General features: G+C 45.4%; 53 protein-coding genes, 5 tRNA genes and 3 rRNA genes (2 of these 61 cut by a window edge). 37 read left to right on the top strand and 24 right to left on the bottom strand.

Annotated elements, in window-relative coordinates; all coding sequences use genetic code 11:
- From rsmG to glmU, 13 genes are all read left to right on the top strand, one after another.
- Positions 1-464, top strand: partial view of a 16S rRNA (guanine(527)-N(7))-methyltransferase RsmG gene (rsmG, locus tag OCV30_RS15645; RefSeq protein WP_065678319.1) — the 3' portion only. 169 nt of this gene lie to the left of the window's left edge; the window shows 464 of its 633 coding nt (coding positions 170-633); its start codon lies off the left edge, out of view; the stop codon is at positions 462-464.
- A 14-nt stretch (positions 465-478) separates the two neighbouring features.
- On the top strand, positions 479-1,252 hold the full coding sequence (locus OCV30_RS15640; protein ID WP_009848126.1) for a ParA family protein: 774 nt from the start codon (positions 479-481) through the stop codon (positions 1,250-1,252).
- Positions 1,253-1,275: 23 nt separating this feature from the next.
- Positions 1,276-2,157, top strand: a complete 882-nt coding sequence (locus OCV30_RS15635) for a ParB/RepB/Spo0J family partition protein (protein WP_012605105.1) — start codon at positions 1,276-1,278, stop codon at positions 2,155-2,157.
- A gap of 192 nt (positions 2,158-2,349) precedes the next feature.
- Complete coding sequence (locus tag OCV30_RS15630; protein WP_008221392.1) at positions 2,350-2,739, top strand: F0F1 ATP synthase subunit I; 390 nt, start codon at positions 2,350-2,352, stop codon at positions 2,737-2,739.
- Between the two features lie 8 nt (positions 2,740-2,747).
- A complete protein-coding gene (gene atpB / locus OCV30_RS15625; protein WP_009848124.1) occupies positions 2,748-3,545 on the top strand; it encodes a F0F1 ATP synthase subunit A in 798 nt (265 codons plus the stop codon).
- Between the two features lie 49 nt (positions 3,546-3,594).
- Complete coding sequence (atpE, locus tag OCV30_RS15620) at positions 3,595-3,852, top strand: F0F1 ATP synthase subunit C (protein ID WP_004411110.1); 258 nt, start codon at positions 3,595-3,597, stop codon at positions 3,850-3,852.
- Between the two features lie 59 nt (positions 3,853-3,911).
- The gene (gene atpF, locus OCV30_RS15615) at positions 3,912-4,382 is read left to right on the top strand and encodes a F0F1 ATP synthase subunit B (RefSeq protein WP_010433231.1); all 471 of its coding nucleotides are present in this window, start codon (positions 3,912-3,914) and stop codon (positions 4,380-4,382) included.
- Positions 4,383-4,397: 15 nt separating this feature from the next.
- On the top strand, positions 4,398-4,931 hold the full coding sequence (gene atpH, locus OCV30_RS15610) for a F0F1 ATP synthase subunit delta (RefSeq protein ID WP_009848122.1): 534 nt from the start codon (positions 4,398-4,400) through the stop codon (positions 4,929-4,931).
- A 13-nt stretch (positions 4,932-4,944) separates the two neighbouring features.
- Positions 4,945-6,486 (top strand): F0F1 ATP synthase subunit alpha, encoded by a 1,542-nt coding sequence (gene atpA / locus OCV30_RS15605; protein ID WP_004735737.1) that lies wholly within the window; start codon positions 4,945-4,947, stop codon positions 6,484-6,486.
- A 48-nt stretch (positions 6,487-6,534) separates the two neighbouring features.
- On the top strand, positions 6,535-7,401 hold the full coding sequence (atpG, locus tag OCV30_RS15600; protein ID WP_009848120.1) for a F0F1 ATP synthase subunit gamma: 867 nt from the start codon (positions 6,535-6,537) through the stop codon (positions 7,399-7,401).
- Positions 7,402-7,435: 34 nt separating this feature from the next.
- Positions 7,436-8,839 (top strand): F0F1 ATP synthase subunit beta, encoded by a 1,404-nt coding sequence (atpD, locus tag OCV30_RS15595; protein WP_009848119.1) that lies wholly within the window; start codon positions 7,436-7,438, stop codon positions 8,837-8,839.
- Between the two features lie 18 nt (positions 8,840-8,857).
- Positions 8,858-9,280, top strand: coding sequence for a F0F1 ATP synthase subunit epsilon (locus OCV30_RS15590; RefSeq protein WP_004735742.1), 423 nt, complete (start codon positions 8,858-8,860; stop codon positions 9,278-9,280).
- 182 nt (positions 9,281-9,462) lie between these two features.
- Entirely contained in the window at positions 9,463-10,824 is a 1,362-nt protein-coding gene (gene glmU, locus OCV30_RS15585) for a bifunctional UDP-N-acetylglucosamine diphosphorylase/glucosamine-1-phosphate N-acetyltransferase GlmU (RefSeq protein WP_065678320.1), read from the top strand.
- A 123-nt stretch (positions 10,825-10,947) separates the two neighbouring features.
- On the opposite strand, the gene punC is transcribed toward glmU, so the two are convergent.
- Positions 10,948-12,159, bottom strand: coding sequence for a purine nucleoside transporter PunC (punC, locus tag OCV30_RS15580; RefSeq protein ID WP_065678321.1), 1,212 nt, complete (start codon positions 12,157-12,159; stop codon positions 10,948-10,950).
- Between the two features lie 163 nt (positions 12,160-12,322).
- On the opposite strand from punC, the gene punR reads away from it, so the two are divergent.
- A complete protein-coding gene (punR, locus tag OCV30_RS15575; RefSeq protein ID WP_009848116.1) occupies positions 12,323-13,237 on the top strand; it encodes a DNA-binding transcriptional activator PunR in 915 nt (304 codons plus the stop codon).
- Between the two features lie 100 nt (positions 13,238-13,337).
- On the opposite strand, the gene ilvA is transcribed toward punR, so the two are convergent.
- From ilvA to ilvG, 5 genes are read right to left on the bottom strand one after another with little or no spacing between them, the layout of a single operon-like run.
- Positions 13,338-14,882: a threonine ammonia-lyase, biosynthetic gene (gene ilvA / locus OCV30_RS15570; protein ID WP_017087280.1), complete on the bottom strand. Its 1,545-nt coding sequence runs from the start codon at positions 14,880-14,882 to the stop codon at positions 13,338-13,340.
- 2 nt (positions 14,883-14,884) lie between these two features.
- Positions 14,885-16,726: a dihydroxy-acid dehydratase gene (ilvD, locus tag OCV30_RS15565; RefSeq protein WP_065678322.1), complete on the bottom strand. Its 1,842-nt coding sequence runs from the start codon at positions 16,724-16,726 to the stop codon at positions 14,885-14,887.
- A gap of 33 nt (positions 16,727-16,759) precedes the next feature.
- Positions 16,760-17,728: a branched-chain amino acid transaminase gene (locus OCV30_RS15560; RefSeq protein WP_065678323.1), complete on the bottom strand. Its 969-nt coding sequence runs from the start codon at positions 17,726-17,728 to the stop codon at positions 16,760-16,762.
- A gap of 12 nt (positions 17,729-17,740) precedes the next feature.
- Positions 17,741-18,025, bottom strand: coding sequence for an acetolactate synthase 2 small subunit (gene ilvM, locus OCV30_RS15555; protein ID WP_009848112.1), 285 nt, complete (start codon positions 18,023-18,025; stop codon positions 17,741-17,743).
- Between the two features lies 1 nt (position 18,026).
- Positions 18,027-19,673: an acetolactate synthase 2 catalytic subunit gene (gene ilvG, locus OCV30_RS15550; protein ID WP_065678324.1), complete on the bottom strand. Its 1,647-nt coding sequence runs from the start codon at positions 19,671-19,673 to the stop codon at positions 18,027-18,029.
- Between the two features lie 471 nt (positions 19,674-20,144).
- Here ilvG and OCV30_RS15545 point away from each other — a divergent pair, with 471 nt between their 5' ends.
- Complete coding sequence (locus OCV30_RS15545) at positions 20,145-21,668, top strand: YifB family Mg chelatase-like AAA ATPase (RefSeq protein WP_065678325.1); 1,524 nt, start codon at positions 20,145-20,147, stop codon at positions 21,666-21,668.
- Between the two features lie 143 nt (positions 21,669-21,811).
- Here OCV30_RS15545 and OCV30_RS15540 read toward each other — a convergent pair whose 3' ends face one another.
- The 6 genes from OCV30_RS15540 to OCV30_RS15515 all read right to left on the bottom strand — a co-directional run bounded on the left by OCV30_RS15540 (position 21,812) and on the right by OCV30_RS15515 (position 26,935).
- Positions 21,812-22,765 (bottom strand): DUF2860 domain-containing protein, encoded by a 954-nt coding sequence (locus OCV30_RS15540; RefSeq protein ID WP_065678326.1) that lies wholly within the window; start codon positions 22,763-22,765, stop codon positions 21,812-21,814.
- A 139-nt stretch (positions 22,766-22,904) separates the two neighbouring features.
- Positions 22,905-23,504, bottom strand: coding sequence for a thiol:disulfide interchange protein DsbA/DsbL (locus tag OCV30_RS15535; RefSeq protein ID WP_009848108.1), 600 nt, complete (start codon positions 23,502-23,504; stop codon positions 22,905-22,907).
- A gap of 63 nt (positions 23,505-23,567) precedes the next feature.
- Positions 23,568-24,554: a serine/threonine protein kinase gene (locus tag OCV30_RS15530; protein ID WP_065678339.1), complete on the bottom strand. Its 987-nt coding sequence runs from the start codon at positions 24,552-24,554 to the stop codon at positions 23,568-23,570.
- A 74-nt stretch (positions 24,555-24,628) separates the two neighbouring features.
- The gene (gene ccoG, locus OCV30_RS15525; RefSeq protein WP_017098109.1) at positions 24,629-26,047 is read right to left on the bottom strand and encodes a cytochrome c oxidase accessory protein CcoG; all 1,419 of its coding nucleotides are present in this window, start codon (positions 26,045-26,047) and stop codon (positions 24,629-24,631) included.
- A 325-nt stretch (positions 26,048-26,372) separates the two neighbouring features.
- Complete coding sequence (locus tag OCV30_RS15520; protein WP_009848104.1) at positions 26,373-26,636, bottom strand: YihD family protein; 264 nt, start codon at positions 26,634-26,636, stop codon at positions 26,373-26,375.
- 131 nt (positions 26,637-26,767) lie between these two features.
- Entirely contained in the window at positions 26,768-26,935 is a 168-nt protein-coding gene (locus tag OCV30_RS15515; RefSeq protein WP_167351938.1) for a hypothetical protein, read from the bottom strand.
- Between the two features lie 283 nt (positions 26,936-27,218).
- On the opposite strand from OCV30_RS15515, the gene OCV30_RS15510 reads away from it, so the two are divergent.
- Both OCV30_RS15510 and trhA read left to right on the top strand, forming a co-directional pair.
- Positions 27,219-28,010, top strand: a complete 792-nt coding sequence (locus OCV30_RS15510; protein ID WP_009848102.1) for a sporulation protein — start codon at positions 27,219-27,221, stop codon at positions 28,008-28,010.
- A gap of 173 nt (positions 28,011-28,183) precedes the next feature.
- Positions 28,184-28,837 (top strand): PAQR family membrane homeostasis protein TrhA, encoded by a 654-nt coding sequence (trhA, locus tag OCV30_RS15505; RefSeq protein WP_004735763.1) that lies wholly within the window; start codon positions 28,184-28,186, stop codon positions 28,835-28,837.
- A gap of 22 nt (positions 28,838-28,859) precedes the next feature.
- Here the strand turns inward: trhA and OCV30_RS15500 are convergent, their stop codons facing one another.
- From OCV30_RS15500 to def, 6 genes are all read right to left on the bottom strand, one after another.
- Entirely contained in the window at positions 28,860-29,414 is a 555-nt protein-coding gene (locus OCV30_RS15500) for a DUF3157 family protein (RefSeq protein ID WP_009848100.1), read from the bottom strand.
- Positions 29,415-29,440: 26 nt separating this feature from the next.
- Positions 29,441-30,886, bottom strand: coding sequence for a TrkH family potassium uptake protein (locus OCV30_RS15495; RefSeq protein WP_065678327.1), 1,446 nt, complete (start codon positions 30,884-30,886; stop codon positions 29,441-29,443).
- 96 nt (positions 30,887-30,982) lie between these two features.
- Positions 30,983-32,359: a Trk system potassium transporter TrkA gene (gene trkA / locus OCV30_RS15490; RefSeq protein ID WP_065678328.1), complete on the bottom strand. Its 1,377-nt coding sequence runs from the start codon at positions 32,357-32,359 to the stop codon at positions 30,983-30,985.
- A gap of 109 nt (positions 32,360-32,468) precedes the next feature.
- Positions 32,469-33,749 carry a 16S rRNA (cytosine(967)-C(5))-methyltransferase RsmB gene (gene rsmB, locus OCV30_RS15485; protein WP_017077320.1) on the bottom strand — a complete coding sequence of 427 codons (1,281 nt, stop codon included), beginning with the start codon at positions 33,747-33,749 and terminating at the stop codon, positions 32,469-32,471.
- A 119-nt stretch (positions 33,750-33,868) separates the two neighbouring features.
- Positions 33,869-34,816: a methionyl-tRNA formyltransferase gene (gene fmt, locus OCV30_RS15480; protein ID WP_065678329.1), complete on the bottom strand. Its 948-nt coding sequence runs from the start codon at positions 34,814-34,816 to the stop codon at positions 33,869-33,871.
- Between the two features lie 38 nt (positions 34,817-34,854).
- Entirely contained in the window at positions 34,855-35,367 is a 513-nt protein-coding gene (gene def / locus OCV30_RS15475; protein WP_004735769.1) for a peptide deformylase, read from the bottom strand.
- Positions 35,368-35,507: 140 nt separating this feature from the next.
- Between def and OCV30_RS15470 the strand changes: the two genes are divergently transcribed.
- Genes OCV30_RS15470 through OCV30_RS15455 form a run of 4 tightly spaced genes read left to right on the top strand, consistent with a single transcriptional unit; the run spans position 35,508 to position 38,770 of the window.
- Complete coding sequence (locus tag OCV30_RS15470) at positions 35,508-36,599, top strand: LysM peptidoglycan-binding domain-containing protein (protein WP_065678330.1); 1,092 nt, start codon at positions 35,508-35,510, stop codon at positions 36,597-36,599.
- Positions 36,596-37,708 carry a DNA-processing protein DprA gene (dprA, locus tag OCV30_RS15465; RefSeq protein ID WP_065678331.1) on the top strand — a complete coding sequence of 371 codons (1,113 nt, stop codon included), beginning with the start codon at positions 36,596-36,598 and terminating at the stop codon, positions 37,706-37,708. Before OCV30_RS15470 ends, dprA begins: the two co-directional genes overlap by 4 nt.
- A 3-nt stretch (positions 37,709-37,711) precedes the next feature.
- Entirely contained in the window at positions 37,712-38,188 is a 477-nt protein-coding gene (locus OCV30_RS15460; protein ID WP_009848094.1) for a DUF494 family protein, read from the top strand.
- 12 nt (positions 38,189-38,200) lie between these two features.
- Positions 38,201-38,770, top strand: coding sequence for a DNA topoisomerase family protein (locus OCV30_RS15455; RefSeq protein WP_065678332.1), 570 nt, complete (start codon positions 38,201-38,203; stop codon positions 38,768-38,770).
- 68 nt (positions 38,771-38,838) lie between these two features.
- Here the strand turns inward: OCV30_RS15455 and OCV30_RS15450 are convergent, their stop codons facing one another.
- Positions 38,839-39,969, bottom strand: coding sequence for a 5-(carboxyamino)imidazole ribonucleotide synthase (locus tag OCV30_RS15450; RefSeq protein ID WP_065678333.1), 1,131 nt, complete (start codon positions 39,967-39,969; stop codon positions 38,839-38,841).
- Positions 39,970-39,974: 5 nt separating this feature from the next.
- Positions 39,975-40,460, bottom strand: a complete 486-nt coding sequence (purE, locus tag OCV30_RS15445) for a 5-(carboxyamino)imidazole ribonucleotide mutase (RefSeq protein WP_065678334.1) — start codon at positions 40,458-40,460, stop codon at positions 39,975-39,977.
- 195 nt (positions 40,461-40,655) lie between these two features.
- Between purE and tsaC the strand changes: the two genes are divergently transcribed.
- The 4 genes from tsaC to OCV30_RS15425 all read left to right on the top strand — a co-directional run bounded on the left by tsaC (position 40,656) and on the right by OCV30_RS15425 (position 43,345).
- Entirely contained in the window at positions 40,656-41,213 is a 558-nt protein-coding gene (tsaC, locus tag OCV30_RS15440; RefSeq protein ID WP_004735778.1) for an L-threonylcarbamoyladenylate synthase type 1 TsaC, read from the top strand.
- A gap of 19 nt (positions 41,214-41,232) precedes the next feature.
- A complete protein-coding gene (gene hemF / locus OCV30_RS15435) occupies positions 41,233-42,150 on the top strand; it encodes an oxygen-dependent coproporphyrinogen oxidase (RefSeq protein WP_065678335.1) in 918 nt (305 codons plus the stop codon).
- A 77-nt stretch (positions 42,151-42,227) separates the two neighbouring features.
- Positions 42,228-43,058, top strand: coding sequence for a shikimate dehydrogenase (gene aroE, locus OCV30_RS15430; RefSeq protein ID WP_065678336.1), 831 nt, complete (start codon positions 42,228-42,230; stop codon positions 43,056-43,058).
- Positions 43,059-43,075: 17 nt separating this feature from the next.
- Positions 43,076-43,345, top strand: a complete 270-nt coding sequence (locus tag OCV30_RS15425) for a DUF1488 family protein (RefSeq protein ID WP_065678337.1) — start codon at positions 43,076-43,078, stop codon at positions 43,343-43,345.
- Here the strand turns inward: OCV30_RS15425 and OCV30_RS15420 are convergent.
- Positions 43,342-43,887, bottom strand: coding sequence for a gamma carbonic anhydrase family protein (locus OCV30_RS15420; protein ID WP_065678338.1), 546 nt, complete (start codon positions 43,885-43,887; stop codon positions 43,342-43,344). The genes OCV30_RS15425 and OCV30_RS15420 overlap by 4 nt on opposite strands.
- A gap of 599 nt (positions 43,888-44,486) precedes the next feature.
- Here OCV30_RS15420 and OCV30_RS15415 point away from each other — a divergent pair.
- The 8 genes from OCV30_RS15415 to OCV30_RS15380 all read left to right on the top strand — a co-directional run bounded on the left by OCV30_RS15415 (position 44,487) and on the right by OCV30_RS15380 (position 50,210).
- Positions 44,487-46,041, top strand: a 16S ribosomal RNA gene (locus OCV30_RS15415).
- A gap of 121 nt (positions 46,042-46,162) precedes the next feature.
- Positions 46,163-46,238: transfer RNA gene (locus tag OCV30_RS15410), tRNA-Glu, on the top strand.
- A 2-nt stretch (positions 46,239-46,240) separates the two neighbouring features.
- Positions 46,241-46,316 (top strand) — tRNA-Lys (locus tag OCV30_RS15405).
- Between the two features lie 32 nt (positions 46,317-46,348).
- Positions 46,349-46,424 (top strand) — tRNA-Val (locus tag OCV30_RS15400).
- Positions 46,425-46,827: 403 nt separating this feature from the next.
- Positions 46,828-49,720, top strand: a 23S ribosomal RNA gene (locus OCV30_RS15395).
- 93 nt (positions 49,721-49,813) lie between these two features.
- Positions 49,814-49,929 (top strand): 5S ribosomal RNA (rrf, locus tag OCV30_RS15390).
- Together the 16S, 23S and 5S rRNA genes with 5 tRNA genes alongside form the textbook arrangement of a ribosomal RNA operon.
- A gap of 67 nt (positions 49,930-49,996) precedes the next feature.
- Positions 49,997-50,073: transfer RNA gene (locus OCV30_RS15385), tRNA-Asp, on the top strand.
- A gap of 60 nt (positions 50,074-50,133) precedes the next feature.
- Positions 50,134-50,210, top strand: a tRNA-Trp gene (locus OCV30_RS15380).
- 288 nt (positions 50,211-50,498) lie between these two features.
- Here OCV30_RS15380 and OCV30_RS15375 read toward each other — a convergent pair.
- Positions 50,499-51,656, bottom strand: a complete 1,158-nt coding sequence (locus OCV30_RS15375; protein ID WP_065679825.1) for a PIN domain-containing protein — start codon at positions 51,654-51,656, stop codon at positions 50,499-50,501.
- Between the two features lie 423 nt (positions 51,657-52,079).
- The gene (locus tag OCV30_RS15370) at positions 52,080-53,813 is read right to left on the bottom strand and encodes a P-loop NTPase fold protein (RefSeq protein WP_065679824.1); all 1,734 of its coding nucleotides are present in this window, start codon (positions 53,811-53,813) and stop codon (positions 52,080-52,082) included.
- A gap of 155 nt (positions 53,814-53,968) precedes the next feature.
- On the opposite strand from OCV30_RS15370, the gene OCV30_RS15365 reads away from it, so the two are divergent.
- The 4 genes from OCV30_RS15365 to OCV30_RS15350 all read left to right on the top strand — a co-directional run bounded on the left by OCV30_RS15365 (position 53,969) and on the right by OCV30_RS15350 (position 56,630).
- A complete protein-coding gene (locus OCV30_RS15365; RefSeq protein WP_065679823.1) occupies positions 53,969-55,222 on the top strand; it encodes a tyrosine-type recombinase/integrase in 1,254 nt (417 codons plus the stop codon).
- An 83-nt stretch (positions 55,223-55,305) separates the two neighbouring features.
- A complete protein-coding gene (locus tag OCV30_RS15360) occupies positions 55,306-55,689 on the top strand; it encodes a hypothetical protein (protein ID WP_065679822.1) in 384 nt (127 codons plus the stop codon).
- Between the two features lie 12 nt (positions 55,690-55,701).
- Positions 55,702-56,130 (top strand): hypothetical protein, encoded by a 429-nt coding sequence (locus OCV30_RS15355; protein WP_065679821.1) that lies wholly within the window; start codon positions 55,702-55,704, stop codon positions 56,128-56,130.
- Positions 56,131-56,189: 59 nt separating this feature from the next.
- Positions 56,190-56,630: a DUF2787 family protein gene (locus OCV30_RS15350; RefSeq protein ID WP_065679820.1), complete on the top strand. Its 441-nt coding sequence runs from the start codon at positions 56,190-56,192 to the stop codon at positions 56,628-56,630.
- Positions 56,631-57,233: 603 nt separating this feature from the next.
- Here the strand turns inward: OCV30_RS15350 and OCV30_RS15345 are convergent.
- Positions 57,234-57,671: the 3' end of a helix-turn-helix transcriptional regulator gene (locus tag OCV30_RS15345; RefSeq protein ID WP_065679819.1), read on the bottom strand. 444 nt of this gene lie beyond the right edge of the window; 438 of the gene's 882 nt are visible here — the last part of the coding sequence; the start codon falls outside the window, past its right edge — the gene reads right to left on this strand; it ends in the stop codon at positions 57,234-57,236.

The raw sequence follows: 57,671 nt of genomic DNA, 5'->3' as shown, positions 1-57,671 counted from the left end.
TCTTAGATAGCATCATTGTTAGCACTCACTTACAAGGCAAGCGCTTTATTGACGTTGGCACAGGCCCTGGCCTTCCTGGGATTCCGCTCTCAATCATGAATCCTGACTGCGAGTTTTACTTGCTAGACAGCTTGGGTAAGCGTATTCGCTTTATCAAGCAAGTGATTCATGAGCTGGGGATCGACAACGTGGTGCCGATTCAAAGCCGCGTTGAAGAATTTCAACCAGAAGAAAAGTTTGATGCCGTGCTCAGTCGCGCATTTGCATCAATGACAGACATGGTAGAGTGGTGTCATCATTTACCTAAAGAGCAATCCGGTGTATTTTTGGCTCTTAAGGGACAACATCCTAGAGACGAAATCGACCTGTTACCTGAATGGTGTTCAGTGGCAGACATTAAAGCTTTGCAAGTGCCAGAGCTTGATGGAGAGCGTCATCTAGTTACTTTATCGCGTCAGGGATAATCAGCGAGGCCATAGTGGGTAAAATCGTAGCAATTGCCAACCAGAAGGGTGGCGTAGGAAAAACAACAACTTGCATTAACTTGGCAGCATCAATGGCGGCAACAAAGCGCAAGATATTGGTTGTTGACCTCGATCCTCAAGGTAATGCCACGATGGCGAGCGGTGTTGACAAGTATCAGGTTGAAGCAACTGCTTACGATTTGCTGGTTGAAGACACCCCATTTGATGAGGTAGTTTGCCGAAGTACATCTGGCAATTATGACCTTATCGCCGCAAATGGTGATGTTACAGCGGCAGAAATCAAATTGATGGAAGTGTTTGCTCGTGAAGTTCGCCTAAAGAACGCGTTGGCATCCATTCGTAATAACTATGATTTCATCTTTATCGATTGCCCACCGTCATTAAATCTTCTTACAATTAATGCGATGGCTGCGGCCGATTCCGTATTGGTTCCTATGCAATGTGAATACTTTGCTCTGGAAGGTTTGACTGCGTTGATGGATACCATTAGCAAGCTCGCTGCAGTGGTAAATGAGAATCTGAAGATTGAAGGTCTTCTGCGTACTATGTACGATCCTCGTAACCGCTTATCGAACGAAGTGTCTGATCAACTCAAAAAGCACTTCGGTAGCAAAGTCTATCGAACTGTGATCCCTAGAAATGTGCGTCTGGCAGAAGCGCCGAGTCATGGCAAGCCAGCAATGTACTACGACAAATATTCTGCAGGAGCTAAGGCATATCTTGCTCTTGCTGGCGAAATGTTACGTCGTGAAGAAGTCCCAGTATAGGTCCAACCAAAGGAATTCGCTCAATGTCTAAGCGTGGTTTAGGAAAGGGGCTAGATGCATTGCTTGCAACTAGCTCATTAGCTCGTGAAAAGCAGCAAGTTGCTTCTTATAGTCAGGCGTTGTCGGCTGATGGTGAGCTTATCGAATTGGCTGTTGGTTGCTTAAAGCCAGGTGTATATCAACCGCGTAAGGATATTGCGCCGGAAGCGCTAGAAGAGCTGGCAGCATCAATCCAATCTCAAGGTATTATTCAGCCAATCGTTGTACGCCCCTTAGCACACGACCAGTTTGAGATTATTGCTGGCGAACGTCGTTGGAGAGCTGCTCGTCAAGCTGGCCTTAAGCAAGTGCCATGTCTAATTAAGAGAGTCGAAGACAAGGCCGCGATTGCGATGGCATTGATCGAGAACATTCAGCGTGAAGACTTGAATGCTATCGAAGAAGCACAAGCGTTAGAGCGCTTGCAGAACGAATTTGAGCTGACACATCAACAAGTTGCTGAAGTGATCGGTAAATCGAGAGCAACGGTTAGTAACTTATTACGTCTAAATCAGCTCGAAAATGAAGTAAAAGGTTTAGTTTCCAACAAACACCTGGAAATGGGGCATGCTAGAGCATTGCTTGCGCTCGAAGGCGATACCCAGGTTGAGGCAGCAAACACTGCGGCAACCAAAAAAATGACCGTGCGTCAAACTGAGCAGCTTGTTAAAAAGTGCTTAAAGCCAGACGTTGAATCAGAATCGAAGCAAGAAGACACTGAAGCTATCGAACTTTCACGAAGACTCACGGAAAAATTGCAAGCAAACGTTTCAGTTACTCGTTCTGTTAGTGGGAAGTCAAAAGTGACAATTACTCTTGATGAGCCTCACAAATTAGATCAACTTATTGCTAAATTAGAGTACTAAGTGAGATAATTGATTTAGGTCAATTATGTAATGAACAAGTGATTTCGTACAAAAGTTGTCGGTTTGTATACAAAAATGTAAATGATTGCTGCATTCTTATTGCAATCAATTTGGCTGAACGTATAATTTTCGCCAATTTATCAGCACGCTTTTAAGCGAGTATCAAAGTAGGCTTAAAAGAGGAACGAATACATGGTAGCGGCGTTAGCAAGACCAGGACGAGTGCTTGCAAAGCAAATGTTATTGATCGAGCTTAGCGCGGTTATATTAGTGGCGATAGGGTTAGGTTTAGCTGTTAATCCTGATTGGGGTTTTGCTGCATTAATCGGTGGCGGTATTTTTGTCATCGCGAATGTAGTTTTTTGTGTGTGTGCTTTTCTATTTTGTGGAGCTCGCGCAACTAAGTTAGTTGCGGCGTCGTTCTATGCAGGTGAAGCGCTAAAAATCTTAATCACAGTTCTACTATTCTCTATCGTCTACATGTATATGCAGGTGGAATTAATTCCCCTCAAACTGACCTATTTACTGGTTCTAGGTATTAATATCTTTGCGCCAGTGCTTTTCATTAACAATAAAAAATAGGATGAGTTATGGCTGCGCCAACAGCATCCGGATACATTGAACACCATTTACAAAACCTTTCTTTAGCTAAGTTTGGTCTTGTAGAGGAGACAAGTTTCTGGAACGTACATATAGACAGTCTGTTTTTTTCGGTGTTGACAGGGATGTTATTCCTTTGGGTTTTTCGCTCAGTCGCTAAGAAAGCAACAGTAGGTGTACCTGGTAAGCTTCAGTGTTTTGTTGAAATGGTAGTGGAATTCGTTGGTGACAACGTTAAAGAAACTTTCCATGGCCGCAACCCTCTGATTGCCCCACTAGCACTGACTATATTCTGCTGGATTATCATTATGAACTTGATGGACTTAGTGCCTATCGATTTCTTACCATATCCTGCAGAGCATTGGCTAGGTATCCCTTACTTGAAAGTGGTTCCTACAGCTGATGTTAATATAACAATGGCAATGGCTTTAGGTGTTTTTGCTCTGATGATCTACTACAGCATCAAAGTGAAAGGTCTAGGCGGATTTGCTAAAGAATTGGCACTGCATCCATTTAATCACCCAATCATGATTCCATTTAACTTGGTACTTGAGGTAATTTCGTTATTAGCGAAGCCACTATCTCTAGGTATGCGTTTATTTGGTAATATGTTTGCGGGTGAGGTGGTGTTTATTCTTATCGCGGCAATGCTACCGTGGTACTTACAATGGGTAGGTGCACTACCTTGGGCTATCTTCCATATCTTGGTTATTTTGATTCAAGCGTTTGTTTTCATGATGTTGACAATCGTTTACTTATCAATGGCTCATGAAGATAGTGATCACTAAAAAATTTTTAAGCTTTATTCTAACTATTAATGTTAATCGGAGAACGTAAATGGAAACTGTACTAAGTTTTTCAGCAATCGCTGTTGCTATCATTGTTGGTCTTTGTGCCGTAGGTACTGCAATTGGTTTTGCTATTCTTGGTGGTAAATTCCTAGAAGGCGCTGCGCGTCAACCTGAAATGGCTCCAATGCTACAAGTTAAGATGTTCATCATCGCTGGTCTATTGGATGCTGTTCCAATGATCGGTATCGTAATCGCACTACTATTCACGTTTGCTAACCCATTTGTTGGTCAACTAGCAGGCTAATTAACTTCTAAATAGTTAATTAAATTTTTGTAGTTGATTCTTAACGAGGGGTAGCTGTTGTGAATATGAACGCAACTCTGCTAGGTCAAGCAATTGCTTTTTCACTGTTTGTTTGGTTCTGCATGAAATATGTATGGCCACCAATCATGCAAGCAATTGAAGAACGTCAGAAAAAAATTGCTGACGGTCTGGTAGCCGCTGAACGCGCTGCTAAAGACTTGAACCTGGCACAAGCCAACGCTTCTGAGCAAATGAAAGAAGCAAAGCGCACTGCAACTGAGGTTATTGATCAGGCAAACAAACGTAAAGCTCAAATTATTGATGAAGCACGCGAAGAGGCTCAGGCAGAACGCCAGAAGATCTTAGCGCAAGCTGAAGCAGAAATTGAAGCAGAGCGTACACGTGCCCGTGATGACCTGCGCAAACAAGTCGCAACTCTGGCTATAGCTGGTGCTGAGAAAATCCTTGAACGTACAATCGATAAAGATGTACACGATGATCTTCTTAACAACATTACTGCAAAACTTTAAAGCAAGGGGCTGTATATGTCTGATTTGACTACAATCGCACGCCCCTATGCTAAAGCAGCGTTTGACTTTGCGGTAGATAAAGGTGAGCTAGACCAATGGGGTCAAATGCTTACTTTTGCTGCCGAAGTGGCACAAAATGATGATGTTCACAATTTATTAAGCGGTTCTATGACTGCTGAAAAATTAGCTGAAGTATTCATTGTAATTTGTGGCGAACAATTTGATGAATTCGGTCAGAACTTAATTAAAGTGATGGCAGAGAATGGCCGCTTAATGGCTTTTCCTGATGTTTGTAAAGAGTTCTTTATACTCAAAAAAGAGTATGAGAAAGAGATCGACGTTGAAGTAACTTCAGCGGTAGAACTTTCTGAAGAACAACGTGCAGAGATCAGCAGCAAATTGGAACAGCGCTTAGCGCGCAAAGTTCAGCTGAATTGCAGTATAGATGAGACTCTACTTAGTGGAGTTATTATTCGAGCCGGAGACCTAGTCATCGATAACTCAGCGCGCAGTCGTTTAGACCGCCTGAGCGATGCATTGCAGTCTTAATGGGGATTGGAGCATGCAACTTAATTCCACTGAAATTAGCGATCTAATTAAACAACGTATTGAATCTTTCGACGTTGTTAGTGAAGCTCGCAATGAAGGTACTATCGTTTCTGTAAGCGATGGCATCCTTAGCATCCACGGCCTAGCGGACGTGATGCAAGGTGAAATGATCGAACTACCGGGTGGCCGTTACGCGCTAGCACTAAACTTGAACCGTGATTCGGTTGGTGCTGTTGTAATGGGCCCGTATGCTGACCTACAGGAAGGCATGAAAGTTACAGGTACTGGTCGTATTCTAGAAGTACCAGTAGGTCCTGAAATGCTTGGTCGTGTTGTAAACACGCTAGGTGAGCCAATTGATGGTAAAGGTCCAATCGAAGCTAAATTGACTTCGCCTGTAGAAATTATCGCACCAGGTGTAATCGACCGTAAATCGGTAGATCAACCTGTTCAAACTGGTTACAAGTCTGTTGACTCAATGATCCCTATCGGTCGTGGTCAACGTGAGCTAGTAATCGGTGACCGTCAGACTGGTAAAACAGCGATGGCGATCGATGCGATTATTAACCAAAAAGATTCTGGTATTTTCTCTATCTACGTAGCTATCGGCCAAAAAGCGTCGACTATTGCTAACGTAGTTCGCAAACTAGAAGAGCACGGCGCACTAGCAAACACTGTTGTTGTTGTTGCATCTGCTTCCGAATCTGCAGCGCTGCAATACCTTGCACCGTATGCTGGTTGTGCGATGGGCGAATACTTCCGTGATCGCGGTGAAGATGCACTGATTGTTTATGATGATCTATCTAAGCAAGCTGTCGCTTACCGTCAAATCTCGCTACTACTTAAGCGTCCACCAGGTCGTGAAGCGTTCCCAGGTGATGTTTTCTACCTTCACTCTCGTCTACTTGAGCGTGCAGCTCGTGTAAGCGAAGCATACGTAGAAAAATTCACTAACGGCGAAGTGACAGGCAAGACTGGTTCTTTAACAGCTCTTCCTATCATCGAAACGCAAGCTGGTGACGTATCTGCATTCGTACCAACGAACGTAATCTCGATTACTGATGGTCAGATCTTCCTACAAACTGAGCTATTCAACGCGGGCGTACGTCCAGCTGTTGACCCAGGTATCTCAGTTTCTCGTGTAGGTGGTTCGGCGCAGACTAAAATCATCAAGAAGCTATCTGGCGGTATCCGTACTGCTCTAGCTCAATACCGTGAACTTGCAGCATTTGCTCAGTTCTCTTCGGATCTTGATGAAGCGACTAAGAAGCAGCTAGACCACGGTCAAAAAGTTACAGAACTGATGAAGCAGAAGCAATACGCTCCTATGTCTGTATTTGACCAAGCTCTAGTAATCTTCGCTGCAGAGCGTGGATACCTTCAAGACGTTGAACTTTCTAAAGTTCTAGACTTTGAAGCTGCTTTACTGTCGTTTGCTCGTGGTCAATACGCTGATCTAGCAACACAGATCGACGCAACGGGTGCTTTCAACAAAGAAATCGAAGCTGAGCTGAAGAAGCTTGTTGACGATTTCAAGGCAACCCAGACCTGGTAATTGGTAGGTGGTCTTAGGGCCACCTCATACCATTAACGGAGAGTAACGATGGCCGGCGCAAAAGAGATACGTAATAAAATCGGTAGTGTTAAAAGCACACAGAAGATTACGAAAGCAATGGAAATGGTAGCAGCTTCAAAAATGCGTCGTTCTCAAGACGCAATGGAAGCTACTCGTCCATATGCAGAAACAATGCGTAAAGTGATCGGTCATTTGGCTAATGGTAGCCTCGAGTATAAGCATCCTTATCTTGAGGAACGTGAAGCCAAACGTGTTGGTTACATCATCGTTTCTACAGACCGTGGTCTTTGTGGTGGTTTGAACATTAACTTGTTCAAGAAAGCCATGAACGACATGAAAGATTGGTCTGAGAAAGGTGCTGATGTTGAGCTTGCAATTGTAGGCTCTAAAGCAACAGCATTTTTCAACAACAGCGGCGCGAAAGTAGCAGCTCAAGTTTCTGGTCTGGGCGATCGTCCAAGCCTTGAAGACTTGATTGGCTCTGTGAGCGTTATGCTGAAGAAATATGATGAAGGCGAACTAGATCGCCTGTTCGTAGTGTTCAACAAGTTTGAAAACACTATGGTTCAAGAACCAACGATCGATCAATTACTTCCTTTGCCTAAATCAGACAGCGAAGAAATGAAACGCAGTCATTCTTGGGACTACATTTATGAGCCCGAGCCAAAACCACTACTAGATGCACTATTGGTTCGCTATGTCGAATCTCAAGTGTACCAAGGTGTGGTCGAGAACCTTGCTTGTGAGCAAGCGGCTCGAATGATTGCAATGAAATCAGCAACAGATAATGCTGGTGACATTATTGATGACTTAGAACTTGTGTATAACAAAGCCCGTCAATCGGCGATTACACAAGAACTTTCTGAGATCGTTTCAGGCGCAGCTGCGGTTTAAGCTTAGGTAAAACTAAATAGTTAGAGGATTAACGATGGCTACAGGTAAGATCGTACAGATCATCGGTGCGGTAGTCGACGTAGAGTTCCCACAGGGCGAAGTACCTCGTGTATACGATGCTCTGAATGTTAATGAAGTGAAAGAGCGTCTAGTTCTTGAAGTTCAGCAACAACTTGGCGGTGGCGTAGTTCGCGCAATCGTAATGGGTAGCTCTGATGGTTTACGTCGTGGTTTGACAGTTGAAAATACTGGCGCTCCAATCTCAGTACCAGTAGGTACTAAGACATTGGGTCGTATCATGAATGTCCTAGGTGACGCGATTGATGAGTGTGGCGAGATTGGTGCTGAAGAGCATTACGCCATTCACCGTGAAGCTCCAAGCTACGAAGAGCAGTCTAACGAGACAGCTCTTCTAGAAACTGGTGTTAAAGTAATCGACTTGATTTGTCCATTCGCTAAGGGTGGTAAAATCGGTCTATTCGGTGGTGCTGGTGTAGGTAAGACCGTTAACATGATGGAACTTATCAACAACATCGCACTTCAACACTCAGGCCTATCTGTATTTGCAGGTGTAGGTGAGCGTACTCGTGAAGGTAACGATTTCTACTTTGAGATGCAGGAAGCTGGTGTTGTAAACATCGAAAAACCTGAAGAATCAAAAGTAGCGATGGTTTACGGCCAGATGAACGAGCCACCAGGTAACCGTCTACGTGTTGCACTGACTGGTCTAACAATGGCAGAGCGCTTCCGTGACGAAGGTCGTGACGTTCTACTGTTCGTTGATAACATCTACCGTTACACACTAGCAGGTACTGAAGTATCAGCACTTCTAGGTCGTATGCCTTCTGCGGTAGGTTACCAACCTACACTAGCTGAAGAAATGGGTGTTCTACAAGAGCGTATCACGTCAACTAAAGCTGGTTCTATCACGTCTGTACAAGCGGTATACGTACCTGCGGATGACTTGACTGACCCGTCTCCAGCAACAACGTTCGCTCACTTGGATGCAACGGTTGTACTTAACCGTAACATCGCATCTATGGGTCTATACCCAGCGATCGACCCGCTAGATTCTACTTCACGTCAACTGGATCCATTGGTAGTTGGACAAGAACACTACGACATCGCTCGTGGCGTTCAGTCTACTCTTCAGCGTTATAAAGAGCTGAAAGATATCATTGCTATCCTAGGTATGGACGAGCTATCTGAAGAAGATAAGCAAGTTGTATCTCGTGCTCGTAAGATTGAGAAGTTCCTAACTCAGCCTTACCACGTAGCGGAAGTATTTACAGGTGACCCAGGCGTTTACGTACCTCTTAAAGAGACTCTACGTGGCTTCCAAGGTCTTCTATCTGGTGAATACGATGACATTCCAGAGCAAGCGTTCATGTACTGTGGTGCAATTGACGAAGCTATCGAGAATGCTAAGAAGCTATAAGGCTAACTAGGAGGCGATATGGCAGCAATAACCTTTCACCTAGACGTTGTAAGTGCCGAGAAACAAATTTTCTCTGGTCTTGTTGAGACGTTTCAGGTGACCGGTAGTGAGGGTGAGCTTGGTATTTTCCATGGTCACACTCCACTGCTGACCGCTATCAAGCCTGGTATGGTGCGTATTGTTAAGCAGCACGGCCACGAAGAAATTATTTATGTTTCTGGTGGTATGGTAGAAGTTCAGCCTGGTACAGCGACTGTACTGGCTGATACAGCTATCCGTGGTGAAGAGCTAGACGCAGCAAAGGCGGAAGAAGCTAAACGCAAGGCTGTGGAGAATATCCAAAATCAGCATGGCGACATAGACTTCGCACAAGCGGCCGGTGAACTGGCTAAAGCCATTGCTCAGTTACGAGTTATCGAACTGACAAAGCAGCGTCGTTAATCTTTTTAAGATTATAGACTCTGAGATAAAGGCGACCTAAGGGTCGCCTTTTTGCATTTTTAGGTTCTGAAAAATGCATATTTTAAGCATCACTACTGGTTAAATGGTTATTGTGATTTAATTTTTTGGCCAAAAACGGTTACAATATCGGCTTAATAAAAATACTGTTGGATAGGTTTACAATGAAGTTTAGCGCAGTGATTCTCGCGGCGGGCAAAGGCACTCGCATGTATTCAAACACACCAAAGGTTCTGCACACGCTTGCGGGTAAGCCAATGGTGAAGCATGTTATCGATACATGTAATGGTTTAGGTGCTCAAAATATTAACCTGGTATACGGCCACGGTGGTGATCAGATGAAGGCTACTCTAGCTGAAGAGTCTGTAAATTGGGCACTGCAAGCTGAGCAGCTAGGTACTGGCCACGCTGTGGATCAGGCATCTGCACATTTCGCTGATGATGAAAAAGTACTAGTGCTATACGGTGATGTTCCGCTTATCTCGCCAGAAACCATTGAAAACCTATTAGACGCTCAACCAAACGGTGGTATCGCACTACTAACGGTCGTGTTAGACAACCCGATGGGCTACGGTCGTATCATTCGTCGCAATGGCCCGGTTGTCGCTATCGTTGAGCAAAAAGATGCAACCGATGAGCAGAAGCTTATCAAAGAGATTAATACTGGCGTTATGGTGGCTACTGGTGGCGATCTGAAGCGTTGGTTGTCTGGCTTAAGCAACGATAACGCACAAGGTGAATACTACCTGACTGACGTTATTGCAGCGGCTCACGATGAAGGGCGTGCGGTTGAGGCTGTACATCCAGTAAGTCCAATTGAAGTTGAAGGCGTGAACGACCGCTCACAACTGGCTCGTCTAGAGCGCGCTTACCAAGCTGAACAAGCAGACAAGCTATTGAAGCAAGGCGTAATGTTACGCGACCCAAGCCGCTTTGATCTACGCGGTGAATTGCAGTGCGGTATGGATGTTGAGATTGATACTAACGTTATCATTGAAGGTAGCGTAAGCATTGGTGATAACGTGGTTATCGGCACTGGTTGTGTATTGAAAGACTGTGAGATTGATGACAACACTATCGTTCGCCCATACAGCGTAATCGAAGGTGCGACAATTGGTGAAGACTGTACGGTTGGTCCTTTCACTCGCTTACGTCCAGGAGCTGACATGCGTAACAATTCGCATGTAGGTAACTTTGTTGAAGTGAAGAACACTCGTCTTGGTGAGGGTTCTAAAGCGAATCACCTTACTTACCTAGGTGATGCTGAGATCGGTCAACGTGTAAATGTGGGTGCGGGTGCTATCACTTGTAACTACGATGGCGCGAACAAGTTTAAGACCATCATTGGCGATGACGTATTTGTTGGCTCAGACAGCCAATTAATCGCACCTGTTACTATTGGCAACGGCGCAACTGTCGGTGCAGGCTCAACGGTGACTCGTGATGTTGCTGAGAAAGAGCTTGTTATTAGTCGTGCGAAAGAACGTAAAATTGCCAACTGGCAGCGTCCGACTAAGAAAAAGTAGCCTCAACTATAAATCAGATGACTGCGATAGAGCTAATAGCACTGCTATTGGTTTTTCTTAGATATCTAGATATAAAAAAAGAGCGATTAATATCGCTCTTTTTTGTTTTCTTTAACCTAGAAACTAGTCTTGTTTTTCGTCAGCGACCACTCGAGAGTTGTCTGGTGTCGCGAAGTGTTCAGAAAGCTCTTTGTTTGAAACAATATAGCCAACCCACAAAGTACCTAAGCAAATCACCACTGCAATACCTGTTGCGCTCAGTGCTTGGCTCGCCATTGCAGCAACGAGTGCGCTTGATAAGCTACTAATGCTGATTTGAAGGCTGTTCTGTAGGCCTGCAGCCGTTGCTGGACTCTGTTTTGCGCTTGATAGGGCACGGTTTACTACGATTGGGTAAAGTGCGCCGTTTGCTACTGCAATCAAACAGAAAGGCGCAAGCAGAGGCCAGATTGACGTCAGTTCCCACTGTGATGCAATGAAGATAAGCATCGCTGCAACGCTGAACAAACCGATAAGATTTCTTAGTACAACGCCATCGCCATATTTCTTCACCGCTTGCTTACCGAAATAACCACCCGCCATGAACGCGATTGTCTGTGGGATAAAGCTCAAACCGATGTCTTTTGCTTCATAACCTAGCTGAGCCATTATCTCTGGCATACCCGTTAGGTAAGCGAAGAACGCTGCAGATGCCGAAGCAAACATTAAAACATTACCCATGTAAGGTTTTGATTTTATCAACATCTTGATGTCTGTCTTAATCGATGTCTGCTTTACTTCAGGCGCTTCTTTTGGTTGAGCCATTGTCGTTGCGATCAACAATGCGCCCATTAGCGTCAATGTGATAAAGATACTGTGCCAACCAAAGCTGTCTGCTAGCAACACACCCAATTGAGGTGCTAATGCTGGAGATAGCGCCACTAGAGGCATGATAGTCGCAAAAATTTGCTGGCTACTGCTCTGAGAGTAACGCTTGATTACCATTGCTTGCCAAATTACCGCAGGCGCACATACACCGATCGCTTGAATGAAGCGTAGTGTTAGTAGGTGCCATACCTCGGTGCTGAATGCCAAGCCGAATGACGCTGCAGTAAAGATAACAAGACCAACCGCCAACGTATTGCGGTGACCATACTTGTCACTCGCCAGACCCCAAAGAAGCTGACCTATTGCCATACCACCAAGGAATACCGTTAGAGACAGAGCAATCTGCTCTGGACCGGTTGCGAAATCAACTTCCATTGCCTTAAATGCAGGAAGGTACATATCGGTCGCAATAAAGCCAAGCATTGAAAGTACTGCAAGGTAGACCAATTGAAATTTAGAAATATTCATAAGATGCCATTAAGCTAAAGGTAGTGATGTTTTTATCATCAAAAAAATTGTTTGATATACAGAAGTGAAAGCCCCTGTTTATTTGTGCTGACATTCTATTTTTCAGACCTGATAAAATAAAACGCTAAAATATGTGGTTATCAATCAAAAAATTTGAAGGCTTATGTTCTCTAAATCCTCTTTAGAAATGCTCGATACTGTTGCTCGCTTAGGCAGTTTTACTGCGGCGGCAGAACAATTGCACAAAGTGCCCTCAGCGATCAGCTATGGGGTTAGGCAGGTAGAGCAAGAGCTTGATGTTCTACTTTTCAGACGGTTACCAAGAAAAGTAGAGCTGACACCTGCAGGTGAGTTGTTTATTGAAGAGGCTCGTCAACTGCTGAGACAGATGGAAGAACTCAGTGCCCAGACTCGCCGAGCTGCGCGTGGTTGGAAGAAAACCTTGCGCTTAACGCTTGATAACGTGGTTAAGCTCGACAAGATGAAGCCTATGATTGAAGAGTTTTATCAAACCTTTGAGTTCGCTGAGCTGCAGATTAACATGGAAGTGTTTAACGGCTCTTGGGAAGCCATTGCACAGGGCAGGGCGGATGTCGTGATTGGTGCAACCTCGGCGATTCCGGTTGGTGGTGACTTTGAAGTTAAAGATATGGGGCGGTTAGATTGGGCATTTGTCATGTCACCAAGTCACCCGTGTGTGCGAGAGCAAAACCTAAATGAAGCCTTTGTCAGTCAATACCCAGCAATATGTTTGGATGATACCTCTAGTGTACTGCCTAAGCGACACACAGGGCACTTTTCGAATCAAAGACGACTATTGTTACCTAACTGGTACAGTGCGATAGAGTGTCTTAAAAATGGTGTTGGGGTGGGTTACATGCCAAGGCATATCGCCGCACCTATTATTGAGCAAGGTTTGCTGGTAGAGAAAATATTACCCGAGCCAAGCCCGCAGAGTCATTGCTGCTTAGTGTGGCGTAAAGACGACAACCATAAGTTGATCGAGTGGATGGTTAAGTATTTAGGATCGAGTGAACAGCTTCACCAAGATTGGTTGGATCATCGTAAAGCGATCTAATGATGTGATCCGTTGAAGATCATTCGGGTTAGGTTTGAATCAGCCCAATAAAAAGAGCGAGTTATCATAACTCGCTCTTTTTCATGTTTAGGCCGAACTCTTAAGACAAGAAGAACTTGTAGGAAGGGTTATCGGTTTCATCTTTGCATTGGTAGCCGAGTTCTTCTAAATGCGTAGAGAACTGAGCCAAATCGTCATCACCAAGCTCAAAACCACACAGCACACGACCGTAATCAGCACCATGGTTACGATAGTTGAACAAGCTGATATTCCAGTGAGTCCCTAAGGTATCAAGGAATTTAATCAATGCTCCTGGGTATTCAGGGAACTCAAAGCTGTACAGACGCTCTTTCAATGGTTTCGATGGTTTGCCGCCAATCATGTAACGAATATGAAGTTTTGCCATCTCGTCATCAGACAAGTCGACAACCGCGTAGTCACCCTCACGTAAGTCATTGATGATGTGTTCGAGTTCTTCTTGCCCACCTTGTAGACGTACACCAACGAAGATATTCGCCAGGCTTTCGTCGTTGTGGCGGTAGTTAAACTCAGTCACCGCTCGACCACCAATAATGTTACAGAACTCTAGGAACGCACCTTGTCGTTCTGGAATAGTCACCGCAAGTAGACCTTCTCGCTTCTCACCCAATTCACAACGCTCAGAGACATAACGCAGACCGTGGAAGTTGGTGTTCGCACCAGACAATACCGTTGCTAGTTGCTTATTTTGCAGTTGGTTTTGTTCTGCAAACTTCTTAAGGCCTGCCAGAGCAAGCGCTCCTGAAGGCTCAGCAATTGCACGGGTGTCTTCAAAGATGTCCTTTACCGCAGAGCAGATTTCATCGCTAGAGACTGTAATATGACCATCAATGTACTGTTGGCAAAGACGGAAGGTTTCTTCACCAATGCGTTTAACCGCAACACCATCAGCAAACATGCTGACCTGATCCAGTACCACTGGTTCACCCGCATCCAGTGCTGCTTTCAAGCAAGCTGAGTCTTCAGGCTCTACCGCAATCACTTTAATCTCTGGCATCAGTTGTTTGATAAGCACAGCAACACCAGCGGCTAAGCCACCACCACCAACCGGCACAAAGATATAATCCATGTGACCGTTTTGCTGCAGCATCTCCATGCCCATAGTACCTTGCCCTGCAATCACCAGTGGGTGATCGAAAGGAGGTACAAAGGTGAAGCCATGTTCAGCCGATAGGCGTTCCGCTTCCGCTTTTGCTTCATCGAAATTACTGCCGTGCAGAACCACTTTGCCACCAAATCCGCGTACTGCATCGACCTTGATATCTGGCGTCGTTTTTGGCATCACGATTGTGGTTTGAATACCTAGCTTAGAGCCAGATAGCGCCATACCTTGAGCATGATTACCCGCCGATGCCGCAATCACACCTGCGGCTTTCTGTTGTTCAGAAAGGCTTGAAACCATGTTGTAGGCACCGCGCAGCTTAAACGAGTGTACCGGCTGGCGGTCTTCTCGCTTTAGCTGAACCTGATTACCGATACGAGCGCTTAAACGTGGCATATCTTGCAGAGGTGTCACAATCGCCGCTTCGTAAACCGGCGCTCTCAGGATCTGGCGCAGATAATCTGCGCCACTTTGTTTTTTGGGACTGGAGGTGTCGTCACTCATAGTTAGCCCTCAAGCTTAGACTTATCACGCACTGCGCCTTTGTCGGCACTGGTTGCCATGCTCGCGTAAGCTTTCAGTGCGAATGACACTTCACGCTGACGGTTTTCTGGTTTCCAGCCTATTGCATCTTGTCTTTCACGACGTGCTGTTAGTTCAGCTTCTGGTACATCAAGCGTGATTGAACGGCTAGGGATGTCGATAGTGATGATATCGCCAGTGTTCACTAGACCAATTACACCGCCACTTGCTGCTTCTGGAGAAGCATGACCGATAGATAGACCTGACGTACCACCAGAGAAACGTCCGTCAGTTAGAAGAGCACAAGACTTACCTAGACCCATAGATTTTAGGTAAGTTGTTGGGTAAAGCATTTCTTGCATGCCCGGACCACCTTTAGGACCTTCGTAACGAATAACAACTACTTCGCCTGCTTTTACTTTACCCGCTAAGATGCCGTCTACTGCTGTGTCTTGGCTTTCGAATACGATTGCAGGGCCTTGGAACTTCAGGTTTTCTTCATCAACACCCGCGGTCTTAACGATACAACCATCAACGGCGATGTTACCTGAAAGTACCGCTAGGCCACCTTCTTGGCTGAAGGCATTCTCTTTGGTACGAATACAACCTTCTTTGCGATCGTCATCAAGGCGATCCCAACGACAATCTTGTGAGAAAGCTTTGGTGGTACGGATACCAGCAGGGCCAGCGCGGAAGAACTTAAGCACGGCTTCATCTTCTGTCTGCATGATGTCGTATTGAGCGAGCTGCTCTTGCATGCTTAGACCAAGAACGGTGCGTGTTTGGTTATTGAGTAGACCTGCACGATCAAGCTCACCTAGGATAGCCATTACGCCACCAGCACGGTGAACGTCTTCCATGTGGTATTTAGGCGTTGAAGGAGCAACTTTACATAGGTGTGGAACGCGGCGAGACATCTCGTCGATATCACCCATATCAAAGTCAATCTCACCTTCTTGAGCCGCAGCTAAAAGGTGAAGTACCGTGTTACTTGAACCACCCATCGCGATATCTAGCGCCATTGCATTATCAAAGGCTGCGCGGTTAGCGATGTTGCGTGGCAGTGCTGATTCGTCGTCTTGCTCGTAGTAACGCTTAGTTAGGTCAACGATACGTTTACCGGCATTGATGAATAGCTCTTCACGGTCTGCGTGGGTTGCTAGCATAGAACCGTTACCTGGCTGAGATAGTCCAAGTGCTTCTGTTAGACAGTTCATTGAGTTAGCTGTGAACATGCCTGAACATGAACCACAGGTTGGACATGCAGATCGCTCTACTTGCTCACTTTGCTCATCAGAAATGGTTGGATCGGCACCTTGGATCATCGCGTCAACAAGGTCTAGCTTGATGATTTGATCTGAAAGCTTGGTTTTACCTGCTTCCATTGGGCCACCAGATACAAAGATCACTGGGATGTTAAGACGCATTGCTGCCATCATCATTCCTGGAGTGATTTTGTCACAGTTCGAGATGCACACCATCGCATCTGCACAGTGCGCATTGACCATGTACTCTACTGAGTCTGCGATAAGCTCACGTGATGGCAGTGAGTACAGCATGCCGCCGTGGCCCATTGCGATACCATCATCAACCGCGATGGTGTTGAATTCTTTAGCGATACCGCCCGCTTTCTCGATTTCACCCGCAACCAGCTGACCCATATCTTTAAGGTGAACGTGGCCTGGTACAAATTGAGTGAAAGAGTTTACAACTGCGATGATAGGCTTACCGAAGTCATCATCTTTAACGCCAGTTGCACGCCATAAAGCGCGCGCACCAGCCATGTTGCGTCCGTGGGTAGTCGTTGCTGAACGATAGATTGGCATTGCTTAAATCCTTATAAAATATTTGGCTGTTGCTTACTTAGTTGTTTGCGTTTGGTTTTCTGAAGTTTGGTCTGCTGGGTAAACATAGTCTAACCAGCCCCACTTATCTTCAGTGGTTCCATTGAATAAACCAAAGTAAGCCGCTTGAACTTTTTCAGTGATAGGACCGCGTTTGCCTTCACCTACTGTAATTTTGTCTACGCTGCGAACCGGAACGATTTCGGCAGCTGTGCCTGTCATGAATACTTCATCGGCAAGGTATAGTGCTTCACGAGCAATGTTCTCCTCACGGATCTCATAACCCATGTCTTTTGCTAGTGTCATGATCGAATCACGAGTGATACCCGGTAGAATTGCGCTGGTCGCTGGTGGCGTTGATAGTACGCCGTTACGTACCACAAAGATGTTCTCACCTGCACCTTCAGAAAGGTAACCATCAACACTCAGTGCGATGCCTTCATCGTAACCATGACGGCGAGCTTCACCACCAACTAGTAGTGAAGATAGGTAGTTACCACCGGCTTTTGCTGCGGTTGGGATCGTGTTTGGAGCGGCACGGTTCCAGCTAGAAATCATCGCATCAACGCCGTTTTCTAGCGCTTCTTCGCCTAGGTAAGAACCCCAAGGGAAAGCAGCGATGATCAGATCCATCTCTGTGTTTTCAGGCGGGCAAACACCTAAGCCAACGTTACCGACAAAGCCGAGAGGGCGGATGTACGCTGACTCTAGCTTATTTTGGCGTAGCGTTTCGCGAGTCGCTTCCATAATTTCTTCCTCAGTGTAAGGAATAGGGAAGCGGTAGATTTTTGCTGAGTCTTTTAGGCGCTTAGCATGTTCTGGGTGACGGAAGATAACCGGACCCTTTGGTGTGTTGTAGCAACGAACACCTTCAAACACAGAAGTACCGTAGTGCATTGCGTGAGTCAGGACGTGAACGTTCGCCTCTGCCCAAGGAACCATTTCACCGTTAAACCAAATATAGTCTGCTGTTTTAGCTGTCATGTTAGCGGTTCCTTATGCGTTTATCTTTTGTTGTAAGTTGTTGTTTGGCAATTCATTACGGCTGATCGAGATAACGTCAACGGTACGCACATCCCACAGTTTTTCGATTTGGTTTACCAAGAAAGAGATCGGACGCTCACTGTCGACAATGATCTCAACACTCGCCACTTTGCTTTCGTGGTTTTGAGTGCCAGCTACTTGCTTAACAATAAAGCCACGGTGGCGGATAACACGAAGAACACGCTCCAGTAGTACAGGCTTATCATCGGCTTTGATGTCTAATAGGTATCTTTTCATGTTATGTGTTCTCCAACATCTCACTGTTTGAAGCACCTGGCGGTACTAGTGGCCATACGTTCTCTTCTTCATCGATAAGAACATGAAGTAGGTAAGCAGTTTTGCTCTCTAGCATCTCTTTCAGTGCTGGTTCTACTTCTTCTTTACGCGTGATGGTTTTGCCCGGGATATCGAAGGCTTTCGCTAGCATGACGAAATCCGGGTTGTCATCCAAGATGGTTTCACTGTGTCGGCCATCAAAGAACAGCGATTGCCATTGGCGAACCATGCCTAAGCGCGAGTTGTTAAGCAGCACCATTTTCACTGGGATTTGGCGACGCTTCAGCGTACCAAGCTCTTGAATGTTCATCATGAACGAGCCGTCACCAGAGATAAGTATAGATTGGTCATCAGGACGACCAACCGATGCACCCATGGCTGCAGGTAGGCCAAAGCCCATAGTGCCTAAGCCCGCTGAAGTGATGAAGTTTTGTGGATCGCGTGGTTGAATGTGTTGAGCTGCCCACATCTGATGTTGGCCAACATCGGTCGAAACCATAGAGCTCGCAGGCATCATGTCTGACAGTTGTTTCAACAACAGAGGTGCGAAGATAAGGTCGCCAGGGTGGTCGTAACGCCATTTGAATGAGCTACGAAGGCCTTCGGAGTGATGAACCCAAGAAGAGATGTCTTGGCTTAGCTCCAGTTGAGGCATGATCTTGTTGATGTCACCACGAATTGGTGCATCGGCAAGACGTAGTTTGCTGAACTCAGCCGCATCGATATCAATATGGATAACTTTAGCGTGCGGTGCAAAAGTATCAAGCTTGCCGGTTACTCGGTCATCAAAACGAGCGCCAACAACAATCAACAGGTCACTTTCTTGAACCACTAGGTTAGCGGCTTTGGTGCCGTGCATACCCAGCATACCCAAGTAGTGTGGGTCGTCACGTTCAATGGTGCCTAAGCCTTTTAGTGTGCTTACTGCAGGCATTGGGTTTAGACGTAAAAACTCACGAACAGCATCGGTTGCTTTCGCCAGTTGAACGCCACCACCGACGTATAAAACAGGACGAGTCGCTTGAGACAAGAAGTACTGAGCTTGCTCAATAGCATCCGTTGTCACTACAGGAATTGCGGGTGGTGTAAATTCAGGAAGAATCTTTACAGGGGACTCTGCTAGTTGAACATCTTTAGCGATATCGACAATAACCGGACCGGGACGCCCTGCTTTTGCAACGATAAATGCTTCAGCCAATGTCGGCGCAAGATCTTCAATATCGGTAACAAGGTAGCTGTGTTTAGTACATGACAGAGACATACCAATCACATCCATTTCTTGGAATGCATCGGTACCAATGTGGGAACTAGCAACTTGACCAGTGATCGCTACGAGTGGGATGGAATCCATAAAAGCATCAGCAAGACCTGTGACTAGGTTAGTTGCACCCGGGCCTGAGGTTGCCATACAAACAGCGACGTCTTGCGTTGCTCGAGCCATACCGATAGCGGCCATTGCAGCGCCTTGCTCATGGCGACATAGGATATGTTCAACCCCGCCGTCATAGAGTGCATCGTAGATTGGCATGATGGCACCGCCAGGGTAACCAAATACGGTCTCAATGCCTTGTTGCTTGAGTGCGGATACGACCAGTTCTGCGCCTTTCATCGTAATTCCTCCGTATTACCTTTGTTTTGGTAATTGTTTCCATTGTCTCTGCACATCTTGTGCTCCCATTCTTCCTGTAAATCGGCAAAGCCGAAAATGTTTCAAAATATAAAATCGAATGTCTAAATTAGAAAAAACCCCCGGACTTTTCAGTGCGGGGGTTTTTTCTAATTCGTGGTTACTTTTTTCCCACTCGCCCCCGCGCAGTCTCAATAATGACTACGATAACCAGGTTAATCAGTGCGTAAATGCGAGCGTTAAATGTCATAAAGTTCGAGTTTTCTCGTTTATTGTCTTAAGTAAATGTCTACATCTCTAGTGTTATCACACAAATCTGCTGCATGACAAGGAAAATGTCATTCTTTTTTCACATTAAAACACCATTCCACCACGCTATATAACAACCTTATCGCTTTGGTGAGCAATGAATATCCAGAGTGAATACTTTTAAATCAAAGACAAAGGAAAGTTATGGGACTCGCAATAATTCATAGCCGAGCTAGTGTGGGTGTAGAGGCACCAGAAGTGACTGTGGAAGTGCATATTAGCAACGGAATGCCCGGTTTTACGCTGGTGGGTCTACCTGAAACGACGGTCAAGGAATCTAAAGATCGAGTAAGGAGTGCCATCATCAATTCTCGCTTTGAATTTCCATCAAAAAGGATCACGGTTAACCTCGCGCCTGCTGATTTACCCAAGGAGGGAGGCCGTTTTGATCTGCCAATCGCGCTTGGAATCTTGGTGGCATCAGATCAGCTTCCGACATCAAAAATAGCTCAACATGAATTTATCGGTGAGTTGGCATTGTCAGGAGAGTTGCGCTCGGTAAAGGGCGTTCTGCCTGCGACGTTAGCCGCCGATAGTGTCGAGCGATGCTTAGTGGTTCCACATCACAATGGTGATCAGGCAGCCTTAGTCGGCAAGGGGGCCCATAAATCAGCGCAAACCTTGCTAGAGGTTTGTGCGGATGTGTGTGGCCAGGCTCAGCTTGGTTTATATCGAACCGAGCATCATCATGTCGATGTATCTGATAATCGTGACTTACAAGATATTATTGGTCAGCAGCAAGGTAAGCGAGCACTGGAGATCGCCGCAGCGGGCAACCATAACCTGCTTTTTCTCGGCCCGCCCGGAACTGGAAAAACCATGTTGGCTTCTCGATTGCGCGATTTGTTACCCGAAATGAGTGATGACGAGGCGATGGAAACTGCTTCGGTGGCTTCTTTAACGCAACAAGAGATTAATCAATACAACTGGAAACAACGACCTTTCCGTTCCCCACACCATTCGAGTTCGATGGCAGCATTGGTCGGTGGTGGCTCGATACCTCGCCCCGGTGAGATATCTTTGGCGCATAATGGCTTATTGTTTCTTGATGAGATGCCAGAGTTTGAGCGTAAGGTGCTTGATTCACTGCGAGAGCCGCTAGAGTCGGGTGAAATAATTATCTCCCGTGTCGCGGGTAAGACTCGCTTTCCTGCTCGCTTTCAATTAGTCGGTGCACTTAACCCAAGTCCAACAGGTTATTACGAGGGCAATCAAGCTCGAGCGAACCCGCAAATTATCCTGCGTTACCTCAACCGCTTATCTGGGCCATTGTTAGATAGATTCGATATGTCATTGGAGATCCCTCTATTGCCCAAAGGGATGTTGGCTGAAGGTGGCGATCGTGGTGAAACGACTCAAGTGGTAAAGCAAAGAGTCAAACAAGCGCGCCAGTTGATGCTGTCTCGAAACCATAAGTCGAATGCACTGTTAGGTAGCCGAGAAATTGAAAAGTATTGCCCATTGCGACGCGAAGATGCGGAGTTTCTCGAGACCGCACTGCATCGATTAGGTTTATCGATTCGTGCCTATCATCGAATCATCAAGGTAGCGCGAACTATTGCAGACTTAGAGGGTAACGAGCAGATTGAAAAGAAGCATTTATCTGAGGCGCTTGGCTATCGAGCGATGGATCGCTTGCTGAAACAACTTACGGCTCAAGCTGTGTAGTCATACCAAACGTAGTAAACAACGAGTCATTTATTTACTGTGATTGGTATAGAAACAAGAAAGCCTGCTTTTTAAGCAGGCTTTCTTCGTTATGAACTAATGGTTATTAGCAAGCTGTGATTCCTAGGTGTCTAGATGCCTAACTAGAACTTGTAGTTCAGGCCGACTGAGACGATGTATTGCGACTCATCGTAGAAAGTAATGTTCGAATCGCTGACACCATAACCGGCTAGAGAAATAAACGACCAGTTTTCCCAATCCATGAATTGCTCATACTCATAGGCGGCAAATAGGTTGATATTATCGTCGCTGCGCTTCTTGCTGTAGATAGGGTTGCTTGCATCGTAAGAGCGTTGGTTATAGCCCGCTGTTAGTGCGTATTGGTGACGACCCATACCGCCAAACAAACTCACTTCACCGCCAAACTGTTCATAAGAGGCAGCTTTGCCATCGGCAGAACTTGATTGGTAAATCAATGATGGTACTAACATCATGGTGCGGTTGATTGGTTGACGGTACTGACCTTTCAGGTAGAAAGTATTGGCATCACGCTGTAATTCTTCTCTAACCCGATCATCTTCCACATCTTTGGTGGCGTAGGCCATGTCTAACGAGAAAGCAGACCCCGCAATGCTACTTAGTTTCACACGAAAGGCATTGCCTGTTTCATCCGTTTTGGTGCGACCTGAAGTGGTGTTGTACGGATCGGCCCAAGTCTCACCTGACATGATAGTCGGCAGAAGTGAAGCGTCGATGGTCATGCCTGACTCTAGTTGGTATTTATAACCAACCTCCAGCACGACAGTACCTGTTGCTACGTCATCACGAGTTGTACCTGTGTATACCTGGTGATTTAATTTTTCGCCAAAGGTGTAAGCAATACTACCCAAAGGAGCGATAAGAAATGAGCTCTCAGATGAGGCTTTCTGGTTAATGGACGAAATGGTGCTATCTGCATCGGTATTAAAGTTTGAGGTGGAAGAGGTAACCCCTGTATTAATCGATATTTCACCACTGAAACCTTGTTCGTCTGCAAGCTTGGCAAAAGCAGGAGAGGCTGCAATGCTCAGTGCCAAAAGCGTTATTTTTATTTTCATTCAAAGGCTCCTTGCCTACCAGTTCTTAGGACTGGATATTAATATCAGTAAAGCACAACGTTTTCAGGATGATTGTTTATCTATGAATATTTTTGAACTAGTGCAAAAAAGGAAGCCGAAGCTTCCTTTAATCAATACGTTACTTCTTAAGTAGGAAGTTAACGAGCTCGAAGTATTCATCGAGAGAGCTGATACCTTGAGCGTCGACTAGGTAGCGGTTGTTAACGACGACCGCAGGAACACCAGAAAGACCGCTGTCTTTGAATGCTTTGTCGAAGCGGCGAACCATAGAGTCGACTGCAAAGCCGTTGTATGCCGCATCGAATTTCTTAGCATCAACGCCTTCGTCTAGGAAGATTTGACGCAATTCTTCTTCATCGCGTGGTGGCTTGTTCATGGTGTGGATGCGGTTAAACATCACTGGCACCATTTTATCTTCAACTTTCAGGGCAATCATGGTTGCGTAAGCTTTGCTCATTGGCAGACCCATGTTGCCACCCATGAATGAAACATGGTTCTTCTGTAGCTTAGCGTCTTTTGGTAGCTGTTGTTTTAGCTGCTGGATGATTGGTTCAAAGCTATTACAGTGTGGGCAGTAAAAAGAGAAGAACTCTGTCACCATTGGTTTTTTTGATGCTTCTAGATCGAGAACTTTGTAGTGTTCACCTTCGTTAAATTTCGCAGCGTGAGCTGAAAGGCTCAACATGATCAATGAGAAAAATGCGAATAGCTTTTTCATTTATCCAATCTCCATTATGTTTGAATTTTTATCTAGTTGTGTTGTGTTGTGTTGCGATTGCTGTTACCACTGAGGCATTAACGAAAGTGGTGGCTCTTGCAGGGTAGCAATTTGCTCTTTACAAGCAAGTACTTGTTGCTCCCAATATTTTGGATCATTAAACCATGGGAAGGCTAGAGGAAATGCAGGATCGTTCCATCGTTTCGCCAACCATGCCATGTAATGCACCATACGTAGACCGCGTAGTGGTTCGATTAGTTTCAGTTGCGCGGTATTAAAATCGCAAAATTCTTGATAGCTCTCTAGCAGAATATCCAGTTGCATTAGCTTATCTTGACGCTCGCCGTTAAGCAGCATCCACAAATCTTGTATCGCAGGGCCGTTACGTGCGTCATCAAGATCGACGAACATTGGCCCGTCACGCCATAAGATATTGCCAGGGTGGCAGTCACCATGCAGGCGGATATTTTCAATATTGCTTGGCCACTGGCTCTCTAGCTCTTTGATCAGAAGGTCGACATCATTAAAGAATGCGTTCTCTAGGTGTGTCGGGATAAACTGAGAGCTCTCTAGAATTTTACGTGGTTGATAAAGGTATTCATCTAAGCTGATGGTTGGGCGATGTTGGAATGTTCTCCCCGCGCTGGCTTTATGAATACGACCAAGGAAACGCCCAACGCCTTCCAATTGGTCTAGATTGTCGACTTCGTACTGTCTGCCACCAACACTTTCAAATAAGGCAAATAGGTAGCCTTGATATTCATGTAAGGTTGCGCCATTGATTCGCATTGGAGGTGCAACTGGCATCTCTTGTTCGATAAGCTCGAGTGCGAAGTCATGCTCTTCTTGGATCTGTGCTTTGTTCCAGCGCTGCGGACGATAAAACTTAACGACGTAGCGTTTACGGTCTTCATCGGTGAATTGATACACTCGATTTTCATAACTGTTGAGAGCGAGAAGCCCGGATTCAGCACGGACTCCAATACTCTCCAGTGCGTACCACATGAAGTCAGGAGTCAGGTTATCAAAGTTAAAGGCTTGCATCGTCATAGAATAAAAAAGGCTCATTACTGAGCCTTTTTCCATTTATTGGGTTGTTATACCTAGCACTAAGGTGACTGGTATCAGAGCTTCTTGATAAAGCGGCTTTCGACTTTCATCGTAAACTCTTCATTATCCGAGAGTATAAACTGAATTGTCGAAACTGGTGAGCTCAGTTTTTCTGGATCGACGCCCAAACTGATAGGAAGGTTTAAAACCTCACCTGGGTCTACGGTAATGGTTTGTTTACCGTACCAGATAGAATCCGGAAGCCCGCTGACATCAAGTTTGTACTCTTGCTCTTGCTGAGTCTTGTTGATGACTTTCAAGTTGTAAGTATTTTCGACAAGCCCTTGGCTATTGATTCTAAATAGTTGGTTTCTATCGCGCAGAACGCTTAAGCCTGCAGGATCAACACTCGCGATTTGTGCGAAAAACAGCCCCAACATAACGATCAGTATTACGCCATAGCCCAACAGCTTAGGACGCATCACCTTGGTTGAGTGCCCCTCAAGCCTATGTTCGGTGGTGTAGTTGATCAGACCTTTCTCATAACCCATACGTTCCATGGTGTTGTCACAAGCATCAATACACGCGCCACAGTTAATACACTCGTATTGCAGACCGTCACGAATATCGATACCCGTTGGGCACACTTGAACGCATAAATTACAGTCAATACAGTCGCCTAGACCAAGTTCTTTTGGATCGGCTTTACGAGAGCGAGGGCCGCGGCTTTCACCTCGTTCAGTGTCGTAACCCACGATGAAGGTATCTTTATCGAACATTGCCGATTGGAAACGCGCGTAAGGACACATGTGCAGACAAACAATAGAACGCATCCATCCGGCATTCGCATAAGTACACCCAGCAAAGAACAATACCCAAAACACTGGCCAGAAAGTCGAGTTAAAGGTAAAGAAGCCAACCACCAACTCTTTGATTGGGATGAAGTAACCGACAAAGGTTAAGCCCGTCGCAATCGCAATCGCCCACCATGCGATGTGCTTGATGGTTTTTCTGAGAATTAAATTGCTCGTCAGTTTGCCTGAGTCTTGCTTTCTTCGCTTATTGGCAGCGCCTTCCAGTTTCTCTTCGAACCAGATGTACATGAAGGTCCAGACGGTTTGTGGACACAGGTAGCCACACCAGACTCGCCCTAAGAAGGTGGTTATGAAGAACAAGCCAAACGCCGCAATCATGAAGAGGATAGCGAGTAGCGTTAGATCTTGTGGGTATAGGGTTGTACCAAAGAAGTTGAACTGTTGGCTGCCGATATCGAGCAAGATCGCTTGTCGCTCACCAAATGGGATCCATGGGATAAGCGCAAAAAGTAAAAGTAAGAACCAACCGCCATAACGGCGCAGTTGTTGGAATTTACCTTTGCTTTCTCGAACATAGATTCGGTTACTTGGGTTAAATCGATCTCCATTACCTTTATGTGTTTTTGGGTTAAAGGTTTTAGGAGTCACATCTTTGATATCGATTTTATCCTGACTCATGGACTATCCTTTTTGTGGCTTGTTTGCCCGGTTAACTCGAGCATGACGACATTACTTGAAAGTATGGTTTAGAGAACCTGTAGAAATTGAGCTTGGTGCATTTGTTGGTATCGCACTCACTCTTATTATTTTAGAAGATTCTTATGGATGGCGATTATAGCGACAATCTTGTTCTCATTTTTTTAACGCTATCAACCTTTAACAACAAAAGTCATAACAGTTGTGACGAAAAAATAGCGAACAGAAACAAAAAAGCGACCGAGCGGTCGCTTTTAAACATTGAGTGTTTATCTATACGGCAATTGAGCTCTAAATAAATAGGCGACTAAAGAAGGCCACGCGCTTTTAGAATTGCGGTTTTGAAATCATCTTCTTGGTCTTTTTTAAGACCTGGGATCATTTCATCTTTTTCGCTATTACGCATTTTTAGATGGTAGATAAGAACATCGTCAGTTAGCTCTTCAAGCTTACCTTGGTAGCCCGCTTCTTTTGATAGCTTAATGATGAACTCTAATAGGTTAAGCTCTTGATCTTTCTGCCACTCAGGCTCCATCAGTTCAAGCAGTTCTTCAATGCGGTGACACTTCATACTTTATTTCTCCACAAATTTTATAATGATTTGTGGCTAAGGTATCAAATCGGGTAGGGAATACCAATGTGTAAACACATTTCAAGATGGGAGCAGGCAAGAAAAAAGCGCAGTAAAAACTGCGCTTTTTGTTAAGCGGCTTTAATCACTTTTGTTGTAGCCGGTGCTAATAAAGCAGCCTTCTCAACGAGAGTCATTGTAGGAGCCAATTTCTTAGTCGTTGGAGCAGCAACAAAGCCACTACGACGACGCATCGCACTACGGTTGGTGTGCGAGAACCTGACAGCTGTTGGGCGCATTAATTTACCTAACGGTCAGGCATATCCATTGCCAATCTAATGGCCTGATTTATCATGAGCTCCGCCTCAATTACTTGAAGAGTCACTCGTCTGGCTTTCGCCAATCCGAAAAATAAATCAGGATAATGATATGCATGCATATCAAGGGTTAGATTATCACTATCTAAGTTATCGATCGACGCCTGAGTGATAATTAAACGATATTAGAGCTAAAATAGTGTGAGCAGTATATTTGAGTTTGAACCTCTTTCAGGCTTAAGATGATGCTTTAAAGGAGGTGCATATGTCGTTCTTAAAGAAAACGTTAGCAAGTTTTGGAATTGGATCTGCCAAGGTGGATTCTGTATTGCAACAGGAAGTGCTTTATCCAGGTAAGAAGGCGAGCATTATTGTACATGTCTACGGAGGCGCTCAGCCGCAGGAGATCGATAACATTGATCTCAACTTATGCTGTCGCTACGTCAAAGAAGTTACCGCGAACTCGCAAGGGCAAGAGGGCGGTCATAAACGCCGAATGCACCAGACATACTCGCTGGCAAAATGGAGCTTGCCGTATGCCTTTGTGATTCAACCGGGTGAAACCCGTGACTTTGAATGTGAGTTTGATGTGCCACTGAACACACCGGTTACGATTGGTGATTCAAAGGTATGGCTGGAAACCGGGTTGGATATTGCGATGGCGATTGACCCATCGGATAAAGACACCTTAACGGTTCGTCCCGACCCACTGCTCGATGGTATTTTTAACGAGCTTGAAGCTCAAGGCCTGCGTATTCGTCAAGTGGAATGTGAAGCGGTCAAAGGCTTTGAACTGCCGTTTGTACAAGAGTTTGAGTTTGTGCCGACGACGGGTCCTTATCATGGCCGTTGGCGTGAATTGGAAGTGGTGGCTCATCGTGATGAAACAGAGCTGAAGTTGTGGTTCGAGATTGATAGAAATCGCGATGGTGCAAAAGGCATGTTAGCTAGCTTGCTAGGCGTTGGTAAGCTACAGCGTCAATTGAGTGTGCCACTGGATACCTCACCACAAGATGCTGGCAAGATGGTACTTGAATATCTAGATAACGCCTCTTAGTTCCTATAACCCTTTAATTAACTCTTTGGTTATTTAGTTTTGGATCTTTTAGCCTCATTACATATTTCAGGCGTCATTAATGTCATAAAAGGTGTCATAAAAATTTAAGCTTACACGTGTAAGCTTAATGTGCAATACTGGGTCAATCGAACATTTACTCTAGTAGGATATTCATGTCTGCATCATCAGCCAGCGAATACAGTGACATCGAAGAACGCGCTAATGCAATAACCCATGGCTTGGGCGTTGTGCTCGGCGTGGTTGGTCTGATCTTGCTGCTTATTCGTGCGTTTGATTACCAAGCCGACATGCTAACTGTTGCTAGTATGGCGGTGTATGGCAGCAGTATTATTCTGCTCTTTCTCGCCTCCACGTTGTACCACTCTATCACCACTGAGAAAACCAAGCGCTTACTCAAAACCCTTGACCACTGTGCGATTTATTTGTTGATTGCGGGCAGTTACACGCCGTTTCTCTTAGTGGGCTTAAGAACTCCATTAGCGATGGGCTTGATGGCGGTGATCTGGGGGATTGCGCTAGTGGGCATCATCATGAAGATAGCCTTCGTTTATCGATTCAAGCGTTTATCGCTGTTCATTTACCTAGCGATGGGTTGGCTATCTTTGATAGTTGTTTATCAATTAGCGATGAATATCGATATAGGTGGTTTGGTGTTACTGGCAGTTGGCGGAGTGATTTACTCGCTGGGTGTGATTTTCTATGTGGCAAAACGCATCCCTTATAACCATGCCATCTGGCACTTGTTTGTATTGGCGGGCTGCGCTTGCCATTTCTTCGCTATCTATCTGTTTGTGACACCGGTTTAGTTTTGATTGAACCGGTATGCCCCTAACGGGTAGAAACGTCAGTGATCTCCACGTCTATTTTATATTCAGGATACTTATCAACATCGATCGCTAAGTATTTACCTTCTGCCGAAGTTTGTGGTCGAAGGTAGGTATCAGCAAGGCGCTTAATGGATTGCCAAGTGTTGATACTGCCTTGATGCAGCAGCTCACCCGTTGGTGAGTAGACAGTGATATTTAGCGTAACTAGCACGACGGCTTCTGTGCTTTGGTTAGTGACTGAAATTGGTAAGATTAGCTGTTCATTCTCGTAGAGTCCTGCCCCAATCAAAACGTCCACACCTGATTTGGAAAGCTGCAAGCTTGGCTTGGTGTCTCCAATCTTGATTGTGGTACCGCGTGTGTTTTTGGCTACAGGAATACTCGTCAATGCTGACTCTGCATTCGATGATGCGTTACTCACATACTGCCAAGTAAAATCGTCTTTTAGTAACACTTGCTTACCATCAGACAATGTGACCATTTGATCAGCAAAGGCAGAACTTACGAATACTGAGTTTGCGAGCAATGCGCTAGCGAGAAGTACGTATGATTTCATCTGTGTTTCCTTAAATATTCGCGTAATTAGCGTCGCCAAAAGGCTGGGAAAAATAGAACAATGAGCGTTAGTATCTCAAGTCGGCCCATCAACATGCCTAAACTTAATAACCATTTAGCGGCGTCTGGCAGTGGAGCAAAGTTCCCGGTTGGACCGATCACGCTGCCCATGCCTGGGCCCACGTTGGCAACGGCTGTGATAGCGCCTGAGATGCTTGTTATTGGGTCTAACCCCATCGCACTCAAACCACCAGCAATTAAGATAATCGTGATAAAGAACATCAAACCAAATGCCACGAGTGAACGCACAATATCGTCATTCACAGGTCGCTGATTGTAGCGTTGAACAAACACGCCTGATGGGTGAATCAGCTTCATCATTTGTTTGTGGAGCATGGTCATCGCAATCTGGAAACGGAAGATTTTAATACCGCCAGAGGTTGAACCCGAGCAAGCTCCCGCCATCATTAGGAATGCAAACAAGGTGGCTGGCAGTGCACCCCAGGCGGTGAAGTCTTCTAGGCCAAAACCGGTTGTGGTGACGACTGATACGATGTTGAACATCGAAACACGCATCGCATCTATAACAGTGTAGCCATCTCTAACCACCAACCATGTTGATATTACGGCGCTGGTGACCAAGAACAGGTACGTGAAACCTCTCACTTGCGCGTCTTTGTAGAGGATTGAGAGTTTTCGGCCTCGTAGTGCGCTAACAAACAATAAGAACGGCAGACCGCCAAGGAACATGAACAGTGTTCCTACCCAATGAGCACTGTTAGAGAAGTGGTTCATTGAGCCATCTGATGTTGAATAACCACCCGTCGACAGTGTTGTGAAGGCATGATTGATCGCATCGAAGATGCCCATGCCTGCAAACAAATAGCTAATGATGCATAAACCAGTCAGAACCAGATAAACCGCTACGATGTTCTTCGCGACTGTTTTTGCTCGTGGGCTGCTTTTATCTGACCAATCGGATGATTCAGTTTGGAACAGGCGCATACCACCGACGTTGAGCATTGGTAGAACCGCTACCGCCATAACGATGAAGCCGATGCCACCTAACCATTGCAGTATTGAACGCCACAACAGAATGCTTGGTGCCATGCTGTCTAAGCCGCTTAATACGGTTGAACCCGTCGTGGTGATACCTGACATGGTTTCGAAGTAGGCGTCCGTAAAGCTGATGTGATTAATGAAGACAAACGGCAGTGCAGCAAAGGCGCTGGCAATCGTCCAGACCAGAGAGGTGATCAGGAACATATCCCGCACCCCAAGTCGGAACTTAGCGGAGCGGCCCAAGCTCAAGCAGATGAACGCCACAATGTGCGTGATCACTACCGATTGACCAAACTCGAGGAAGCCACCGGTGCCAGTAAAAAAGGCAACCAATGTGGGGATGTACATGAAAAGGGCGAGTTTTGATAACACTAACCCTATCACTAATAATATCGGACGAAAGTTGACCATAGCTTAATAGACCATAGCTTTAATTGATTACAGCTTTGTGCCGGAGCGTCGTTCTCACAAAAAGAAAGTTGCGAGAAGAAGCTTACGAGAACAAGGCTATAAGAAGAACGGGCTCGGTTGGAATAGAGACTCAACATCAGGTACGTATTTCTTGTCCACTAGGAACATCACTACGTGGTCATCCTGTTCGATTACGGTTCTATCGTGCGCGATAAGCACCTCTTCTCCGCGAACAATCGCACCAATAGTGGTGCCCGGTGGCAGTTTGATGTCGCCAATTGCTCGGCCAACGACTTTAGAGGTGGTCTCGTCACCGTGAGCAATGGCTTCAATCGCCTCAGCAGCACCGCGACGTAGAGAGGATACGTTAACAATATCAGCACGACGAACGTGAGTAAGCAGAGCTGAAATAGTCGCTTGCTGTGGCGAGATAGCAATATCAATTACGCCACCCTGAACCAGATCGACGTAAGCACCACGCTGAATCAGTACCATTACTTTCTTGGCACCCATTCGCTTCGCCAGCATCGCTGACATGATGTTGGTTTCATCTTCATTGGTTAGGGCGATGAACACATCAACTTGATCGATGTTCTCTTCGGTTAGCAGCTCTTGGTCTGCTGCATCGCCACAGAATACGATGGTGTTTTCTAATTCTTCAGATAGCTTCTCGGCGCGAGTGTAGCTGCGCTCGATAAGCTTGATGCTGTAGCTCTGCTCAAGGCGTTTTGCCAAGCTTGCACCAATGTTACCACCGCCAACAATCATGATGCGTCGGTACGGCTTCTCTAGGCGTTGCAGTTCACTCATTACTGAGCGGATGTGATTACTCGCTGCCACAAAGAAAACCTCATCATCGGCTTCAATGATGGTAGTACCTTGTGGGCGAATAGGGCGACCTTGACGGAAGATAGCGGCTACACGAGTATCAATGTGCGGCATGTGCTCACGCAAAGCAGACAGTGCGTTACCAACCAATGGTCCACCGTAGTAAGCTTTTACTGCGACTAGGCTAACCTTCTGTTCAGCAAAGCTCACAACCTGTAATGCACCTGGATATTGAATCAAGCGCGAAATGTAACTGGTCACTAACTCTTCGGGTGCGATCAGGTGATCGACAGGAATAGCGCCTGATTTGAACAGCGCTTCTTTCTCTTCCAGATATTCTGGAGAACGAATACGAGCAATTCGGTTTGGCGTATTAAACAGAGAGAAGGCAACCTGACATGCGGCCATGTTGGTTTCATCCATGTTGGTTACGGCAACCAACATGTCGGCATCTTGCGCGCCCGCTTCACGTAGTGTGTTCGGGTGGCTGGCATAACCGTTTACAACCCTAAGGTCGTATTTGTCCTGAAGTTCACGAAGTCGGTCGGCATTACGGTCGACGATCGTGATGTCATTGTTTTCACCCACTAGGTTTTCAGCAAGGGTACCGCCAACTTGTCCAGCACCTAGAATAATGATCTTCATAGCCTTTCTCTTATTTTTGCCGTTGTAATTCTAGTGATCTCATTTTGCTTTGATAATGCACTAGAAAGAAACAGCGGCTAAGAAATAAATTCTTAGCCGCTGTTAGTTGTTATGCCTGTTTTACTAGAACTGCGTAGTAGAAGCCATCCATATCTTCTTCACCAGGCAGTATTTGACGACCCGGTTTTTCGATATCAGACCCAACCAGCGTTGCGTTCTCGGTACGCTCTAAGAAGGCTTTCACTTGCAGCACGTTTTCTTGCGGCGTGATAGAGCATGTCGCATAAACCATGGTGCCGCCTTCTTTTAGCTGGCGCCACATTGCATCCAAGATTTCGCTTTGTAGCTCGGCTAGTGCATCAATATCCGATGCACGACGTAGCCACTTAATATCAGGGTGACGGCGAATTACACCGGTCGCTGAACATGGAGCATCAAGTAAGATGCGGTCGAACTGGCTGCCTGTCCACCACTCTTCAGGGTAGCGAGCATCACCACAGATTACGTCGGCACGTAGTTGTAGGCGTTCAAGGTTATCGTAAACGCGGTCTAGGCGTTTAATATCACTGTCGATTGCAACCACTTCAGTGTCTTGAGTATGTTCAAGAATGTGTGCAGTTTTACCACCAGGTGCTGCGCAGCAATCTAGGATTAGCTCACCATCTTTTGGTGTTAGGAAATCAACGGAAAGCTGAGCTGCAGCATCTTGCACAGATACCCAGCCTCTGTCGAAGCCAGGAAGCAAAGTAACGTCACAAGGTGAGGCTAATTTTATGGCATCAGCTGCTTCAGGGTGCAGTGTGTATTCAATGTTTTCGTTTTTAAGTAGTTCAACATACTCGTCACGAGTGTGGTGTTGGCGGTTTACGCGCAGCCACATTGGTGCCTTGTTATTGTTTGCTTCAACCAATTGCTCCCACTGATCTGGATAGCTCTCTTGAAGCATTTTTAGAATCCAGCTTGGATGGCTGTATTTACCCGCATTGTGGCTAACGGCTTTCTCGTCTAGTTCTTCTTGATCGCGCAGATAGCTGCGAAGTACGGCATTGATCAAACCACTGAGGCTTGGGCCACGCAGTGTTTTGGTTGCTTCAACTGTTTCAGCAACGGCGGCATGCGAAGGAATTCGCATAAAGCCCAACTGATAAATGCCTACTAAGATCAGGTGATGGAAGACGCGCTTTTTACCTTTAAGCGAGTTTTCCATCAGTTCGTTAGCGATTGACTCTAAGCGAGGCAGGTAACGAAGTGCGCCGTAGCAAATCTCTTGCAGTAGAGCATGGTCTCGCGGACGGATCGTTTTTTGAGCCGCAGGGAGAGCGTGTGAAAGAGAGTGGCCTTTATCGACAACTTGGAATAGGACATTTGCAGCAGCAGCGCGAACATTCATGAGGGGTACCGAATATTTATTTGAATACATGAGGGCATCTCTGCCCTCGTAAAGGTTTTCTAAACTGTGTTTTTACAAGCTACACATTTTTAAGTGCATATTGAGTAGCTTTAAAGCGGTTAAGAAAGTTGAGTACCAACTTCAAACCAGCTTGCACGTGAGTTCAAGATGTCTTGAACTGACATAGCTTTTTTACCTGGAACTTGCAGTTGTTCGAGAACAAGTACGCCTTGTCCTGTCGCTACATAGATACCAGTTTTATCCGCTTGCAGAATAGTACCTGCAGGCTTATCAGAAGTTTGCTCTGCCACACGGCTTTGCCATACTTTAATGCTGTTCTCTGCAGCTTCAAAGTGGCTCATTGGCCATGGGTTGAAGGCACGAACGCAGCGCTCAATATGCGCAGCTTCATCACTCCAGTTGATACGCGCTTCTTCTTTGCTTAGCTTCTTCGCGTAGTTCGCAAGCTCATCGTCTTGCTTTTCTGCAACTGCTTTGCCAGAAGCGATGTCCGCTAGACATTCAACAAGCGCATCAGGGCCAAGGCCCGCTAACTTCTCGTACATCGATGCGCTAGTATCTGTCGCTTCGATAGGCAGCGTCGCGATACTTAGCATGTCGCCAGTATCTAGGCCGATATCCATCTGCATGATCGTTACGCCAGTCTCTTTATCACCCGCCCAGATAGAGCGTTGAATCGGAGCAGCACCACGCCAGCGCGGTAGGATAGAGCCATGTACGTTGATACAACCCAAGCGAGGCGTATCTAATACAGCTTGTGGAAGAAGCAAGCCGTAAGCGACAACAACCATGATGTCAGCATTCAAATCTGCTAGCTCTTGCTTAGCTTCATCTGACTTGAAGTTTTCTGGTTGGTAAACCGGAATATTGTTTTTAAGTGCGATGTTTTTTACTGGGCTCGCAGTCAGTTTTTTACCGCGGCCTGCTGGACGATCTGGCTGTGTGTAAACAGCAATAACTTCATGCTCCGAAGACAACAACGCCGCCAAGTGACGGGCGGCGAAATCCGGAGTACCTGCGAAGACAATTCTTAAAGATTGACCCAAGGTAGACTTCCTTCTTAATTTAGTAATAGCAGCGGTTATTAACCTTGTTTCTCGTTGAAACGTTTAATCTTCGCTAGCTTATCTTGAATACGTTTGCGCTTTAGTGGCGATAGGTAATCAACAAACAACTTGCCTTCTAGGTGGTCAAGTTCGTGCTGAACACAGATAGCCAGAAGGTCGTCAGCGTCGAATGTGAATTCGTTGCCTTCACGGTCTAATGCTTTAACCGTTACTTCTGCAGCGCGAGGTACTAGAGCTCGAGCGCCTGGTACAGATAGACAGCCTTCTTCGATACCATCTTCGCCACGTTTGTCGGTAATTTCAGGGTTGATCAGAACCATAGGCTCGTCACGTGTTTCTGAAATATCGATAACAACGATGCGCTGGTGGAAATCTACTTGCGTTGCAGCAAGGCCGATACCTTCTTCGTCGTACATGGTTTCAATCATGTCATCAACGAACTTTTGAATCTCTGGGGTAACTTCTTTTACCGGTTTCGCCACGGTACGTAGACGATCATCTGGTAATGTTAATACTTGTAATACAGACATATACACTCGAAATATTGAACTGTGCCGAAACAGCTTAAACCTTGTTGGCTCAATTCTAGACATTTTAGAGGTCAAATGACAGCATCCTGAAGGTAATTCTCTAATCAGATGTCATATATTCAGACCAAGGAACCTAGGTCATGCGTCATTTTTCTCCCACTTTTTCTCTTATTTGTGCCTCGTTTTCGTTCGCCGTTACGGCTGAAAATAATGAGCAACCTTTAACCATTAAACAAGATGCACCTCAGGCCTATGTGGTGGTTAAGGGGGATACCTTATGGGATATTTCCGCGATGTATCTCGATAGCCCTTGGTTGTGGCCAAGGCTATGGCAGGTAAACCCTGAAATAGAAAACCCTCACCTGATTTACCCCGGAGATAAATTGTCTCTGGTTTGGATTAATGGCGAGCCTGTGTTGAGCCTCAAACCCGTCATCAAGCTAAGCCCTAAGATTCGTGTATCAGAGAAGAAAGCGGTACCTACCGTGAATGAAGGGCTTGTTTTGCCGTATCTACAATCTGATCGCTTGGTTGAGCAGCAAGATATCCAGTCAGCGCAACGAGTGTTAGGGACCAGTGATGGCAAACGCTTCTTATCGGGTGAAGACCGTTTGTTTATTTCGGGAAACCAGCAGCATCAAAAATGGGGTATCTACCGTGCCGTCGAGACTTATCAAAGGCAACAACCTCAAGCGAGTATTACCTCTTTGCGTTTGGTCGCCACGGCGCGCTTGAAAGAGGTGGATGCTGAGTTCAGTAGTTTACAGATAGAGACTCAACTGCAAGAGGTGTTACTTAATGACCTCGTGTTACCAGAACTTGGCGTTGATCAGGTGAAGCTCTCAACCACATTTTATCCAGCGCCTAGTGCTGCGGGGCAGTTTGCTAATATCTTGGGTTCATTAGATGGCAGCCAATATAGTGCAAAGAATCAAGTGGTCGTTATTAATAAAGGCTCACAGGACAATCTTCGCCAAGGCTCTATGTTTACGCTCAGTGAAAGCGGCGCTGTGGTGTTTGGTAAGCAAGGTGAATACAGCTACAAAGAGTCTGCGGCGAGCGATAAGGTGCAGCTGCCAAGTACCTCACTTGGTAGTTTGATGGTCATTCGTCCTTATGAGTATTTTAGCTTGGCGTTGATCACTCAGAGTTCAAAACCGGTTAGTAATGATATTCTGGCGGTATCGCCTTTGGATCTGGCTTTGAAGGAAGAAGCTAAGGGCACCGAGTGAATGAGCAACAACTGAGTGCTTGGTTAACTCTAAGTTTTGTTCCGCAATTAGGTGGCAAGCGCCTTTCTCGACTGCTGAGTATTGATTCCCCTTTGAATATTGTTGGTTACTCAAGTCAGCAACTGCAAGCGCTTGGTTTGTCTGCCAAGCAAATTGCCTATCTAAGAGATCAAGCCCCAAGAGAAGTGGAGGCTTGCCTAGAGTGGCAAGCAAGACAACCCAACCATCACATCATTACCCCGAATTGCTCGCATTATCCCAAACTACTGAATGAGACCGCCTCCGCGCCGAGCGTGCTTTTCGTTAAAGGTCACGTTGAAAAACTGATTGAGCCTCAAATCGCAATGGTCGGCAGTCGTAATGCCAGCATCGAAGGGCTGCAGACAGCGAAGTCCTTCGCCAAAGAGTTCGTCCAAAACGGTTTGATTGTCACCAGTGGCTTAGCGTTGGGCATTGACGGTTACGCTCATGATGGTGCTCTAGATAAAGGAGGAGAGACTTTCGCGGTTTTAGGTTCAGGTTTGGATTCCATTTACCCAGCGCGGCACAGAAAATTAGCCGATAGAATCTGTGAAAATGGGGCGCTGATTTCAGAGTTTCGCCCAAACGCAAAACCACGACCTGAACATTTCCCTCGGCGTAACCGTATTATAAGTGGGTTATCGCTCGGAACCTTGGTCGTTGAAGCGGCTGAGAAGAGTGGCTCTTTGATTACAGCTCGCTATGCCATGGAGCAAGGCCGAGAGGTGTTTGCGCTTCCTGGCTCTATTCATAACCCAACCAGCCGCGGAGGTAATAGCTTAATCAAAGCTGGAGCATGCTTGGTACAGAGTGCACAAGATGTTCTGATCGAAATAAAGAGTCTGTTAGACTGGTCTATAGATCAGCAGCCTAGCTTGTTCGAACCTACGCCCAGTATGGGGGAAAATGAACAATTGCCATTTCCACAGCTGTTAGCTAACGTAGGATTAGAGGCGACACCCGTTGATATTTTGGCACAGAGAACCCATATACCTGTGCATGAGGTCATGATGCAGCTTTTAGAGCTTGAGCTCTCAGGGCATGTTGTTGCAGTTTCCGGTGGCTATATTCGAAAGGGGAGAGGCTAAGCTATGATGATGGACATACTGATGTACTTGTTTGAAACCTACATCCATAGCGATTCTGAATTGCAGGTGGATCAAGATGAGCTGGAAGATGAACTTCTTCGAGCAGGGTTTCACCAAGATGATATTTATAAGGCCCTCCATTGGTTAGAAGATCTTGCTGCATTGCAAGATACCGAGAACCAAGCGGCGATTAGTGTGTGTTCCAATACCTCGATGCGTATTTATACCAGTCGAGAGATTTCACGTATTAATATGGAGTGTCGAGGTTTCTTACTGTTCCTTGAACAGATCAACGTACTCACGACAGAGATTCGTGAAATGGTGATTGATCGTGTGATGGGACTTGAGACCAACGAATTTGAATTGGATGATCTGAAATGGATTATCTTAATGGTGCTATTTAATGTACCGGGTAATGAAAGTGCTTACACGCAAATGGAAGAGCTGTTGTACACCAAAGAGCAAGGTATCTTGCATTAATACAGGCTTGTCATGAGTAGTAAGATTGATAATCAGCTTTTTTCAGCACATGAACATGCACTAGAGCATGAACCATGTCCACAGTGTGGTGGAGAGCTTCAGCTTCGCCATGGCAAGCACGGCCCATTTTTAGGCTGTAAGCAGTATCCGAGCTGTGATTACATCAAGCCGTTGCATCAAAACGATGGACACGTGGTGAAAGAGCTGGGTGTGCCGTGTCCTAAATGCCAAAACGAATTGGTATTAAGGCAAGGCCGCTTTGGGATGTTCATTGGTTGTAGTAGCTACCCAACATGTAATCACATCGAATCTTTGGACCAACCAAAAGAACAAGCTGAAGAGCAGCCACTTGTTGCTTGTCCGGAGTGTGGCAGAGGCCATTTGGTTGAGCGTAAATCTCGCTATGGCAAAACCTTCTATGCTTGTGATAACTACCCTAAGTGTAAGTTCGCAGTTAACCAACCACCAGTTATCGGTCGTTGTGAAGAGTGCCAGTTCCCATTGTTACTTGAGAAGAAAACAGCCAGTGGCGCTAAGAAGCAATGTGCAGACCGCAAGTGTCACCACATTCAATCTCAATAACCTGATGTTATAGACAAAAAAACGGCGCTCACTGAGCGCCATTTTTATATCAAATCCACAATGTAGGTTTACTTCATCTGCTCAGCAAACTCATGCACAGCAGGATAGGCTTGTTTGTCGAGAATGTCTGCCAGTGAGCATAACGCTCTTTGCAGCTCTGCGTTGTAGTCAGCGCTCACGTTAATGTGGCCCATCTTACGACCTGCACGCTTCTCTTTGCCATACCAATGAACATGACAGCCACCTTGAGCCAGAATAGCCTCAGGTAGGGTATCTTCACCAAGAATGTTGATCATTGCGGTTGGGCGAATCAGTTTAGTACTGCCTAGCGGCATACCACATACAGCACGTAGGTGGTTCTCAAACTGACAAGTTTCAGCGCCTTGCTGTGTCCAGTGGCCAGAGTTATGAACGCGTGGTGCGATCTCATTAACAAGCAGTGAACCTTGAACATCAAAGAACTCAAGTGCTAGCACACCAACGTAATCTAAGCGCTCAGCAATGGCTGTGAACATGTTTTTCGCTTGCTCTTGCAGTTCAATGTCATCAATCGCTGTAGATAAGCTCAACACGCCGTCGGTGTGAACATTTTCAGCCAGTGGGTACACTTGGATCTCGCCATTGGCGCCACGAGCACCAACCAGTGATACTTCGCGGTCAAACGGAACGAACTCTTCAGCCACAATCGCTTGGTTGTCTGTTGCTGCAATGCACTCAGCCATTTCTGTCCAAGTTGACTCAACATTATCTAATGTCTTTAAGCGCCACTGGCCTTTGCCATCGTAGCCGCCAAGTGTGCTCTTCAAGACCATTGGCAAGCCTACGTGAGCAATCGCAGCGTCAAAGTCTTCGCGAGAGTTAATCACGTAGTACTTAGCATTTTTCACGTTTGCTTCGTCTAACAGGGCTTTTTCAAGACGACGGTCACCGCCGGCTTTGATTGCTTCTGTTGTCGGTAAGAACTTACCGCTGCGCTCACACACCTCAAGAACATCATGAGGGATATGTTCGAACTCGGCAGTGATGACGTCCGCATGCTCAATCGCATTGTCTAAGCCGTTGCCTAGAATCGCTTGCGTTAATGGATGAACAATATTTTTGCTGCCAACATCAAAAGCAGAAATTTCAATATTCAGCGGTGCCCCAGCTAGGGACATCATGCGAGCAAGTTGGCCCGCGCCTAACACAAGAACATGCATGGGAATTAGTCCTCTGCAGGGTTTGGATTAGCAAGAACCGTTTCTGTTTGCTCAGAGCGGAACGCTTCTACTTTTGCCATTACTTTTTCATTGTGAGTACCAATGATTTGAGCTGCTAGGATACCAGCGTTAGCGGCACCAGCTTCACCGATAGCCAAAGTACCTACCGCAATGCCTTTTGGCATTTGTACGATAGAAAGCAGTGAGTCCATGCCTTTCAGTGCTTTAGACTGAACAGGAACACCTAAAACAGGTACGCTTGTGAAAGCTGCAGCCATGCCCGGAAGATGCGCAGCACCGCCAGCACCAGCAATAATCACTTTAATACCGCGCTCTTTCGCACTGGTTGCGTAGTCAGCAAGCAACTGAGGTGTGCGGTGAGCAGAAACCACTTTTGTTTCGTACGCCACGCCAAACTGATCCAACATTTCTGCAGCTAGCTTCATTGTTGGCCAATCAGATTTAGAACCCATGATAATACCGACAGTCATCTCAAACTCCTTCAGGTACGATTTAATTAGTGATTAGATATTTTGCGCGCATTATACGGGTAAAATTGCTTAAGGAAAACGTTTGCGTCAGTCTAAGTTGTTAATTGATACATTTTATAAACAAATAGCTTTAGTCACAGTGAATGATAATTTGTACACTTAGTGAGTTCGATAACAGAATTAATGAGGCAACCCTTGGATAACTTTCAACATACTTTGCAGGCATTACAACAAGGTGAAGTCATTGCTTACCCGACAGAAGGCGTTTTTGGGGTCGGTTGTGATCCCGATAATCCACAAGCCATTAAGAAATTGCTCGATTTAAAACAGCGGCCGATGGAGAAAGGGTTGATCCTAATTGCTGCGAGTTACGAGCAGTTGCTGCCCTATATTGACGAAAGCCAGTTGACGGAAGCACAGTTAGCGACCGTAAAAGCAACATGGCCGGGGCCTGTGACTTGGATAATGCCAACCAGCAGTAAAGTAACTGACTGGGTCAGTGGCCAATTTGAATCCATCGCGGTGCGAGTGACTGATCACCCTTTGGTTCAAAGAATGTGTAATGAATTCGGTAAGCCGTTAACCTCGACCAGTGCTAACCTGACAGGTGAACCGCCTTGTATGACGACTGAAGAAGTTCAACAGCAACTGGGTCAACATTTGGTGGCTATTCTCGAAGGTCAAACGGGTGGTCGTGAGAAGCCAAGCGAAATTAGAGATGCAAAAACGTCGAAAATATTAAGACAGGGTTAAACCCTGCAAAGGAAGATAGATGTCAGCAATTGATAAAGAAGCAGTAAAACAGTTTTTACTGAGCCTACAAGATTCGATTTGCCAACAGCTTGAGCAAGCTGATGGCACAGCACTGTTTGAAGAAGATGCTTGGGAGCGTGAACCTGGCGAACGCCTTGGTGGCGGTGGTCGAACTCGCGTGATGACCAACGGTGCGGTCTTTGAGCAAGGTGGTGTTAACTTTTCTCACGTTGCAGGTAAGGCAATGCCAGCTTCAGCAACCGCTCACCGCCCTGAATTAGCCGGACGTAAGTTTGAAGCTATGGGCGTTTCATTAGTAATCCACCCTAAAAACCCATACATCCCAACCTCACACGCGAACGTTCGATTCTTTATTGCGGAAAAAGAAGGTGAAGACCCAATTTGGTGGTTTGGTGGTGGTTTTGATTTAACACCATTCTATCCTTTTGATGAAGATTGCCAGTCTTGGCATCAAACCGCTAAAGATCTGTGCGCACCATTTGGTGAGGACGTTTACCAAGAACATAAAGAGTGGTGTGATAAATACTTCTATCTGCCTCACCGAGACGAAACACGCGGTGTTGGTGGTCTGTTCTTTGATGATCTGAATGAGTGGGGTTTCGATAAGAGCTTTGCTTATATGCAGGCTGTCGGTGAAGGCTTTGCAGCCGCCTATCTACCAATTGTAGAACGACGCAAACAGACGTCTTACGGTGAGCGCGAGCGTGACTTCCAACTTTATCGTCGTGGTCGCTATGTTGAATTTAACCTAGTTTACGACCGTGGCACCCTGTTTGGTCTGCAAAGTGGTGGTCGCACAGAGTCTATATTGATGTCTATGCCGCCGTTGGCTCGTTGGGAATACCGCTACGAACCACAAGCGGGTTCACCAGAAGCTCTTCTTTATAGTGACTACCTCAAACCTCGAGTTTGGTAGTTCTTCCTTCCTTATAGGGATAGTGATAGGGTCATCTATATAGATGACCCTTTTTATTATTTCTGTTAGGTAAGGATATGACACAGCAAGTAGATCGTTATGCCGTTTTCGGTAATCCTATTGGGCAAAGCAAATCGCCATTCATTCATACATTATTTGCTCGCCAAACCAGCCAACAACTTACCTATACAGCACTCCAGCCAGAACAAGGTGAATTCATCATTGCTGCTCAAGCTTTTTTTAGTGAAGGTGGTAGAGGGTGTAATGTCACAGCGCCATTTAAAGAAGATGCTTATCAGTTCGCTAATCGCCTGACTGAAAGAGCTGAACTAGCAGGTGCCGTAAATACCCTTAAGAAATTAGATGACGGAGAAATCATTGGTGATAACACCGATGGTGAGGGTTTAGTTCAAGACCTTCTTCAACATCAAGTTATGCTCGAAGGGGCTCGCGTTCTTCTGCTTGGCGCTGGTGGTGCTGCTCGAGGAGTAATTCAACCTCTTCTCGACCAAAAGCCACACCAGTTGGTAGTCGCTAATCGAACCAGTTCAAAGGCTGAACTTCTGGCCGAGATGTTTTCTTCACATGGAAACATCAAAGGAATGGGGTTAAGCGATGTTAATGAAGGGTTTGATGTCATTATTAACTCGACCTCGTCTGGCCTAAGTGGTCAGCTTCCTGAAGTTTCTGAGATTATCTTCAATTCTAATAGTGCCGTTTATGACATGGTTTACGGATCGGGCAACACGGTATTCAATCAGTGGGCATTAGATAATGGTGTTCACGCTGCTTATGATGGTTTAGGCATGCTAGTGGGGCAGGCTGCAGAGAGCTTTATGCTATGGCGTGGCCTTCGTCCGGGAACAAAACAGATTTTAAGAGAACTACGTAAAAACCTAGAGATGTAATGAGGTATTTATAAAAAATGAATCAATCAATTCTATTTCCTGATATCCAAGATTGGGATGAAGAAAGTCAATCAATCATCTTCCCAGCACAGCAGTCTGGCGCACTGATTGAGTGTGTTATGTCTATTGAAGAACTGTCTCGATTGGCAGGTAAAGATATAGAAGAAGGCGATCAAGCTTTAGTTATCTTTTCAGAGTTACGTTTTGATATTGAAGAGCTAGCTGAAGGGTTAATAGAAGAAGAGGAGTATGACTCCTCTAATCGGATTCAGATCAAAGTGCTTTAGACTGGCAACACAGAATCTAAATAGTCGTTTTTATTCTGAACATAGTTGTCAGCTGACTTCTGTAAAAAGGCACGCTCTTTATCATTTAATGGGCGTGCTTGTTTTACTGGGCTTCCTACATAGAGATAACCGCTTTCAAGTACCTTATTAGGCGGAACCAAGCTACCAGCGCCAATCATCACATCTTCTTTAATAACCACGCCATCAAGCACGATAGCTCCCATACCAACAAGTACACGATCTTCAATGGTGCAGCCATGCAGCATTACTTTATGACCGATAGTGACATCATTGCCTATTAGTAGAGGATAACCCTCAGGGTTTTCTGCATTCTTATGGGTGACGTGCAAAACGCTGCCGTCTTGGATATTTGTTCTATCTCCAATATGAATGTGGTTCACATCTCCTCGAGCTGCAACTAAAGGCCACACACTAGAGTCGTCACCGATTTTGATATCACCAACCAGTACAGAACTTGTATCTATATAGACACCTTGTCCAATCTGAGGGGATATTCCTTTATAACTGCGTTTTGAACTCATAAATCCTCCTTTATATAGGCACATTAAGCCCTTAATTAAGGGGAATACTAGTGAAAATGGGGTGTTTTGAACAAAAAACGCTCGAACAATCAAGAAAGTAAGAAAAACTTCAAAAAGGGCTTGCCAGTGTGATCGAAATCTCTATAATGCCACCTCGCTGACACGGGATGGCTTCGAAGCTTAGGTTTCAAAAGCGAAAACGAATCAGCAGGTCAAATTAGCCAAGCTAAGCGCTTGAAAAAAGTTTTGAAAATAGTGGTTGACACTAAAACTTAAATCGCTAAAATGGCCGTCCGGTTTGAGCGAAGCTCAAAAAGGAAAAGCTCTTTAACAATTTAAACCTATCAATCTGTGTGGGCACTCGTTGATGAATATCAAAACGTTTTATCGTTAGATAAAACAGATTCTTCGGAATCAAAATTGATTTCAATGAACTGAGTGACCAATACGTTTAACTACTTGTAGTTATTCGGCACAGTCAATTCATTACCATTCTGTTGGAATGGTAATAGCTTTAGAATTACATGTTCATCAATCTTTTTCGAAAGAGCGAATGAATATTAGTTTTGAAGTCAGTATTCGTTGAGTCACAAAATCTTAAATTGAAGAGTTTGATCATGGCTCAGATTGAACGCTGGCGGCAGGCCTAACACATGCAAGTCGAGCGGAAACGACACTAACAATCCTTCGGGTGCGTTAATGGGCGTCGAGCGGCGGACGGGTGAGTAATGCCTAGGAAATTGCCTTGATGTGGGGGATAACCATTGGAAACGATGGCTAATACCGCATAATGCCTACGGGCCAAAGAGGGGGACCTTCGGGCCTCTCGCGTCAAGATATGCCTAGGTGGGATTAGCTAGTTGGTGAGGTAATGGCTCACCAAGGCGACGATCCCTAGCTGGTCTGAGAGGATGATCAGCCACACTGGAACTGAGACACGGTCCAGACTCCTACGGGAGGCAGCAGTGGGGAATATTGCACAATGGGCGAAAGCCTGATGCAGCCATGCCGCGTGTATGAAGAAGGCCTTCGGGTTGTAAAGTACTTTCAGTTGTGAGGAAGGGTGTGTAGTTAATAGCTGCACATCTTGACGTTAGCAACAGAAGAAGCACCGGCTAACTCCGTGCCAGCAGCCGCGGTAATACGGAGGGTGCGAGCGTTAATCGGAATTACTGGGCGTAAAGCGCATGCAGGTGGTTCATTAAGTCAGATGTGAAAGCCCGGGGCTCAACCTCGGAACTGCATTTGAAACTGGTGAACTAGAGTGCTGTAGAGGGGGGTAGAATTTCAGGTGTAGCGGTGAAATGCGTAGAGATCTGAAGGAATACCAGTGGCGAAGGCGGCCCCCTGGACAGACACTGACACTCAGATGCGAAAGCGTGGGGAGCAAACAGGATTAGATACCCTGGTAGTCCACGCCGTAAACGATGTCTACTTGGAGGTTGTGGCCTTGAGCCGTGGCTTTCGGAGCTAACGCGTTAAGTAGACCGCCTGGGGAGTACGGTCGCAAGATTAAAACTCAAATGAATTGACGGGGGCCCGCACAAGCGGTGGAGCATGTGGTTTAATTCGATGCAACGCGAAGAACCTTACCTACTCTTGACATCCAGAGAAGCCAGCGGAGACGCAGGTGTGCCTTCGGGAGCTCTGAGACAGGTGCTGCATGGCTGTCGTCAGCTCGTGTTGTGAAATGTTGGGTTAAGTCCCGCAACGAGCGCAACCCTTATCCTTGTTTGCCAGCGAGTAATGTCGGGAACTCCAGGGAGACTGCCGGTGATAAACCGGAGGAAGGTGGGGACGACGTCAAGTCATCATGGCCCTTACGAGTAGGGCTACACACGTGCTACAATGGCGCATACAGAGGGCAGCAAGCTAGCGATAGTGAGCGAATCCCAAAAAGTGCGTCGTAGTCCGGATTGGAGTCTGCAACTCGACTCCATGAAGTCGGAATCGCTAGTAATCGTGAATCAGAATGTCACGGTGAATACGTTCCCGGGCCTTGTACACACCGCCCGTCACACCATGGGAGTGGGCTGCAAAAGAAGTGGGTAGTTTAACCTTTCGAGGAGGACGCTCACCACTTTGTGGTTCATGACTGGGGTGAAGTCGTAACAAGGTAGCCCTAGGGGAACCTGGGGCTGGATCACCTCCTTATACGAAGATACTTACGATGAGTGTCCACACAGATTGATTAGGTTTAGAAAAGCAAAGAGATGAAGAACTCCCAAGTTCTTCGAAGTTTGTTTCTACTTTTAAAGTAGAGATGAATTGCAGTGTCCCGTTCGTCTAGAGGCCTAGGACACCGCCCTTTCACGGCGGTAACAGGGGTTCGACTCCCCTACGGGATACCATTGGGTCGTTAGCTCAGTTGGTAGAGCAGTTGACTTTTAATCAATTGGTCGCAGGTTCGAATCCTGCACGACCCACCATTCTTTCTCCGCGAAGGAATTAAAACTATCGTGGGCGATTAGCTCAGTTGGGAGAGCACCTGCCTTACAAGCAGGGGGTCACTGGTTCGAGCCCGGTATCGCCCACCATTCTCTAAATATTCTTGGTTATAGTCATATCCAAACCACTTCTTTTGTCGTTGGTTGGTGTGTTTGACCCTGAGAGTCTTTAGAAAATGTGAATTTTAGAACACTGGTTCTTAAAGTCTCATGCTCTTTAACAATTTGGAAAGCTGACTGATTGATTTACTTACGAGTAATTCAATCAAATTTAAAAGTTCTCAATGTTTATCTTTCATTAGGTAAACACAACAAACACATTCAAGTGTCTTGTATTCGAATCAAACTTAGTTTGATTCACAATTGAGTCCGGCAAACAGTTATCAGGAATTAACCCTTCTTGATGACAACCAAAAACCTTGGTTAGTTGCCATACTAGTTTGTTTTCGCTTTTCAAAAGCGAAAGTAAAACAGAGACCCTTTCGGGTTGTATGGTTAAGTGACTAAGCGTACACGGTGGATGCCTTGGCAGTCAGAGGCGATGAAAGGCGTAATAACTTGCGATAAGCCCAGATTAGGTAGTAATAACCTTTTGAGTCTGGGATTCCTGAATGGGGAAACCCACTTGCATAAGCAAGTATCCTGTTGTGAATACATAGCAACAGGAGGCAAACCGGGGGAACTGAAACATCTAAGTACCCCGAGGAAGAGAAATCAACCGAGATTCCGAAAGTAGCGGCGAGCGAAATTGGATTAGCCCTTAAGCTTTTAATGATGCAGGTGAAGAGTCTGGAAAGTCTCGCAATAAAGGGTGATAGCCCCGTAACCGACACATCATAATCAGTGAAAACGAGTAGGGCGGGACACGTGATATCCTGTCTGAATATGGGGGGACCATCCTCCAAGGCTAAATACTACTGACTGACCGATAGTGAACCAGTACCGTGAGGGAAAGGCGAAAAGAACCCCTGTGAGGGGAGTGAAATAGAACCTGAAACCGTGTACGTACAAGCAGTAGGAGCACCTTCGTGGTGTGACTGCGTACCTTTTGTATAATGGGTCAGCGACTTAATTTTAGTAGCAAGGTTAACCGTTTAGGGGAGCCGTAGGGAAACCGAGTCTTAACTGGGCGTACAGTTGCTAGGATTAGACCCGAAACCAGGTGATCTAGCCATGGGCAGGTTGAAGGTTGAGTAACATCAACTGGAGGACCGAACCGACTAATGTTGAAAAATTAGCGGATGACTTGTGGCTAGGGGTGAAAGGCCAATCAAACCTGGAGATAGCTGGTTCTCCCCGAAAGCTATTTAGGTAGCGCCTCGGACGAATACTACTGGGGGTAGAGCACTGTTAAGGCTAGGGGGTCATCCCGACTTACCAACCCTTTGCAAACTCCGAATACCAGTAAGTACTATCCGGGAGACACACGGCGGGTGCTAACGTCCGTCGTGGAGAGGGAAACAACCCAGACCGCCAGCTAAGGTCCCAAAGTATAGCTAAGTGGGAAACGATGTGGGAAGGCTCAGACAGCCAGGATGTTGGCTTAGAAGCAGCCATCATTTAAAGAAAGCGTAATAGCTCACTGGTCGAGTCGGCCTGCGCGGAAGATGTAACGGGGCTAAGCTATACACCGAAGCTGCGGCTACGTACCTTAGGGTATGTGGGGTAGGGGAGCGTTCTGTAAGCCGTTGAAGGTGGTCTGTAAGGGCTGCTGGAGGTATCAGAAGTGCGAATGCTGACATGAGTAACGATAAAGGGAGTGAAAAACTCCCTCGCCGGAAGACCAAGGGTTCCTGTCCAACGTTAATCGGGGCAGGGTAAGTCGACTCCTAAGGCGAGGCCGAAAGGCGTAGTCGATGGGAAACGGGTTAATATTCCCGTACTTCTTACAATTGCGATGGGGGGACGGAGAAGGCTAGGTGGGCCTGGCGACGGTTGTCCAGGTTCAAGTACGTAGGCGGAAAGTTTAGGTAAATCCGGACTTTCTTAACGCTGAGATACGATGTCGAGCTACTACGGTAGTGAAGTCATTGATGCCATGCTTCCAGGAAAAGCCTCTAAGCTTCAGATTGTAAGGAATCGTACCCCAAACCGACACAGGTGGTCGGGTAGAGAATACCAAGGCGCTTGAGAGAACTCGGGTGAAGGAACTAGGCAAAATGGTACCGTAACTTCGGGAGAAGGTACGCTCTTATCAGTGAAGTCCCTTGCGGATGGAGCAGACGAGAGTCGCAGATACCAGGTGGCTGCAACTGTTTATTAAAAACACAGCACTGTGCAAAATCGTAAGATGACGTATACGGTGTGACGCCTGCCCGGTGCCGGAAGGTTAATTGATGGGGTTAGACTTCGGTCGAAGCTCTTGATCGAAGCCCCGGTAAACGGCGGCCGTAACTATAACGGTCCTAAGGTAGCGAAATTCCTTGTCGGGTAAGTTCCGACCTGCACGAATGGCGTAATGATGGCCACGCTGTCTCCACCCGAGACTCAGTGAAATTGAAATCGCTGTGAAGATGCAGTGTACCCGCGGCTAGACGGAAAGACCCCGTGAACCTTTACTACAGCTTGGCACTGAACATTGAACCTACATGTGTAGGATAGGTGGGAGACTTTGAAACCGCGTCGCTAGATGTGGTGGAGTCGTCCTTGAAATACCACCCTTGTAGTTTTGATGTTCTAACGTTGGTCCCTGAATCGGGATTACGGACAGTGCCTGGTGGGTAGTTTGACTGGGGCGGTCTCCTCCCAAAGAGTAACGGAGGAGCACGAAGGTGGGCTAAACACGGTTGGACATCGTGTGGTTAGTGCAATGGCATAAGCCCGCTTGACTGCGAGAATGACAATTCGAGCAGGTGCGAAAGCAGGTCATAGTGATCCGGTGGTTCTGAATGGAAGGGCCATCGCTCAACGGATAAAAGGTACTCCGGGGATAACAGGCTGATACCGCCCAAGAGTTCATATCGACGGCGGTGTTTGGCACCTCGATGTCGGCTCATCACATCCTGGGGCTGAAGTCGGTCCCAAGGGTATGGCTGTTCGCCATTTAAAGTGGTACGCGAGCTGGGTTTAGAACGTCGTGAGACAGTTCGGTCCCTATCTGCCGTGGGCGTTGGAAAATTGAAAGGGGCTGCTCCTAGTACGAGAGGACCGGAGTGGACGAACCTCTGGTGTTCGGGTTGTCATGCCAATGGCATTGCCCGGTAGCTAAGTTCGGAATCGATAACCGCTGAAAGCATCTAAGCGGGAAGCGAGCCTTGAGATGAGTTTTCCCTGACGCTATAAGCGTCCTAAAGGGTTGTCGTAGACTACGACGTTGATAGGCAGGGTGTGTAAGTGCTGCGAGGCATTGAGCTAACCTGTACTAATTGCCCGTGAGGCTTAACCATACAACACCCAAGGGGTTTTGTGGACTCAAAGAAATACCAAACGCTTGAATGAGTTTGATGAGAATTTAACAGCTTTCCGAATTTTAAAATTTGCTTGGCGACCATAGCATTGTGGACCCACCTGATTCCATGCCGAACTCAGAAGTGAAACACAATAGCGCCGATGGTAGTGTGGGGCTTCCCCATGTGAGAGTAGGACATCGCCAGGCTTTAAATTAAATCTTTAGGTTGACCGACCTGGAGATATGGACGCTCACTTAGTGAGTTGACCACTGCGGAGTGGTAGTTCAGTTGGTTAGAATACCGGCCTGTCACGCCGGGGGTCGCGGGTTCGAGTCCCGTCCACTCCGCCACTTATTCGATAACCTCGCCTAGTGCGAGGTTTTTTCGAATCTGAAGTAGTAAAAATTTTTAGGGGTGTAGCTCCAATTGGCAGAGCAGCGGATTCCAAATCCGCGTGTTGGGAGTTCGAATCTCTCCACCCCTGCCACATCTTCCCTTAGGGGATATGAAAAGCCTCAACTTCGGTTGAGGCTTTTTGCCATCAAGTATTATAAAAAATTGAGATTTTCAGATCTCCTACCTATCAACCCCATCAAAAGCTCATCATAAACGTTCATAAAGCCTCTCTAAAACACTTCCGGTACATATCCTGTACTTTCAGTTTCAACCTCGTGGTGAGCTATACAGCTATGAATCGCCTTTGCAACTACCTAGAGTGAATATTGCCAACGAACACCTTTCATAGAAATTCGCGACTGGTATGGTCTATATCCGGTCATTCCAAAATAGTAGCGCTCTTCACTTCAATAACACCTGATACGTTTGTATTGTCCGCACTAAAGTACTGCATGTGGACAGTAAGATTCTCTGGAGTTAAATCAGAGTCTAAATATATTTCGATAGCTCCCAAAAATATTACAACCTTAAACTCCGAACAATCACAATAACCATCACCATTCATACTATCGATTTCAATCTGTTCCTGACTCTTATCATCTAGAGAAATAAAGTCTCCATAATATGCAGCGTAATTAACTGAGGCTTTGGCTTCAAATTGAACATCAACACTATACATATCATCATTGATATATCTGATGTCACCTAACGCTATGTTATGGATTGAAGACACATCGATATACTGTATATCTTCATTGTAGGAGCTTTCCAGCAGTAGGTACTCTGTACCAGAAAGCTCATCACCAGTTAGATAAATATCCTCAATACTTGCTCCTTCGGATAGAAGAAACTTCTCAAGCATCTCTTGTGAATCACCTGAAGCTAATACGTTCTTAATCAGTTCGATCTTCTCTGTTTTCTTGTCAAGCTCTTCGAGAATATCTGTTATGTCTGGAGTGTCTAAAAATTCACGTAAGGTTTTTATAGCGGTAACATTTTCATATTTAGATAACTTTTCATGGAAGTTGCCATCCTTGCAAAGAACTATGACGGGGCCACTGGCGGCTAAGGTAAGAATCCCCTTCGATATCATAGCATCGGGAAAATCGTCTCGGTGTTTCGCTTTTTTAAAGACACCACCGCCTGAAAAATATTCATCAACAATAGAAACGATATCAACAGGTATAAAAGCGATCTCCTCGATACAGTTATCTTTCATCCAGTCAGAAAAACTGTCATAAATAGGCGACTCAAGCCCCTCTCTTAACTGCTTTAATTGATTACTCATCCCTTCTACATATTGATGGTTGGGATGCGAGTTACTCATTTTCTTGCGAATAGCTTGTAGTGAACTAGATATTTTTTGACAGTGCTCTGATAGGTCAAGGTATTGCTGACTTAGGTATTCTCGCTTAACTATGTTGGGTATATACACCTCTAAAGCGCTTTCTCTAGCCAAGCGAGCGAGCATCGCCATATCACTCTTGTCGATAGCATTTTCACGTAGAATATTAGTATCTAAGACTACTTTAGGCATCTTGCCTTCCCCAGAATGGTTTAATGAATTACGATATTTAAAGTTTATTTTACTTATCTAGCTTACTGGTTTTAAAGCTTTTTTATGTGATCTGTATCGAGTGTGCTAACTATGAAATACCTTGATAGTGGCTCAAATGAACACACGTAAGAGGCTGTGAAAATTTTCAGATATCGTAAGTGGAAAGGATATCTAAGACTTGTCAGTTCTCTGCTCATCGTTAAATCTCACACCTAGTTATAGCAATGTAGGAGTGTTGCCGATGTTCGTTTATTCATGCTGTGGTGATGATTAGAAGTGAGATTGCAACGCTGAGCAAAACGAGAATGACGGCAATATACTATTGCTAAAGACGGCTTCTGATATTTATCCCAGAGCCTCACAATATCCATAAATCCTGATGAAATTAGCAGACCACCGTGTTCAACTTTTAGTTACAGAAGTTTCCTCACTCTCTGACATTTTGGTTAAACCGTATTTTAGAGCCTTGATAACAAGAATCCGGCTTCCCTTCGATAATCCTGCATCCATTTGCTCGATCTGATTTGATAATTTCTCTGTTAGCTTCTTCATTGTATTTATATCTTCTCGGAAGAAACTGGCTATGTTGACTGGTCTGTATGCTTCAAATAGGTAGTTCGAAAATAACCCTATATCTTTAGTTGACCAATTATCTATAGCTTCGATCCATTGACCTGTAGAAAACAGCTTGATAAAGGGGCCTGAACGATGTTTGTTGTAAAACTCTGAATCGACGTTAGCCCAGGATTCTTTGGTTCTCGTATAAAGTGAGTTATTTAAAACTTCGCTGTTTGAAGCTAACCAGCGAGTCTTATGATACTCGAATAAATTTTCTATTAGTTCTGTTGACAAGTTTAAGTTATGAGTTCTTCTGCTGAGCTCAGTGCCGTCAAAGAGTTTCTGATCGGCAAGTTTTTCGACTTGTTCAAGAAACTGTTTAACATCGTCACTGATAAAGCCATTTTCCAATAAGTATCTGTAGTTTTCACACGCTTGGAACCACTTAACAAGTGACACACTTTTTTGGTGAAAGATATAGGTTTCAGTTTGTTGTAGTAAATCTAAGAATGTTGATTCATCTAATTGGTATGGTCTTTCAAACATAAACCTATCAATAGGGCAGGGCTTTGAAAGTACATGTCCGATAGCGTCGATATCAGGAACTAAGTGTCGTTTACCACAGCAATATTCAATGAGTTCGATAGTCGGGGTATACATAGTTCTAAAGGGTTTGAACTCGTCTTCAGTATCGTTGTCAGGTACGTTGTCAGGTAAGCGAATATTTTTCGTATAATCTAATCCGAAGCTGATCTCGTCGGCAGTTTTTCCACACGAGTAATATAGGTAGCAAATAGTTATAACCTGAGCCCCTAAAATCTCCATGCTAGACTTTAAATCAAGCTCATCTTCCCCTTTAACTATATCAAAGACGTTTTTTAGTCGGTTGCTAGCCCTTTTTAATACTCTGAGGTTGGAGAATTTATACTTCTCGATTAGCTCTAACAGGTTGGAGCCGTAGTCAGTAAAGTACTCATGATGACCGAACGCGATCTCTACAACATCTGAAAGAGGTCTTTTAAAGTAGACTCGATCTGAAAATGCCTTTTCTAACATCCCACCGTCAATTGATGATTTCTCAGAGTTCATGATGAATATGAACTCTAAGTCATTATCGTTGATCAGTTGTAGGCATTCACCCACAATAGCCCCTTCGAGTTTGGAATCGTTCACTCTTTCTAAATCATCTAAGATCACAACAACATTGCTAACTTTATTCAGCAAAGTATGTTTGGCTACTCCTGCGGAACCTTTTAGGATGGATGAAATAAGCCCTCCGTTCTCACTAGCTTTGTCTAAAGCTGTTAACGCACTGCTGGCTATTCCTTTCATCAGGCTTTCATCAACTTTCTCTGAAAAAAAGACGCTTGATATTAGTTTATCTCTGAAGTCGTCTAGGTCATTAATGCCCGTTAGAGAGAAGAAAACAGTCTTTCGGTGTTTTTTCTCTAAATAAGGGCGTAAATTATTTTCGACGAAATAGGTTTTACCTACTCCCCATTGTCCATCAAGGCGTACCATGGAAGGGAATGAATGGTCATTTAACAGGGATACTATTACTTCGGACAGTTGATTCATTAACGATAACCATTTGTAATTTAATAACTAATTAGAGCAAGTTACTGATTTCAAGTAAAGACAGACATGTGAGTATCTATCACACTCTAGTAACATTACTCCCCTTCAGACATATATAAAAATTAAGTGACTGATAGAAATAGGAGTATTTTGTCATGACGCTTAATAGAACAATCAACCTGACCAATTCGATAATGAAAACCTTATCTGGTCCCAGTACTGATTCTCGCTCTAACGATTTGGAGTGGTCTGACGGTGGAGGAGATAACAGTGTAATTGGTTTGAAGGTGCTCGTTGGACGTACTCAAAATCGACGCTTCCACCTACGTTATGTATCACCAGTGAGCCGGAAGAAATCAAGCATCACTATTGCTAGGTGGCCGGATTTATCGGTAGAAGAAGCAAGAGCTAAAGCGCGTAAGCTCAAGGTACAAATCGCTGAGGGTATTGATCCAAAGATTGAACGAGACTCTCGCTCTGCTGTTGTGATGCCTGATGTTTTCACCTTCTTCCACGAAACTTATCTACCGTGGGCAAAGACGCGTAAAAAGTCATGGAGAGACGATGAAACACGCTTCTTGCGGTGTAAACCAATCTACAAATATCAGATGGACAGGCTTTCTACACACGCAATCATGAAGCTTCAGTCCCACCTAGCCACTGAGACTTACAAAGGTAAACCTTATTCCGTAGCGACTAACAACAGGGTCATTGCGCTCGTTAAGGGGCTTTGTTCTCTATCAGCTAAGGTTTTTGATCTACCTAATCACGCTACGAAAGTTAGTTTGTTACCTGAAACGGGAGCAAGGGAGCGATTCTTAAATATTGAAGAAACGGCTTTACTGATAAAGGTTGCTCGAACTTATTACTGTAAGGTGAAGGGGAATCTGATAGCGCTTCTGTGGGTAACAGGATGCAGAATTTCTGAGCTACTTGAGAGACAATGGCAGGACGTTGACTTTGATAATCGAACGTTATTTATTAAAACCACTAAGAACAAGAAATCGCATCAAATTTATCTATCTGACCTGATGTTAGAGTTGCTCTATGAGCTTAGGGACTTAAAGCAACCGGGGAATCTCTATATATTTCCTGGTAGTCGTGAAGGGACACATATCTCACCACCACGTAAAGCTTTGAAGTTGATACTAGAGAGGGCGGGGATTGATCCTGACGGGGTTGTGTTCCATACCAGTAGACATTCTGCCTGCTCCAACCTTCTGAATCATAGCGGTCTAGATGCTACATCAGTACAGCGTTTTCTTAACCATAGCGATATTTCAAGCACCTTGCATTATAGGCACTTTGATAGGTCAGCACTAGAGCGTGGAGCGAATGCCCTGTCTGATATGGTTGAAAGAGCTAGTGAGAATCTAGTTCTACCCGAACCTAAGTCATTTGAAAATTAATATTAAGATTTAGTCGATAGCCCCTGAATAGTTAGTTCTATTCAGGGGCTTTTTTGTATCTGGAATTTAGATGGAGAGATTCAATGAAAGTCGTGAAAAGCCTTATTGATGCTGAACAGTTGGAGTTGCCTTTACCGATTAAAGAGCAATTGATGCATCAACTATTGCTTCCTTGGTCTGGTGATCGTGATGAGGCTGAGAAATTTTGGGAGGAAGTTTCCACCTGCCTGATCTTGATTGAGCGAGGTGATACTGATCAAGACTTAGCTGACGTAGATGAAGATACCGAGGTCATTCTGTCTTATGCGATAGAAAACCCTGAGTTTGTCATTTTGCTACCAGACGAGACTGAACCCTATGTCTTTGCGTGCTGTGTCCATGCTGACGATGGAAGTGGGAGTTTTGTTATGGGTTCCACGAGTAATACTACCCAAGCGATGAAAATGCTCATCGAATTGGCTGAATAAGGAGGAATTTGTATGAGCCAAAAAGTTGAAAAGGAGAACGAGGTTGATCTGTTCACCATTGTTAAAGAAGGGCAGAGTCCAAAGCTTAGTCCTAAGTCTGAGAGCTTTCTAGAGTACCAGATTGCCTACAAAGAAGATGATCAGGAGTTCTATATACGTGTTTCTAAAAACTCGTCGTCAGGATTGTTCTCGAACAGCTGGGTACGCCTTGAAGCTATCTTTGCACTGCTCGATGATCAAGTAGGTAAAACCCTCAAGTCGACAGCGTTGAAGCCAGTAATAACAGGTGGAAGTAGTAATTCAAGTGGGTTCTTAGCGGCTATCCTGCGAACTATCTCTATCCTTGATCCTGTACCCGATAATGTGTTCTTACATCAGGTGTCTGAACGCTATGAAGTGGTGAAAACAGAGCTTCGAGCACTAGCCTCTAACCCTGATTAATCCTTTATACCTAGCCTCGTCCTGAGGCGGTTTACTTAATTATTACAATGAGAATTTATATGAACTTAACTCTTCAATTTGATGTTGAGCGATTCGTGCTGCCTATTAGCATAGACCTTCAAAATGCTTTAAACCGGATTTGTAACGAGTCTGGAAAGGTTTCGTCCTCAACTCAAGTAATAACGATAAATGTTAGAAATAGAGCTTACTCAATTGAGGATGGAGGATACCACCCTGTGGAGATCCGTATCACTAGGCTTAATGACCAATGGGTTTTTGATTACATCACTGATTTTAGCTACTGCGGATTGATGCCTGAACTTGAGAAAGAAATCGACTTTGATTTTGGTCATGGTGTGGCTTACATCCGTTACATGGGAGAAGTTCCCATTATTGAATCCAGTGTCGCTGAGTTCTATTCGATGTGGGAAAGTAATTTTCTGTCGTATCTATCAATGGACTGCTTCGAGGAGATTAAGGTAATGGCGGAAGATGTATAGCGCTTATTAGTGTTGTGATGAACAGGAACTTGACCGGAGTGCGTAAAGGAAAAATGCTCTGTGGTTTTGTCCTGTTCATCAGTTCATGCTGGTGAATGTGTGATGGGGTATTAGCACTTAATTGATAAACCTAACTCAAGGATTGTACATCCGTTGCACCGTGTTGGAAGGTTTATGGAGTAATAGAAACACCCATTGCGTCAGTGGCAATGGGAGTGAATTTCGTGGTGCTAATTTGGAAAAAATTTATCTAGCGGATAATGATTTGGTGAGATCTTATTGGTGCCTGAGTCATGAACTTACTGATAGATAAGTCATTAATAGTACCCAGCCAGGTGGCAGGTTATTTATCTGTTTAGTTACCTTCGCTAAAAAACAGCATCGTTTTGAGTCTTCCCTTAGCTGGTATCGGTTCGAAGTTTATTAAAACACTCCAGTTCCCATATCTAACATCGAAAGCTTAAAAACCGGTGCATAGTGGTTTCTTTATGACATGGAGTGACTACAACAGAGAACAGAAACGACATTATGCTTGGTGATTGCATTTCATCTCAACGAACCATCAACAAGCCCAACGACGTACTTCAATCAGCTCAGTGCCTTCTACTTGGTTGAGTCTAGATACGTTTGGAGCTCTTGCTTCAACAAGTAACGTATCCAATCAGGTGAGAGCACCTCTACATGAGGTAACCATGTTTTAAGTTGACGTAGTAATTCTGAAATGTTCTTGGTTTCGTGACTAATGAACACATCCCCTGAATCCAGCTCTTTCAATACTTGGAAGTCATCAGAGTTACCTTCATTTAAGAAAGCTTCTACCCCTTTAATACTCATCTGTATAAGAACTTCAACGGGATTGAGTCGTTCATCTTCATATCCACAACCAGTTAGCTTCTGCTCAACGCTAGAGTCAGGAGAGTATTTATCCTCGTAACGCACTAACTCACGAATCTTAGCCACTCTGAGAGACTCTAAGCGGTTTCTCTGTGCCCCAGCGATGTACCAGTAGCCGGAGTCATTTATCAGCCTGTATGCGAAAAA

Source organism: Vibrio atlanticus (genome assembly GCF_024347315.1).
Lineage (GTDB): Bacteria > Pseudomonadota > Gammaproteobacteria > Enterobacterales > Vibrionaceae > Vibrio > Vibrio atlanticus.
The sequence above is the reverse complement of the archived record's forward strand: the minus strand, read 5'-3'. Positions and strand labels throughout refer to the sequence as shown.

Coding starts and splice junctions, on each gene's coding strand:
- OCV30_RS15635 (WP_012605105.1), top strand. CDS start 1,276: ATGTCTAAGCGTGGTTTAGGAAAGGGGCTAGATGCATTGCTTGCAACT.
- OCV30_RS15530 (WP_065678339.1), bottom strand. CDS start 24,554: ATGACGATGCAAGCCTTTAACTTTGATAACCTGACTCCTGACTTCATG.
- atpE (WP_004411110.1), top strand. CDS start 3,595: ATGGAAACTGTACTAAGTTTTTCAGCAATCGCTGTTGCTATCATTGTT.
- OCV30_RS15500 (WP_009848100.1), bottom strand. CDS start 29,414: ATGAAATCATACGTACTTCTCGCTAGCGCATTGCTCGCAAACTCAGTA.
- ilvA (WP_017087280.1), bottom strand. CDS start 14,882: ATGAGTGACGACACCTCCAGTCCCAAAAAACAAAGTGGCGCAGATTAT.
- punC (WP_065678321.1), bottom strand. CDS start 12,159: ATGAATATTTCTAAATTTCAATTGGTCTACCTTGCAGTACTTTCAATG.
- trkA (WP_065678328.1), bottom strand. CDS start 32,359: ATGAAGATCATTATTCTAGGTGCTGGACAAGTTGGCGGTACCCTTGCT.
- OCV30_RS15350 (WP_065679820.1), top strand. CDS start 56,190: ATGAACTTAACTCTTCAATTTGATGTTGAGCGATTCGTGCTGCCTATT.
- OCV30_RS15460 (WP_009848094.1), top strand. CDS start 37,712: ATGATGATGGACATACTGATGTACTTGTTTGAAACCTACATCCATAGC.
- OCV30_RS15510 (WP_009848102.1), top strand. CDS start 27,219: ATGTCGTTCTTAAAGAAAACGTTAGCAAGTTTTGGAATTGGATCTGCC.
- OCV30_RS15560 (WP_065678323.1), bottom strand. CDS start 17,728: ATGACAGCTAAAACAGCAGACTATATTTGGTTTAACGGTGAAATGGTT.
- hemF (WP_065678335.1), top strand. CDS start 41,233: ATGTCAGCAATTGATAAAGAAGCAGTAAAACAGTTTTTACTGAGCCTA.
- ilvG (WP_065678324.1), bottom strand. CDS start 19,673: ATGAAAGGCGCAGAACTGGTCGTATCCGCACTCAAGCAACAAGGCATT.
- def (WP_004735769.1), bottom strand. CDS start 35,367: ATGTCTGTATTACAAGTATTAACATTACCAGATGATCGTCTACGTACC.
- OCV30_RS15470 (WP_065678330.1), top strand. CDS start 35,508: ATGCGTCATTTTTCTCCCACTTTTTCTCTTATTTGTGCCTCGTTTTCG.
- OCV30_RS15450 (WP_065678333.1), bottom strand. CDS start 39,969: ATGCATGTTCTTGTGTTAGGCGCGGGCCAACTTGCTCGCATGATGTCC.
- ccoG (WP_017098109.1), bottom strand. CDS start 26,047: ATGAGTCAGGATAAAATCGATATCAAAGATGTGACTCCTAAAACCTTT.
- ilvD (WP_065678322.1), bottom strand. CDS start 16,726: ATGCCAATCTATCGTTCAGCAACGACTACCCACGGACGCAACATGGCT.
- aroE (WP_065678336.1), top strand. CDS start 42,228: ATGACACAGCAAGTAGATCGTTATGCCGTTTTCGGTAATCCTATTGGG.
- ilvM (WP_009848112.1), bottom strand. CDS start 18,025: ATGAAAAGATACCTATTAGACATCAAAGCCGATGATAAGCCTGTACTA.
- OCV30_RS15515 (WP_167351938.1), bottom strand. CDS start 26,935: ATGCGCCCAACAGCTGTCAGGTTCTCGCACACCAACCGTAGTGCGATG.
- OCV30_RS15420 (WP_065678338.1), bottom strand. CDS start 43,887: ATGAGTTCAAAACGCAGTTATAAAGGAATATCCCCTCAGATTGGACAA.
- punR (WP_009848116.1), top strand. CDS start 12,323: ATGTTCTCTAAATCCTCTTTAGAAATGCTCGATACTGTTGCTCGCTTA.
- purE (WP_065678334.1), bottom strand. CDS start 40,460: ATGACTGTCGGTATTATCATGGGTTCTAAATCTGATTGGCCAACAATG.
- OCV30_RS15535 (WP_009848108.1), bottom strand. CDS start 23,504: ATGAAAAAGCTATTCGCATTTTTCTCATTGATCATGTTGAGCCTTTCA.
- atpB (WP_009848124.1), top strand. CDS start 2,748: ATGGCTGCGCCAACAGCATCCGGATACATTGAACACCATTTACAAAAC.
- OCV30_RS15370 (WP_065679824.1), bottom strand. CDS start 53,813: ATGAATCAACTGTCCGAAGTAATAGTATCCCTGTTAAATGACCATTCA.
- trhA (WP_004735763.1), top strand. CDS start 28,184: ATGTCTGCATCATCAGCCAGCGAATACAGTGACATCGAAGAACGCGCT.
- OCV30_RS15590 (WP_004735742.1), top strand. CDS start 8,858: ATGGCAGCAATAACCTTTCACCTAGACGTTGTAAGTGCCGAGAAACAA.
- OCV30_RS15455 (WP_065678332.1), top strand. CDS start 38,201: ATGAGTAGTAAGATTGATAATCAGCTTTTTTCAGCACATGAACATGCA.
- OCV30_RS15545 (WP_065678325.1), top strand. CDS start 20,145: ATGGGACTCGCAATAATTCATAGCCGAGCTAGTGTGGGTGTAGAGGCA.
- OCV30_RS15540 (WP_065678326.1), bottom strand. CDS start 22,765: ATGAAAATAAAAATAACGCTTTTGGCACTGAGCATTGCAGCCTCTCCT.
- glmU (WP_065678320.1), top strand. CDS start 9,463: ATGAAGTTTAGCGCAGTGATTCTCGCGGCGGGCAAAGGCACTCGCATG.
- OCV30_RS15495 (WP_065678327.1), bottom strand. CDS start 30,886: ATGGTCAACTTTCGTCCGATATTATTAGTGATAGGGTTAGTGTTATCA.
- OCV30_RS15630 (WP_008221392.1), top strand. CDS start 2,350: ATGGTAGCGGCGTTAGCAAGACCAGGACGAGTGCTTGCAAAGCAAATG.
- OCV30_RS15355 (WP_065679821.1), top strand. CDS start 55,702: ATGAGCCAAAAAGTTGAAAAGGAGAACGAGGTTGATCTGTTCACCATT.
- OCV30_RS15520 (WP_009848104.1), bottom strand. CDS start 26,636: ATGAAGTGTCACCGCATTGAAGAACTGCTTGAACTGATGGAGCCTGAG.
- OCV30_RS15375 (WP_065679825.1), bottom strand. CDS start 51,656: ATGCCTAAAGTAGTCTTAGATACTAATATTCTACGTGAAAATGCTATC.
- atpA (WP_004735737.1), top strand. CDS start 4,945: ATGCAACTTAATTCCACTGAAATTAGCGATCTAATTAAACAACGTATT.
- OCV30_RS15360 (WP_065679822.1), top strand. CDS start 55,306: ATGAAAGTCGTGAAAAGCCTTATTGATGCTGAACAGTTGGAGTTGCCT.
- atpH (WP_009848122.1), top strand. CDS start 4,398: ATGTCTGATTTGACTACAATCGCACGCCCCTATGCTAAAGCAGCGTTT.
- rsmB (WP_017077320.1), bottom strand. CDS start 33,749: ATGAATGTTCGCGCTGCTGCTGCAAATGTCCTATTCCAAGTTGTCGAT.
- atpD (WP_009848119.1), top strand. CDS start 7,436: ATGGCTACAGGTAAGATCGTACAGATCATCGGTGCGGTAGTCGACGTA.
- atpG (WP_009848120.1), top strand. CDS start 6,535: ATGGCCGGCGCAAAAGAGATACGTAATAAAATCGGTAGTGTTAAAAGC.
- OCV30_RS15425 (WP_065678337.1), top strand. CDS start 43,076: ATGAATCAATCAATTCTATTTCCTGATATCCAAGATTGGGATGAAGAA.
- OCV30_RS15365 (WP_065679823.1), top strand. CDS start 53,969: ATGACGCTTAATAGAACAATCAACCTGACCAATTCGATAATGAAAACC.